Source organism: Limnothrix sp. FACHB-1083 (assembly GCF_014696485.1).
In the GTDB taxonomy this organism is placed as follows: Bacteria; Cyanobacteriota; Cyanobacteriia; order CACIAM-69d; family CACIAM-69d; genus CACIAM-69d.
The window spans coordinates 1-53,891 of the sequence record NZ_JACJQD010000018.1 but is presented as its reverse complement, the minus strand read 5'-3'; the positions used below and the strand labels follow the sequence as shown (position 1 = coordinate 53,891).

Below are 53,891 nucleotides of genomic sequence, written 5' to 3'. Positions count from 1 at the left end.
CGCATCGGGCATATAGCGGCGAATCGTGTCAATAATTTGCCGGTAGCGCTCGTGGGTGTAGCCGCGCGACATGGCCTTCAGCACGTCGTTATCGCCCGACTGGAATGGAATGTGGAAGTGCTTGCAAACCTTCGGCAGCTCGGCGCAGGTGCGAATCAGCCGCTCCGTGAAGTAGCGCGGGTGGCTGGTGGCAAACCGCAACCGCTCAATGCCCTCCACGTCATGCACTTCCCGCAGCAAGTCCGTGAAGTTGTATTTATGCCGTCCGTCGGGCAAGCTTCCGGGCAAGTCGCGCCCATAGGCATCGATGTTTTGACCCAGCAAGGTCACTTCCTTGTAGCCCTGGCGACCAAGCTCCTCCATTTCCCGGCGAATTTCCTCGGGATAGCGCGATTGCTCCACACCGCGCACTCCGGGAACGACGCAATAGGTGCAGCGCTCGTTGCAACCGTAAATCACGTTCACCCAAGCCGTAATGTTGCTATCCCGGCGGGGCTTGGTGATGTCTTCCATGATATGGACGGGTTCCGTGGCCACCACCTGGCTGCCGTTGAACACCTGCTCCAGCAAGTCTTCGAGGCGATTGGCGTGCTGCGGCCCCATGATCAAGTCCACCTCGGGCACGCGCCGCAACAGTTGCTCGCCTTCCTGTTGGGCAACGCAGCCGGCCACCACGATCGTCAGGTCGGGGTTGGTTTGTTTGCGCTTGGCCTGCCGCCCGAGGTAGGAATAGACCTTTTGTTCGGCGTTGTCGCGGATCGTGCAGGTGTTGTAGAGAATCAGATCCGCTTCTTCGGGTTCTTCAGTCCAAGCAAAGCCCATGGTGTCAAGGATGCCGGCCATCCGCTCGGAGTCGGCCTTGTTCATCTGACAGCCGAAGGTGGTGATGTGGTAGCGGCGGGGTTGGTTGCTCATGGCTCTGGCGGGGCGATCGAGACTCTTTATTCTAAAGCAGGATGTTTCACTAAGTTCGATTAACTCGATGAAACAAATCTATCAGTATTGGTAAGAGTTGTGATTTTAGGCAGGCGATGAGCCTGTTGATGCCAATTAGGTTTGATTAAGGTTTTCGGAGCATAGCCCTGCCAACAGTGACACATCCAAGCAAAAATGTGATAATTGGATGAAACGGAGTTCTGGCACTTCAGACCTGGAAGAGCATTAGGTTCAAGATTAATTTTTTGTCTGTCTGGTTACGAGTAATCAAAAATTCCTGGTTGACAGCATTTAAGTGTTTCTAATATTGGCATTTTAAATTTCAATATGACTACCAACCTTCAAAGAATACAAATTTCTGGACTACACGGGACAGATAAAGATATTGATGCACACATCAGAGATAACACTCTGATTTTGGTTGGTGAAAATGGCTCTGGTAAAACAACTTTCCTCCGAATACTCTTCAGTCTCTTGGCAGGACGATGGCAGCTACTAAGCCGCTTCGTGTTTAAATCAATTACGTTAACCCTGAATGGTGAGCGCATAGTAATTGAATACTCTGATGTTCAACCCTCCAGAGATAGTACAAAGATCAATCGTAATCCAGCACTACCATCAGGACTGCGAAGAGAACTGGCGACAATTGCAGAATACTCAGATTTACAAAATCAAATACCAGCAATTGAAAGATCTGCCAGAAGATATGACATGCCAGTAAGGTATGTTGTGGAGCAGCTAAGTCTATTTACATCTCAGCCCTCTGAAGAGTTGCGTAAAAAACTAGACGCGATTGTACAAAAAATCGATTCTCAGATTCTTTATCTTCCAACTTACCGCAGAATCGAGCAGGAGCTGACGAACATTCTTGATGGTATTGACCCGAGTGATCTTCAGCGAAGAAGAATGCAAGCTCCCAGAGCAGATCGTGACGAAGTTTATATTGAGCTTGTGGAGTTTGGTATGCAAGATGTTGAGACTTCTATTATAGATGAGCTTTCTAGGCTGGAGAAATTCCAGAGCATAACCCTTAACAAACTCACCTTGCAACATTTTGGGGATATAGTCTCATCAGAATACAAGAAAGAAGATATTCAACAACTTTCAAACTTATCTGATAATGAAATTCAATCAGTACTCGCGCGAGTTGATGAATCCATTGTAGATCGTTCTCAACGAGCTGAATGGCTAAAAGCAATTCAAGAAGCAAAGTCGAGAAAAGATTCTTCTGTTCGAGATCAGATCATTTGTCACTACTTTCTCAAGATTTTAGACTTTCAAAAAACTTTGCAAATTGAAGAGGAAGGAATTTCTAATTTTTGCAAAATTTGCTCAGAATATATTACAGACAAAGACTTCATCTACGACAGTACTTCTTTTGACTTTAAAATCATTCCAAAATTTGAATATCAAGGTGGTGACTCAGTTAAGCTCAGTGATTTATCTTCCGGAGAAAAGCAAATAGTTTCTCTGTTTAGTCATTTATATCTCTCCAAAAAATCGCATTATTTTGTATTGATTGACGAGCCAGAGCTTTCCCTTTCAGTACCTTGGCAGAAGAGATTTCTTGTTGACATAAAAAAGGGGGGATTTTGTACAGGTTTGATCGCAGTAACTCATTCGCCATTTATATATCAAAATGAACTTAAGAAATACGCTCATTCATTGGGAGAATTTACATCTTTATGACCAATACAAAGCCTTCAATGATTGAGATACATAGTCGTGCTCTCGAAGAAGTTGATGAAGCATATCACGAATTTTTGTTGGCTTATCACGAGGGTGCTAAATATGTATATGGGTTTGTTGAAGGAAAAGATGATCTATTTGTATATCGTCCATTCATCGACTACTGGCTACCTGAAGGCTGGTCGGTTAAGTTAATCAAAGCTGGAAATGAAGAAAAAGCTGGAAACAAAGAAAAAGTAATTAGCTCTCTTAAAAATATTGACTGGGATAGATTTTCTAGGCAAAGAGTTTGCTTTTTTGTAGACCGTGACTTGCAAGATTTTTTAAATTCTCCCTTCCCGTTAGAAACCAATCTCTACATTACAGATGGATACTCTATCGAAAATTCCATTTTTCAAGATCGGTTTTTTCACGAAGCTCTTTTTGTTTTATATGAAATTGATCTATGTCCAAAAGTAGAGGAAATTATTCAAGAAAATATAAGGCGCTTTTCTGAAGCCATGATGCCTCTAATGGGGCAAATCGTGCTGTGGAAACGAATTGGCTGTAGACCAAATCTACAGAATTTAGATAAGAAGCTTGATAAAATCTTCTCATTTTCCGAAGGAAAACTGATTGTTCCTGAAAGAAAAGTAGTGCTTGAAGTGGCGGCCAATCATCTTAACTGCGTATTATGTAATGATGATGAAATAATGGCTGTTGAAAAAGAAATAAGTAATCTTTTTAGTCCCTGGCTAATCATACGTGGCAAATATATAAATTGGTTCTTCATTAAGCAGTGTGATGCTATAGGAAAATCAATTTCAAAGCTTTTACCATCTGAGTTTCCAACTGAGCCTTGCAAAAAAGTGCCATGCGGTATGGATAATACTATGCTTGTGCTGGCTCCTCGATCACGGCCACCAGCAAGCTTAAAAGAATTTATCCAAGGAAACTATTTGGCTTTCATCCAAGGTAATAAATTCGATAAGTAATTGAAAATTTTAGCAATAAATTTTAGGAAGACAAATCCAGGGGTGATGTAACTACTTCATCTTGACTAACGATCGCCCCGAGTTTTTTCATCACTTGCAAAACCGTTGCCAAATCATCCGCGCGATCGAGAATTAATTCTGGTGATTTGTCGTACTGCCAACTGTAGAGAGGCGTATCAGCATCATCAGGAAATGTCAGCACCTTGGCTAATTTTAAAAATACAAAACTACTGCCATTGGTCACTAAGCCAAACCGCGCTTGCCGATCGGGAGCCGCTGCCAACATATAACCCAACACCTGCGGAATCCCCACCTTGACCGAAAATTCAGCCCGCTTGGATTCGATCGCCAACACCCACAAACGACCCATCAACACCAAACTATCCACCCGGCCGCGCAGTTTTTCGCCCCCCATTGGGTTAGCGTCCACGGGGCGATCGCCCACAATTTCTACTGAGGTTTCCGTATCCACATAGAACGGCGGCAAAAAGAAACCGGCGAGATCTAACAGCGGAGCCACCACCGCCAACTTGGCCGTATTTTCTAGCACCGATCGCCGCTCCAAGTTGGCGTAGCTGGCTTGAATTCGTTGCAGCCGATCGCGCTCGATCTCCCCCAACTCCGGCAACCGATCGCGCCACTCTCGAAAGAAATCAGGATCATCACTGCGCTGGAGGCCCAACCGCTGTTCCAGATCCTGGAGCGTCAGTTGTTCGATCTCCACTGTGGTTGTCATCCCGTGTCTCCATTTGAGCAGCTTTCGCTTGTTTCCCGCGCCCTGAGGGCGATCCTAAACCCTGGCGACCGGTCACCAGGTTACGAAGTTGATACACTGATTGAGTTGACCTGCAAGAGGCTAACGATCTCCCCTCAGCCGGATGTGATCCGGTCGATCGCCCCAGCTACCTGCCCCTCCTCCCTCAACGATTCAAGTAAGGAATTGCTAACCCAATGACCGTCGCGCCCGTAAGCTTGCCGCAACTGGTGAAACACGAAGTCAAAGACCTGTCCTTGGCCCCCATGGGTCGCCAACGGATTGAATGGGCGGGTCGAGAAATGCCGGTGCTGCGCCAAATCCGCGATCGCTTCGCCACCGAAAAGCCCTTCGCCGGTTTGCGTCTGGTTGCTTGTTGCCACGTCACCACCGAAACCGCCCACTTGGCGATCGCCCTCAAGGCCGGTGGCGCGGATGCGGTGTTGATTGCCAGCAACCCCCTTTCGACCCAGGACGACGTGGCCGCCAGCCTCGTGGTCGATGAAGGCATCTCGGTTTTTGCCTACAAGGGTGAAGATACCGAAACCTATCTGCGCCATGTGAACATTGCCCTCGACCACAAGCCGAACGTGATCATCGATGACGGTTCCGACGTGACCGCTACCTTGATCCAACAGCGCCAAGACCAAATCGCTGACCTGATTGGCACCACCGAAGAAACCACCACCGGCATCGTCCGTTTGCGGGCCATGCTGCGTGATGGCGTGTTGACCTTCCCGGCCATGAACGTCAACGATGCGCAAACCAAGCATTTCTTTGACAACCGCTACGGCACGGGCCAATCGACCCTCGACGGCATCATCCGCGCCACCAACGTCCTGTTGGCGGGCAAAACCGTGGTGGTTGCTGGCTATGGCTGGTGCGGTAAGGGCACGGCAATGCGGGCGCGCGGTTTGGGCGCAAACGTGATCGTCACCGAAGTGCTGCCTGTCCCGGCGATCGAGGCCGTGATGGATGGTTTCCGCGTGATGCCGATGGACGAAGCCGCCGCCCTGGGCGACCTGTTCATCACCGTCACCGGCAACAAGCACGTGATTCGCGGCGAGCATTTCGCCAAGATGAAGGACGGGGCGATCGTCTGCAACTCCGGTCACTTCGACCTGGAAATCGACCTGAAGGCCCTGAAGGCCCAATCGTCGGAAGTGAAGACCGTCCGCAACTTCACCGAAGAATATCGCCTGAACAACGGCAAGTCCGTGGTGGTGTTGGGCGAAGGTCGCTTGGTGAACCTGGCGGCGGCGGAAGGCCACCCCAGCGCCGTGATGGACATGAGCTTTGCCAACCAAGCCCTGGCTTGCGAATATTTGGTGAAGAACAAGGGCCAACTGGAGCCGGGTCTCTACTCGATTCCCGATGAGGTGGATCAAGAGATCGCCCGTCTGAAGCTGGCGGCCATGGGCATCGCGATCGACTCCCTGACCGCTGAACAGATCGAGTACATGAACTCCTGGACCGAAGGCACATAGTCGCCACGGTCTGAACCCTCATTTCTAGTGCGGGGCAAGGGGCTGAAGCCCCTTGTCTTGCCCTCAGGGGCTTGACGTTTGATTTCGTGATCACACACCCAACTCACCGATTTTGTTCACCGCGTTATTCTTGCTTTCTATGAAAGAGTGGATTGTTGAAATTATTGGTTCCCTGGGCTATTTCGGCATTGGGTTCCTGATGTTTTTGGAAAATCTATTTCCGCCGATTCCTTCCGAATTGATCATGCCCTTGGCGGGGTTTACGGCTTCGCAGCCCAATAACAACCTAGAACTGATTCCGGCGATCGCAGCGGGTGTAATCGGTACGGTGTTGGGAGCCTATCCCTGGTACTACATTGGCAAACTGGTCAACGAAGAGCGCCTAGAACGTTGGGCAGATAAATACTTCAAATGGATCGGGATTTCCGGCGAGGATGTGGGGAAATCCAAAACCTGGTTCCAAAAGCATGGCGCGAAGGCGGTGTTTCTCTGCCGGATGGTTCCGGGGGTACGGACGCTGATTTCGCTCCCGGCGGGGATTGAAGGAATGCCGATCGTTCCCTTCACGATCTACACCACCCTTGGCACGATCATTTGGACAACAGCCCTCACCACCTTGGGCTACAAACTCGGCTCGAACTATGAGCTGGTTGATGAATATCTCAGCCCGGTTTCTAAGATCGTGTTGGGAATTTTGGTGCTGGGCTTTGCGGCTTGGTTGGTGAAGAAAAACCTGGATTTACGCAACAAGGGCAACGGTTAAAACGTGGGTGACTGGGGGAGGGCGTAAGGCGTTACGCCCCTACGGGATGCGTGAAAAAATAGGAATTATTCAGATCGGGGTGGGCTGAGCCTGCCCCGATTTGTTTAGAGTGTCTAGACAAGACACTCTGGAATACATGCTTAGATAGAAGTGTCGGTTACTCCCATCATTCACTGCGTCAATCGCCTAGATTGCCCCTATGGTGCTCAGTGCTGATGCCCTCAGTTTCCAAGAGTTTATGAATCGCGAAGCATTACCCCTTACGACATTGCACAACGCGATTTTTGAATTCTTGCGCGATCGCACCGATGTTGTAATCTTCGGTGCTCAGGCAGTCAATGCCTATGTGGGTGAACCACGGATGACGCAGGATATTGATCTTCTGGCCCTAGAAGCGGAGTCACTGGCTGAAGCCATTCGTAACTATTTAAGCGAAACCTTTTACATTGCAGTGCGGGTGCGATCGGTCAAAGATTCCCTGGGTTATCGTGTTTACCAAATTCAGCGATCGGGCAACCGACATTTACTGGATATTCGGCAAGTCGATACATTGCCGCCCAGTCAAATCATTGAAGGCATCTTAGTGATGGCTCCTGTAGCGTTAATTGCCAGTAAAGTCATTGCCTATCAACAGCGACGCGGCAAGCCCAAAGCAGGTACCGATTGGCGGGATTTAGCCATGTTGCTGCTGCAATTTCCTGAACTAAAAACGGCATCTGGCTTGGTATCAGATCGGCTTCAACAGGTGAATGCTAATCCAGCAGCGATCGCTCTGTGGCAGGAAATTGTGGCTACACCGATCGAGCCAGAAACAGAAGATGATGACTTCGATGATTTTTAGGACAAGCACTAATCAATCAGCTAGTGATTGAGATTAGTTTTTAGATTTAGATCGGTTTTGATATTTCGAGGCAATTGAAAGGTATAGGCGACCGAGAACAACCATGACAGAAGTGGCGGCGATCGCCCTGGATATTGGGCGCAAACGAATTGGGGTGGCTGGGTGCGATCGCCTCGGGTTACTGGCCAGCCCGATCGCCACAATCGAGCGGCAATCTTTTGAGCAAGATGTGGCGGCGTTGCAGGCGATCGCCCAAGAGCGTCAGGCTACATTGTTGGTCGCTGGGTTGCCCCTGACGATGGATGGGGAAGACAGCGCCCAAACCCGCCATGCCCGCAAGTGGGCCAAGCGCTACGCCACGGCGATCGGGCTGCCGTTTGTGTTGGTGGACGAGCGGCTGAGTTCGGTGGAAGCCGAGGAACTGTTGCGATCGCGCGGCCTCCAACCCTCGCGAGACAAGGGCAGCATCGATCGCTATGCGGCGGCGGCGATTTTGCAACGCTGGCTGGATGAGCAGCGGATTTGAATTTAGTCAGAACCAGTCGCTATCCTGGGAAGAGATAGCCCACTGCATTGGTTTTGGAGGATCGGTAAATGACCGCTAGCCTAAGCGCTCCGGTTGCTGCTGAGTCAGCCCCAGAGGCGATCGACCTAAACCAGTTTTTGGCCCTGCCCGATACCCAGCCGGCCAGTGAATTCATTAACGGCAAAATCATTCAAAAACCAATGCCGCAAATTGAGCATAGTGCACTGCAAATGGACTTGGGCGCGGCCATCAATGCGGCTTTGAAAACTCGTAAAGTTGCCCGTGCCTTTTCTGAGTTGCGATGTACCTTTGGCGATCGAGCGATTGTGCCAGACTTGGTGGTTTTGACTTGGGATCGAATCCCGCGTGACATTAATAATCGATTAGTCTCGCGCCCAATTACCGAAGCTCCAGACTGGGCGATCGAAATCTTATCGCCCAAGCAAGAAAGCCTGGGTATCATTGACAAGCTATTGCACTGTGCTCAGCATGGAACGCAAATGGGCTGGCTGATTGACCCCGATCAAAATGGTGTTTTAACAATTAATCGTGATTGCCAAATTTCAGTTTTTCGGGATGCAAACGATCGCTTGCCTGTGCCTGAGTTCGCGGCTGAATTTCAACTCACGCTGGTTCAGCTCTTTGATTGGCTAGCAGTTGATTAATCGCTTTAATCATTTTGATCATTAGGTTCTGGGTGATGATGAGTTCGGTTGTCCTTGGTAATGGAAATACCAGGCCTTGGAACTGCGAATCGCTAACCACAAAAGCATCAGGGCGATCGTGCCCCCTTGGGTGGGCGCATCAAAGGCAAATAGCACCAGAAAAATGCAGAGGGCATCTTGGGTGAAAATTGCCCAAAGGGGCAGCCCTCCTAATCGAAAAAACCAGCCCACCTGCACCAGTTGCAAGACTAGGGCCAGCAGTCCTCCCACAATTCCCAACAGCACGGTGATTTGATCCGTCCGATCGGCTGCTTGGGCGATCGCCATTCCCATCACGGCCCCAGCCAAGGGACTAAACACCAATTGCACCAACTGCAAAATTCTTTGCCCCAGCAGTTTTTTGGAAGCAAACAGCTCAAACAGAGACCAACTGACCAGCACCCCAAGCACCCATTGCGGCGACAGTTGCGACAGCAGCGGCACTCGTGACCAGAGGCGATCGCCCTGCAAGAGGCCAATCAACAACAGCGGCAGGGCAATGCGCATCCCTCCCGCCGCCGAAGCTGCCAGCACCGCTAGGAGTTCAACCATGACAATGGGCGCATCCCATAGAAACCTGAACTCGTCTGTAATTGCACCATCGATGCCCCTTTTTGAGTCAATGCCCCTTGTTGAACTGTTTCTTCCAGGATCGGTTGTTGAGATCCGCAAAGGATGGGGGTCGATCGCTCCAATCACAAACTCGGGGCGATCGACCCATGCGACTCGGAAATTTCCCAGTGGCCTTGAACTTTAGGCGATTTTGGTTCACTCAGCACGATCGAGAGCCATGGGCGATCGCCGTTGCCTAACCTAGAGTGCCACCAAGTCCGCCGTCAGCCGCTTAAAAGCCAGTCGCTCGTTTTCAATATCAACCCAAATCGTGTCACCCTCGGTAAACTCACCTCGCAAAATGCACTTAGCAATTTGGGTTTCCAATTCCCGTTGCACGGCGCGTTTTAAGGGGCGCGCGCCGTAGGTGGGATCGTAGCCAACCTCTGCCAAGAAGTCGATCGCCGCTTCTGACAGTTTCAGGGCCATTTTCTTCTCCGCTAAACGGGCTTCCAATCGCTGGGCTTGAATTTGGATAATTTGGCGCAATTCCGATTTTTCGAGACCGTGGAAAATGATGATGTCATCAATTCGGTTCAAGAATTCTGGGCGGAATTGTTCGCGCATGGCCGCCATCACCCGCGTCCGCATTTCTTCGTAGCGACTGTGATCGGCCGCCAATTCCAAAATGTATTGGGAGCCAATGTTACTGGTCAAAATGATGATGCTGTTTTTGAAATCAACGGTGCGCCCTTGGGAATCGGTCACTCGACCATCATCCAAAATTTGCAGCATGATGTTGAACACATCCGGGTGCGCTTTTTCAATTTCATCAAACAGAATCACGGAATAAGGACGACGACGAATGGCTTCTGTGAGTTGTCCGCCTTCTTCATAGCCCACATAACCGGGGGGCGCGCCGACCAAGCGCGAAACCGCATGTTTCTCCATGTATTCCGACATATCAATTCGCACCATTGCTTCTTCGGTGTCGAATAGATAAGCCGCCAAGGATTTAGCGAGTTCAGTTTTGCCCACACCCGTGGGGCCCAGGAAGATAAAGCTGGCGATCGGGCGGTTAGGGTCGGCCAGCCCCGCACGTGATCGCTGAATAGCATCGGCCACCGCCGTGACGGCCTCATCTTGGCCAATCACTCGTTGGTGTAGCTCGTCTTCCAAATGCAGCAGTTTTTCCATTTCGGAAGCAATCAGTTTGCTGACCGGAATGCCAGTCCACTTGGCAATAATTTCAGCAATATCAGATTCACTGACTTCTTCTCGCAGCAGAATTTGACCGCTCGATTGCTGAGTCGAAATAGTTTGTTCGATGGTCTGCAATTGTTGATGCAGTTCATTCAGGGTTCCAAACTTTAATTCAGCGGCCCGGTTGAGATCATAGTCTCGCTCCGCTTGCTGAATTTCTAGTTCTACCCGATCGATCTGTTCCTTGAGGGCTTTTCGTTGCTCCAACAGATCTTTTTCCTGTTGCCATTGGGCGTTCAGATGGCTTTGGGTTTCCTTCAGGTCTGCCAGTTCCCGATCGAGCCGTTCCAGCCGCTCCTTGGACGCTGAATCACTCTCCTTTTGCAAGGATAAGCGCTCCATTTCCAGTTGCAAAATCTTGCGATCAATTTCATCTAGTTCCTCTGGCTTAGAGGTAACTTCCATTTTCAACTTGGCTGCGGCTTCATCCACCAGATCGATCGCCTTGTCCGGCAAAAATCGATCGCTAATATAGCGATTAGAAAGGGTTGCCGCTGCTACCAAAGCACTATCGGAAATCTTGACGTTGTGGTGGGTTTCATAGCGGTCTTTCAATCCCCGCAGAATTGAAATCGTATCCACCACCGAAGGCTGATCAATATAAACCTGTTGGAATCGCCGTTCCAATGCCGCATCTTTTTCAATATATTTGCGGTATTCATCAAGGGTGGTGGCTCCAATACAGCGCAATTCACCCCGAGCCAACATCGGTTTTAGGAGGTTACCGGCATCCATAGCCCCCTGCGTTGCCCCTGCGCCCACAACGGTGTGAATTTCATCGATGAAGAGAATGATATTCCCTTCAGAATCCGTCACTTCCTTGAGCACCGCTTTCAGACGTTCTTCAAATTCCCCGCGATATTTGGCCCCAGCAATCAGTGCGCCCATGTCAAGGGCAATCAGGGTGCGATTTTGTAAGGATTCTGGCACATCTCCTTTAACAATTCGCTGAGCCAATCCTTCAGCGATCGCGGTTTTGCCCACCCCTGGCTCGCCAATTAAAACAGGATTATTTTTGGTGCGACGCGACAAGATTTGGATGGTGCGGCGAATTTCATCATCCCGGCCAATGACTGGATCGAGCTTCCCTTGGCGGGCATATTGGGTGAGGTCTCGGCCATATTTTTCAAGAGCTTCGTATTTCCCTTCCGGATCACGATCGGTCACGGTTTGATTGCCTCTCACTTGTTTAATTGCTTCCCGCAGTTTGGCCTCATTTAGCCCAACTTCATCAAAAATCTTGCGACCGCAACGATCGTCCTTGGCAAACCCCAATACGAGGTGTTCGATCGATAGATATTCATCACCAAATTCCTTGCGAAAAGCCTCGGATCGATCGAGCAACTTATCCAGGCTTTGTCCCAAATAAACGGAGCCAATATCACCGGAAATTTTGGGCTGTTTCTGCAAAAATTGATCCGCTAATTCTTGTAAGCGACTGGGCTGGGCCCCGGCCTTGCTAAAAATACTGGTCGCTAATCCCTCTTGTTCTAATAATGATTTGAGTAAATGTTCTGACTCTAGCTGTTGTTGGCGATTTTGCTTGGCAACTTCTGGCATTTGGGCAATCACTTCCCAAGCCTTGGTGGTGAACTTATTGGGATCAGTGGGTTGCATGGGGTGTTTGGGGTGTGCAGGAATTACTCCGGTAGGGATCAGCCTCCGCTGCACAACCGTAGCGTTATTGTAGGCAGGGAGGGCGATCGAGCGCGATCGGCTTTTACGACCCAAGGGGTGGGGGTTTGCCGTCTGGGGCAACCCTGGCAGGAACCCGATCGCGCCGAGCTGAGCCACTCCCGATCGGGTCATCGTTCAGGCTCGCCCTTTGTCCCCGATGCTGCTGTTACCCGTTCCCGGCAACCTTGTCGCGATTGTGCCGTGATTTTGTCGTGATTTTGCTGCGGTGCAGGGGGATTCAGATGACTGGGGCGCGGCGCGATCGCCTCCTTTTCAGCCAAGACCAACTGAGTCAGGTCTAGCCGTTCCGGGGTCAGTTGCATGGGTCAGTTGCATCGGTTCGATGGTCAGCCCTTTGAGTCGAATCAGTGGACGCTGTGGGTTGCGGTCAGACCGGGCGATCGAAAAGCTGGGAGCTGCTTAGGATAGAAAACAAATCGCAACCCATCAGGAACAGCTGACCGAATCTGCCGCTCGTCCAATCAGATGAAATTCAGGCGAAACTGACCATTAAAGGAAACTGAATATGAGTGAAAAATATGACTGAAAAAACAACCGATTGGCAAACTTTGCTCCTGTCGCCTACGGACTTTCAAACCCTAACTGGCGTTCCCTTCAAAGATGCTCAAGATTTGTCTAAAGCCTTGTATCAAAATCGCAAATTGTCTAAATGGCAAGCAATCGGTAAGCGTTGCTTGAAATATGCTTGGAATGGATTTTGGTTTTCGATTATTTGGGCAATCTTACTCGGGATTTTTGTGATTCCCATTGCCATTGGTGGTTTTTACTTAGTTCGCCTGTTGGGCTTGTTTGCCGGAATCAGTGTCATTAACATTGTGCGCTGGTCTGCCGGTGTTTGTTTGCTGACAGGGATTCCCATGTCCATTTGGTTTTCTTGGGATGAAGAGAAAAAACAAGATACCTTGCGATCGCTCCTGCCCTTGACCCAAGAGGTCGAAAAATTTAATCGACTGGTGCGTGCAACGGATGTGAAGGCTCAACTGGCCCAAGCCTCTGGAAAGGTAATTAGCCCTGAGGAACAAGCCCAAACAATTGCCACCCTGAGCCAACTGCGATCGGAGCTGGAAAATGCCTTGAAAGTGGAACGGGTGTTACGTGAAAACCAAGATGTGGTGATGGCGCAAGTGGATGCCTTTGAAGGGGCTACCCTGGGTCAGCATATGCAACTGGTGACGGATCAAGCCCTTGAATATGGTCAGGTACTTGATGAAGCATTAAAACTGGGCGATCGGGTTCGGAACGAGCTAAAAACGTTGCATAATCGACAAGATCAATGGAATTCTGACTAATTTCGCAGGAATGACTCAGAAATTATTCAGCATTCTCTCAACAATTTTCGCCATCCCCTAGCAGGGACTGAACAATCGCGCGTACACTGGACGCAATCTTTTTCTCAATTGCAACCTCACGCAGAGAGCCTGAGTTATGAATTTCAAGCGGTGGAGCAGCCAACTGATTGCCATGGGTCTGATCGGGGTTACAGTCCTCGGCACAGCGATCGAAGGAGCCTTCGCCCAATGGGACAATACCCGACCGGAAAACCGCATTGCGCGGATTCGGTTTCGCAACAATAATGCTCGTAGTTTATACGCCCTCTATATTGCACCTCGCTATTCAGGGGATTGGCAAGAACTCTTAGGCGATCGCATTTTAAAATCCGGTGAAGCGATCGACTTGGAATTTAATTACGACAACCTTTATCAATCTGGGTGTAACTACAAAATCAAAGCCATTTATTCTGATGGTTCCCAGACGGTCTTGGAAGAACAGCCCTATGATCTCTGTGGGTTGCGCCAAGTACAATTTGGCCCCTATCCCTCGATCGATCCCTATCGTCCTAATTAATTACTTTTTAGGACATTTTCTCAATGTCAATTGATGCCTGTTGATGGCGACTGATCATACGACCCTTACCTAAAACGATTAGCACGCCATATTGCAGATGCCATATTGCAGATGCCATGACGTAATGATTCGGTGGGCATTGCCCACCCTACGGGCTATTGTTGATGGCGACTGACCATAACTTCAACTGATCGCTAGCAATTTTCAAACTAATTTAGGCAAATTTGCCTACTGCGATCCGTCAGATCTGATCAGTTGAAGTTTCTAGGGGAATGATCCCAAATTCTGACAACTGAATCTGCCTAATTTCGTCGCTCAATTCCGTTAAAATTCCAATAAAATTCCAAGACTTTCCGAACTCTCCCTGCTCTTGCTCTTGCTGTGCCCTTGACCCCTTGGCGACGGATTTGGCGCAATCGCCCTAGAGGTAGCCCATCCTTTCGTAGTCTGTTGCGCGCTTGGTTAACCCGTTGCATCAACCTTCTCTTGGGAGATGGGCGACATCTCAATGAAGCGGAATTTGATAGTTATGTCGCCTGGCGATCGGCACTGATTCATCAGCGCTTGATGCTGGGATTTCGCCTAGGAGTCATTTATTTCAGCACGTTCTCAATTCTGATTGCCTTTGAAGAATCCAGCAAAGGCGACCTGTTCAGTGTGCGTTTAATTCGCCATTTGATGGCAATTGTTTTAATTTTTGCTGGCAGCCGTGAAACCCAGTCTTTAACTGAACGATATTTGGTTCCGGCATCGACTGCGGAGGGCTATTCTGCTGTTTCTCGGCAAACAACTCCTGCAACAACTCCTAATGCAACTCCTAAGAATATTGTCCCAAAGCCCTTAAGCCAGGGTGGAAAATTGCCACCTCTGATTCAGTCGAAGCGGCCTGAGCACTTGAGCTTGGATCCGGTGATTTTTTCATCCCAATTTGGTCTATTTTTACTGCTTTCAACCACGATTTCGGTGGTGACTAATTTACCCAGCCATTGGGGAACACCCGTCATGCCCGATTTGAAGGGCTGGACATTAGGTTTTTTTAGCATCGCGGCCGTGCTGCCGTTTCGCTGGCATTGGCATCTCATTTCCCACCTCATTGCCTATGTGAATTATGTTTTGACCAATGGCTTGATGGGTCAGGCAATTTTTCCAGAGCCTTTGGATCCTGGGCAAGTTTTGTTTGATATGGTGTGGATTTCTTTGATGTCAACTTTGGTGGTTGGCCTCTATGAACGCCTATCTCGCACTGAATTTGAAGTTCGCAAACAACTACGCCAAGAGCAGCGACGTTCGGATCAATTGCTCACCAATATTTTGCCGCGCAGTGTTGCCGATCGACTCCTGACGGATTCGTCCCAAATTGCAGATTTATTCCCAGAAGTAACGGTTTTATTTGCGGATTTAGTGGGATTCACGCCCCTGGCTTCGCAACTGCAACCGGTCGAAACAATTGAATTACTCAATCGCATGTTTTCGTTATTTGACCAGTTGGCGGAGTTTCATGGCCTTGAAAAAATCAAGACCATTGGCGATGCCTACATGGCGGCGGCAGGCTTGCCGAATCCCAACCCTAACCATGCGGCGGCGGCGGCGGACATGGCTTTGGCGATGCAGCGGGCGATCGAGCAATTGAATCAAACGTCCCGCTATCCCCTCTCCATTCGGGTGGGACTCCATTCGGGGCCCGTGGTGGCGGGGGTGATTGGGCTGCGAAAGTTTGCCTACGATTTGTGGGGGGACACGGTGAATGTGGCCAGCCGAATGGAGTCTCAGGGATCGCCAGGCAAAATTCAAGTGACTCAAGCGGTGTTCGATCGCCTGGGGGGAGAAGCGAGCCTTTATCGATTAACCCAGCGGGGGGTAATTGCCGTGAAAGGCCGAGGAGACATGTTGGTCTATTGGTTAGAGGAATCCCCTAAGAACTAACGGCAAGCATCCACGGAAACGACATACACTTTCCCGATCGATCCTGTGTTGCCTACCTTCACGTTCACCTGAAACGGTTGAATGTTTTGGCCGGGCCGACGACGTGGATAGGCAGGCACTTGCACCAGTTGATTCGCTTCAGCATTCACCCGTTCGTCATAGAACTGATCGTTGCTGCTGTCCCCATATTTGAGGAACATTTCAGACTTGTAGCTGCCGGAGTCTTTAAAAAATAAACTGACTCGAAAACTGGTAAAGCTTTGATTGCTAGGAACAACAAAATCGGTGTTCCAATTGTTGCGCGTAAACAGCAGGCTAGGAGCCGAAACCCGCTTCACCACTTCGGGGTCATTGCCACCAACGGGCATCAGGGGCACGGGGCGGCGACATTCCACCACGGGGGCGCTGCGGTCTTGGGCTTGGGCGTTGATGTGCAGTCCTGCCAAACCAAGGCCAAGGCTGGTGAGGGCGGCGATCGCGAGCGGCCGTTTCATAGCGCGCGGTGGTGTTTCTCAAAAAATGCCCCTTAAGATTAACCCAAGGTCTCGCCGCTGCGTAAAGAGTTATGGAGCACGGGGTTAAACTAAAGGCTCTGAACCGAGAGGAATTTGAGGCGATCGCGTGGCGGCAGAGCAAGATCAACTAGATCAAGAGGCAGTCTTTCACTCGCTGAATTCATCGCTGGACCTTGCATCGGGGGCGAGTGCTGTGGAAACCGGTACGGAGCCAGAGACGGCCGATCCAAAGCCGGTAACGGATTTTGAGGCCATGACCCTAGATCGGGCCCAAACGCTTTATGACCAGGGGCGGAGGCTGTTTGAGGCAGGGCGCTATCGCGAGGCGATCGAGTCCTTGGAAACGGGGGCGGCGCTGTTGCCGGCCAATGGGCGCTTGGGGGGTGAAATGCAGGTGTGGTTGGTGACGGCCTACGAGGCTGCGGGCCTGCGGGATGCGGGGTTGCAATTGTGTCGGCAACTGACGAAGCATCCCCACCTAGAAACCCGATCGCAAGCTCGCCGGCTGTTGGCCATTTTGGAAGCGCCCGTGTTGAGCAAGCGCCCGGAATGGCTGACGGAAATTCCCGACTTGTCGAGCTTGGAGGCGGCGGATGGTGCGGGGTTCAAGGCGGCCACCGGTCAGGCCCCGAGCCGATCGCCCCGATCTCGTCCCATGCCGGAGCCAAAGCCGATCGATCCGGCCCTGATTGTCCATGAGAATCGCTTTTTGGGCTTTGGGTTGTTGCTGGTGCTGCTGGTGATTGCAGGAATTCTGTGGCTGGGGCGTGCCTAGGGGGCTGATGGCTGCTGTGACTGAGGCGATTGGCCAGTCTTCTGGCTGGGCGCGTTAACGACGGCCAGGCCATGAAGACCAGTTAACGAAGGCAACGCAACGCAACGAAACAATCGCCCTCAGTCGGATGGTTTCGGATCGTTTATGCTGGCGATCTGCTAGGTTTTTCAAGTCTGTTCATCGAGTTCCAGCGCTCCCATGCCTGCTTTTTTGTTTGAGGTCGGCACTGAAGAATTACCCGCAAGTTTTGTGGCCAGTGCGGTGCGTCAGTGGCGCGATCGCGTGCCCAAGAGCTTGGCGGAAGCCAACCTAAGCGCCACATCGGTGCAGGTGTTTGCCACACCGCGCCGCTTGGCCCTGGTGATTGAAGGGTTGCCCGATCGCCAGCCCGATCGCCGGGAGGCGGTGAAAGGGCCGCCGGCCAGTGCTGCCTTCAAGGATGGGCAACCCACCAAGGCCGCCGAAGGATTTGCGCGCAAAAACGGTGTGGCCCTGAGCGATTTGGAGTTGCGAGCCACGGACAAGGGTGAATTTGTTTTTGCGGAAGTGTTCACGGCGGGGCGATCGACCCCCGATCTCTTGCAGGAATTGGCTCCCCAATGGGTGCTGGCCCTGGAAGGGAAGCGGTTTATGCGCTGGGGAGATGGAGAATTCCGATTCCCCCGGCCCATTCGCAGCCTGATTGCCCTTTGGGATGATCAAGTGTTGCCGGTGTCTTTGACCGTGCGAGCGGCCACCGAAACGCGCCCGGCGGAAGTGCTGACGGCCGATCGAGTCACGACCGGCCACCGGGTGTTGCATCCTGCATCGGTTTCGATCGCCCAGGCCACGGACTATGTGGCTACCTTGGCAGCGGCTTCCGTGCTGGTGAATCCCGAGCAACGGCAGGCGCTGATCATTCAGCAAACCCAGGCCGCAGCGGCCCAACTGGGTGGAGAAGCGGAAATTGACCCCGATTTGCTGGAAGAAGTGCGGGACTTGGTGGAATTTCCCACGGCGGTAATTGGTGGTTTTGATCAGGAATTTTTGGAGTTGCCGTCGGAGGTGACCAAAACCGTCATGGTCACCCATCAGCGCTATTTCCCCGTCCATCAACCGGGCCAGCCCGATCGACTGTTGCCCAACTTCATCACCATCAGTAATGGGGATCCGACCAAGGCCGCCATCATCGCTGAGGGCAACGGACGAGTGGTGCGGGCCCGCCTCAGCGATGGCCAGTATTTCTACAAGGCCGACATTGCCAAGCCGTTAGAAAGCTACTTGGCCAAGCTGGAAACGGTCACCTTCCAAGACCAATTGGGCAGTATGCGGGCCAAGGTCGATCGAATCGTGTCCATGGCCGATCGACTCTGCCACCAACTGCAACTGTCGGCGGATGATCGGGACTTGGTGAACTGGGCCGCCCTGCTCTGTAAAGCAGACTTGGTGACCAGCATGGTCTTCGAGTTCCCAGAGCTGCAAGGCATCATGGGCGAGAAGTATGCCCGGGCCAGCGGGGAACCGGAAGCGGTGGCGGTGGCGATCGGGGAACATTACCTACCCAAGGGCGCGGGCGATGCTTTGCCCACCAGCCAAACCGGGCGCATTGTGGCCCTGGCCGATCGCCTCGATACCCTGTGCAGTCTGTTCCGAATTGGCCTGTTGCCGAGCGGATCCTCCGATCCCTTTGCCCTGCGCCGGGCCGCCAACGCCGTGGTGAACATCATTTGGGATGCCGGTTGGTCTCTGAATTTGGAATCGCTGATTGAGCCGGAATCGGTCGATCGTTGGGCAGATTCTGGCATGGGCACGCAACTGGCGGAATTCTTTGTGCAACGGTTCCGCAGCCTGCTCGAAGATGAACAGGGCATTGATTACGACCTGGCCTTGGCAGTGGTCGGAGAACCGGGCGATCGAGATGCGGCCCTACGCGCCCTCTACGACCCCGCCGATGTGCTGCAACGGGCACAGTTCTTGCAATCCCTGCGGCGATCGGGGCAATTGGCCAACCTCTATGCCACCATCAACCGCGCCTCCAAACTGGCCGCCAAGGGCGATCTCAACTTCAGCGATTTGGATCCCGCTGCTTCCGTGAAATCTGCCTTGTTTGAGCAACCCTCAGAACAGGCGTTTTATGATGCCCTGGTTGCCCTGTTGCCCATCACCCAAGCCACGCGCCAAACCCGTAACTACCAGCCCCTGGCCGATCAACTGGCGCAGGCGGCGGCCGTGGTGGCGAACTTCTTTGATGGTTCCGAAAGTGTGATGGTGATGGTGGATGATGAAGCGGTGCGGCGTAACCGGCTGAACCTGCTGGGCCTGTTGCGGAACCATGCCAGGGTGCTCGGAGATTTCGGGGCGATCGTGAAGGGGTAAAGCATTCATCCCCATTTCCGGCCTAAGGGCCAAGGGGTGTGCTGCCAGTTTTGTAGCAAAATCATCAATTGCTAGACAAAAGACTGCCACACCCCTATAATATTGAACCGTTGCCAAAACTGTGGTTCCCTGCGCTACGCAACCTTAAAACCACAACATTTGCCGATCTGGCAAATTTTCCAGGCAACTTTTGCTGAACCGGATACTGAGCAGGTCGCTGCTTAAGTCCTAGCAAGCAAACGCGCTGCAACGATGCAAACCGCTCCAGCGCAAAATCTTCCCTCGGTTGACTGACATCCGAGCCTTGAGATTCTCAACGATTTCTCAGCGCAGATAAGCGGTCAGTCTACGTCAATCAGAGTGCCCAAAACTCAAAGTCCGTCGGGAAAGTGCTTCTGGCCCTTACGCGCTAGAGGCGCTCTTGTTACGGCTGGTTGACGCTAGGGGGAAGGACTCTCCTAACCATCCCTAGTCTAAGGAGAACGCCATGTCTCTTGGCATTCTAGGTACTAAGTTGGGCATGACCCAAGTCTTTGATGAAACGGGCCGGGCCATCCCGGTAACGGTCATCCAAGCTGGCCCCTGTACCGTTACGCAAATCAAAACCAAAGAGACTGATGGCTACACGGCCGTTCAGTTGGGTTTTCAAGAAGTCAAAGAAAAGGCCCTCAGCAAGCCGGAAATCGGACACCTGAGCAAGGCCAACGCGAAGCCCCTGCGCCACCTGCGGGAATACCGTTTGGTGGATGTGGCTGGCTTTACCCTTGGTGAAGAAATCCGCGCCGATCGCTGCATCGAAGTCGGTCAAATCGTTGACGTGACGGGTAACAGCATTGGTCGTGGTTTCGCGGGTTACCAAAAGCGCCACAACTTTGGTCGCGGGCCGATGTCTCACGGTTCCAAAAACCACCGTCTGCCCGGTTCGACGGGTGCGGGTACGACCCCCGGTCGTGTCTATCCCGGTAAGCGCATGGCTGGCCGGATGGGCAATGAGCGTGTGACGGTCAAGAAGCTGACGGTTGTGCGGATCGACCCCGATCGCAACATCGTGTTGATCAAGGGTGCGGTTCCGGGCAAGCCGGGGACGCTGGTCAGCATTGCACCGTCCAACCTGGTGGGTCGTCAAAAGTAAGCGCGATCGCCCGTAAGTCCGTCGAACGTGGAGCACAGCAATGGTCAACTGCATTGTGAAAGATTGGGACGGTAAGGAAGCCGGCAAGACCGAGCTGGACTTACGCGTCGCCCGTGAAGAAAACGCTCAGCACATTGTGCACCGGGCTTTGGTGCGTCAATTGGCGAATGCTCGTCAAGGTACTGTCAGCACCAAGACCCGTTCGGAAGTGCGCGGTGGTGGTCGCAAGCCCTGGCGGCAAAAGGGAACCGGTCGCGCCCGTGCTGGCTCGAACCGCTCTCCCCTGTGGCGTGGTGGTGGTGTGATCTTTGGCCCCAAGCCCCGCGACTATTCGCAAAAGATGAACCGGAAGGAACGCCGCCTGGCCCTGCGCACGGCGTTCCAAGGTCGCTTGGATGACTTGGTGGTGGTGGAAAACTTTGCCAGCCAACTCAGCCAGCCCAAGACCAAAGACCTGTTGGCCGCGCTCGCCCGTTGGGATGTGGATGCGAACCAAAAGGTGCTGTTGATTGTGGCTGACCAAGACGAAAACGTTTGGCTGTCGGCCCGGAACGTCCAAAGCCTGCGGTTGATTTTGGCAACGAACTTGAATGTGTTCGACCTGCTGAACGCCGACAAGGTGGTGGTGACGGCGGACGCGCTGGAGAAGATCAAGGAGGTTTACGGCGATGATTAAGCGCACTCCTAAGTACAAGACGCGCTTGGACGATCGCACGTTGGCGGATGTGGTTCGCCGGCCGATCATCACCGAAAAGGCCACGATTCTGCTGGAAAACAACCAGTACGTGTTTGACGTGGATCCCCGCGCCAACAAGCTGGACATCAAGGCAGCGATCGAAGGTCTGTTTGAGGTGAAAGTCCAGAGGGTCAACACCTACAACCCGCCGCGCAAGACCCGGAAACTGGGTCGGCTGTCGGGTTACCGTCCTCAGGTGAAGCGGGCGATCGTCACGCTGGCCGAAGGCAGTTCGATTCAACTGTTCCCCGAAGTCTAGCGCTGAAGGAGTTTTAAGACGATGCCAATTCGTACCTTCCGTCCTTATACCCCCGGGGTTCGTCAAGCCAGCGTGGCTGACTTTGCGGAAATCACCCGCAGCGAACCCGAAAAGTCTCTGACTTCTTACAAGCACCGCCGCAAGGGTCGTAACAACCTGGGTCGGATCACCTGTCGTCACCGGGGTGGTGGCCACAAGCGCCTGTACCGGAAGATCGACTTCAAGCGCGACAAGCTGGGCATGACCGCTGAAGTGCTGTCGATCGAGTATGACCCCAACCGGAATGCGCGCATTTCGTTGGTGCAATACGAAGATGGCGAAAAGCGCTACATCATCACCCCCGTTGGTCTGAAAGTGGGCCAAACGATCGTGGCGGGTCCTGATTCCCCGATCGAAGTGGGTAATGCCCTGCCCTTGGCCAACATGCCTTTGGGTACGACCGTCCACAACATTGAGTTGGTGGCGGGTCGCGGTGCGCAAATGGCCCGTTCCGCTGGCTCCGGTGCTGAAGTGGTCGCCAAAGAAGGCAACTACGTCACCCTGAAGCTGCCTTCCACGGAAGTGCGCAAGGTTCGTAAAGAGTGCATGGCTACCATCGGCAGCGTCGGCAACTCCGAACACCGCAACCTGAGCCTGGGTAAAGCCGGCCGCAAGCGTTGGTTGGGTCGCCGTCCGGAAGTGCGCGGTAGCGTCATGAACCCGGTGGATCACCCCCACGGTGGTGGTGAAGGTCGCGCGCCGATTGGGCGTTCTGGCCCGGTCACCCCTTGGGGTAAACCCGCTTTGGGTCGCAAAACCCGCGACAAGCGGAAAGCCAGCACCAAACTCATTGTGCGTCGTCGTCGTAAGTCGTCCAAGCGCGGTCGCGGCGGTCGCAACGCATAGGTTTTTTCAGTGTGGCGATCGCCCGCCCGTTGGTCTAACCCTCCAGCCCTGGGCGATCGCCGCTTGAGATCGCGAATCCCTAAGAGTTCCTAAAGCGTATGTCTCGTTCTCTGAAAAAAGGTCCCTTCGTTGCTGACAAGCTGCTCAAAAAAGTAGAAGCGCTGAACGTCAAGGGCGAAAAGCAAGTGATCAAAACCTGGTCACGAGCCTCAACGATCCTGCCGCAAATGGTGGGTCACACGATCGCCGTCCACAACGGCCGGCAACACGTCCCCGTGTACGTCAACGAGCAAATGGTGGGCCACAAGCTGGGGGAATTTGCTCCCACGCGCACCTTCAAAGGCCACACCAAGGGCGACAAGAAAGGACGCAAGTAACCCCCGGAGAATCGCTCAGATATGGCACTTAGTCCCAACGAAGTCAAAGCAAGCGTGCGCTTCGTGCGGATGTCCCCCCGCAAAGTTCGCCGCGTCCTCGACCAAATCCGTGGTCGGAGCTACGCCGAAGCGCTGATTATTCTGCAGTTCATGCCCTATCGCGCCTGCGAAATCGTTCGCAAGTTGCTGCGATCAGCCGCTGCCAACGCAGAAAACAACAACGGTTTCGATGCCACCTCCTTGGTGGTGAGCACGGCCTTCGCTGATCAGGGCCCCACCCTGAAGCGATTCCGCCCTCGCGCCCAAGGTCGCGCCTACCAAATCCGCAAGCCCACCTGCCACATCACCGTGGCGGTTGCTCCGGCGGCAGAAGCCTAAGCATAAGGAGACGAGGAAACCATGGGACAGAAAATTCACCCCGTCGGCCTGCGACTCGGCATTACCCAAGAGCACCGCTCGCGCTGGTTTGCAGATCCGTCGCGTTATTCCAGCCTGTTGCAGGAAGACCACAAAATCCGGCAATACGTTGAGAAGAACCTGAACAATGCCGGCATTGCCAAGGTGCGGATTGAGCGCAAGGCTGACCAAATCGACCTGGAAGTTCACACCGCCCGTCCGGGTGTGGTGGTGGGCCGGGGCGGCAGCGGGATCGAAACCCTGCGGGTTGGTCTGCAAAACCTGCTCGGGAGCCGTGATCGCCAGATCCGAATCAACGTGATCGAAGTGGCCCGCGTCGATGCCGATGCCACCTTGATTGCCGAGTACATCGCTCAGCAACTGGAGCGCCGGGTGTCGTTCCGTCGGGTTGTCCGCCAGGCGATCCAACGGGCCCAACGCGCTGGGATCGAAGGGATCAAAATCCAAGTCGGCGGTCGTTTGAACGGTGCAGAAATTGCCCGATCGGAATGGACGCGGGAAGGTCGCGTGCCCCTGCATACCCTGCGGGCGGACATCGACTACAGCTACCGCACCGCCAGCACCATCTATGGGGTGTTGGGGATCAAGGTGTGGGTGTTCAAGGGCGAGATCATTCCTGGACAAGAGGAAGTGGCTCCGGCGAATCAGCCTGCGCCGCGTCGTCGCCAACCCCGTCGTCGTCAGCAGTTTGAAGACCGCTCGAACGAGGAATAATCCATGCTCAGTCCAAGAAGAACAAAATTCCGCAAGCAACAACGCGGCCGGATGCGGGGCCTCGCCACTCGGGGCAGTTCGCTGAATTTTGGGGATTTTGCCCTGCAATCGCTGGAATGCGGCTGGATTACGGCTCGCCAAATCGAAGCCGGTCGTCGGGCCATGACCCGCTACATCCGCCGGGGTGGCAAAATCTGGATTCGCGTCTTCCCTGACAAGCCTGTGACCATGCGCCCCGCAGAAACCCGAATGGGTTCCGGTAAAGGGGCACCGGAGTTCTGGGTGGCCGTGATCAAACCCGGTCGGATCCTGTACGAAATCAAGGGTGTTGCTGAAGAGACGGCTCGCGAAGCAATGCGCCTGGCCGCGTTCAAGATGCCCGTGAAGACCAAGTTTATTGTTCGCGAAGACATCCAGTCGTAATGCCCTATGGCTCTCCCGAAGATTGCTGACGCGCGCGCCCTTAGTGACACCGAACTGGGCGATCGCATTTTGGAACTCAAGCGCCAACTGTTCCAATTCCGGATGAAGAAGGCGATTCGCCAAGAGGTGAAGTCGCACGAAATCAAACATGCAAAGCATGAGTTGGCGCAACTGCTCACGGTGGAGCATGAGCGCAAGCTCGCGGCTGCATCTGAAGCAGCAACCCAAGCGTAGTTCTGGAGTTAACCCCCTATGGCTGCCAAAGAACGTGTTGGCGTTGTTGTGAGCGACAAGATGCAGAAAACGGTGGTGGTGTCGGTGGAAAACCGCTCGGCCCACTCCAAGTACGGCAAGATTGTGGTTCGCACGCGCCGCTTTAAGGCCCACGATGAAGACAACCAGTGCAAGGAAGGCGATCGGGTTCGCATCCGCGAAACTCGCCCCCTGAGCAAAACCAAGCGCTGGACGGTCGTTGAAGTTCTCGAAAGCGCGACCCGGTAAGGGAGGCTCGATCGCCCATGATTCAACAGCAAACCTATCTGAACGTAGCGGACAACAGCGGCGCGAAGAAGCTGATGTGTATTCGCGTCCTGGGCGGTGGCAACCGTCGCTACGGCCATGTCGGTGATGAAATCATCGCCGTCGTCAAAGATGCCATTCCGAATATGGCAGTGAAAAAGTCCGACGTGGTGCGAGCCGTGATCGTTCGCACTCGGAAAACCATCCGACGCGATAGCGGCATGTGCATTCGCTTCGACGACAACGCCGCCGTGATCGTCAACAAGGATGGCAACCCCCGTGGGACGCGCGTTTTTGGCCCCGTAGCTCGTGAGCTGCGTGACAAGAACTACCTGAAGATCGTTTCGCTGGCTCCGGAGGTGCTGTAATGGCCAAGCCCGGCAAGATTCAAGTGAATGCAAACGGCAAAGCCGTGCGCTTCAAAATGCATGTCAAAGCGGGTGACACCGTTCAGGTGATCTCCGGTCGTGACAAGGGAAAAGTTGGCAAGATTGTGCGCGTCTTCCCCAAAACGAGCCAAGTGATCGTCGAAGGGGTAAACCAAAAGACCAAGCACACCAAGCCAACCCAGGAAGGCGAATCGGGCAAAGTCGAGGTGCGCGAGTTCCCGATCCACAGCTCGAACGTCCTGCACTATTCCGAAAAAGAAAAGGTCGCCAGCCGCGTTTGCTACACCTTCACCGACCAAGGCAAGAAGGTGCGCAAGCTGATTAAAACTGGCGAAATCATCGACTAACGTTGCGCCCGATCGCTGAAACAGCCATGCCAGCACGACTGAAAACCATTTACAAGGAAACAATCGTGCCGAAACTGATGGAACAGTTCCGGTACGAGAACATTCACCAGGTGCCCAAAGTGGTGAAGATCACGGTGAACCGTGGTTTGGGCGAAGCGTCGCAGAATGCCAAGGCCCTGGAGTCTTCTCTAGTGGAATTGGCCACCATCACCGGTCAGCGCCCCGTCGTGACCCGCGCCAAAAAGGCGATCGCCGGCTTTAAGCTGCGCCAAGGGATGCCCGTGGGCATGATGGTGACCCTGCGCTCCGACAAGATGTATGACTTCCTCGATCGCCTTGTGCGATTGTCCCTACCCCGAATCCGGGACTTTCGTGGTGTCAGCCCTAACAGCTTCGATGGTCGTGGCAACTACTCCCTCGGTCTGCGTGAGCAGCTGATCTTCCCTGAAATCAGCTACGACAGCATCGACCAAATCCGCGGGATGGACATTTGCATCACGACCACCGCCACCACCGACGAAGAAGGCCGCGCGCTGCTCAAGGAAATGGGCATGCCGTTCCGGGACAAGTAGCGTTGCAAGGAGCGAACTATGGTTAACGATCCCATCGCAGATATGCTGACGCGCATTCGCAACGCCTGCCTGGCGCGTCACCAAAAAACGGAAGTTCCGGCCACCAAGATGACCCGCAGCATCGCCGAGGTGCTCAAGTCTGAAGGCTTCGTCGCCGAAGTGGAAGAAACCGGTGAAGGTGTGAAGAAGACGCTCGTGATCTCTTTGAAATACAAGGGTAAGCAGCGCCGTCCGATCATCTCGAACCTGAAGCGCGTGAGCAAGCCGGGCCTCCGTGTCTATTCCAATCGCCGCGATTTGCCCCGCGTGTTGGGCGGCATTGGCATCGCGATCGTCTCGACCTCTCGGGGCATCATGACCGATCGCGACGCGCGTCAGCAGGGCATCGGTGGCGAAGTCCTCTGCTACGTCTGGTAATCCCTACGACGAAGGAGTTCTCAATCGTGTCCCGCATTGGCAAGCGTCCCATTCCCATTCCCACAGGGGTGACGGTGACGATCGACGGCCAAACCGTCTCGGTCAAAGGCTCCAAAGGCGAGCTGACCCGCACCTTCCCCCCTGAAATTCTCTTCTCCCAAGAAGCAGATCAACTGCTCGTGACGCGCCGGGATGAATCGCGTCCCGCCCGTCAGCGCCATGGTCTCTGCCGCACCCTGCTGGCCAACATGGTCGAAGGCGTGTCCCAAGGCTTCCAGCGTCGTCTGGAAATCCAAGGGGTTGGCTACCGGGCAGCCGTTCAAGGCACGACCTTGAACCTGTCCATGGGCTACAGCCACCCGGTGAATATCCCCGCCCCCGACGGGATTCAGTTTGCGGTAGAAAACAACACCAATGTGATTGTCAGCGGCATTGACAAGGAATTGGTGGGTAACACCGCCGCCCGTGTCCGTGCTGTGCGCAAACCGGAACCCTACAAGGGCAAAGGGATTCGCTACCAAGGTGAAGTCGTTCGCCGCAAGGCAGGTAAGACAGGTAAGAAATAATGAAAGCCACTCGCAAGGATATGGTGCGCCGTCGCCACGGGCGGGTGCGCCGCAAAGTTTCGGGAACGCCCGATCGGCCTCGCCTGTGCGTGTTCCGCTCGCACCAACACATTTACGCCCAGGTGATCGACGACACCCAACATCACACGTTGGTAGCCGCTTCGACCCTGGAACCCGATGTCAAATCGCAGCTTGAAAGCAGCCGCGATTGTGATGCAGCCGCAGCGGTGGGTAAGCTGCTGGCTGAGCGCGCCCAAGCCAAGGGCGTTACCCAAGTTGTGTTCGATCGCGGCGGTAATCTTTACCACGGTCGTGTCAAGGCTTTGGCCGACGCGGCGCGCGAAGCCGGACTGAACTTCTAGGCGAGAACTCAGGAGTATTCACTATGGCAACTCGTCGTAAAGGCAATCGCACCCGCGAGAAAGAGTCCGAATGGCAAGAGCGCGTCGTCCAAATCCGCCGCGTCACCAAGGTGGTCAAGGGCGGTAAAAAGCTCAGCTTCCGCGCCGTGGTCGTGATCGGTAACGAACGCGGTCAAGTGGGCGTTGGGGTTGGCAAAGCCGCTGATGTGATCGGAGCCGTCAAAAAAGGCGTAGCCGATGGCAAAAAGCACCTGGTTGACGTGCCCCTGATCAAGGGCGACACGATTCCCCACCCCACCAACGGTGTCGGTGGTGGTAGCTCCAAAGTGATGATGCGCCCCGCCGCTCCCGGTACCGGGGTAATCGCCGGGGGTGCTGTCCGTACCGTGTTGGAATTGGCTGGGGTGAAAAACATCCTTGCCAAGCAACTGGGTTCCGACAACCCCTTGAACAACGCCCGTGCTGCTTTGGATGCCCTGTCTTCCCTGCGCACCTTCGCAGAAGTGGCCGAAGACCGGGGTGTGACCCTCGAGCACCTGTACAAGTAGTTCCGGTCATCGACGGAGACCAAATCCATGAAAATCACGGATGCACAGCCTAAAAAAGGCTCCAAAAAGCGCGGTCGTCGCGTCGGTCGGGGCATTGCTGCCGGTCAAGGCGCGAGCGGTGGCTTCGGGATGCGCGGTCAAAAGTCGCGCTCCGGTCGCAGCACCCGCCCCGGTTTTGAAGGGGGTCAAATGCCCCTTTACCGCCGGGTGCCGAAGCTGAAGCACTTCACGGTGATCAACCGCCAAGCCTACACCGTGGTCAACGTCGGCAGTCTGGCTGGCCTGGCGGCCGGTTCGACCGTCAACTTGGCCTCGTTGATGGAAGCCGGGATTGTTACCACCAACGATGGCCCGCTGAAGTTGCTGGGCGATGGTGACCTGTCGGTGAAGCTGACGGTGGAAGCCGCTCGCTTCACGGCTAGTGCCAAGGAAAAGATCGAAGCAGCCGGCGGAACTTGCACGGTTGTCTAAGATTGAAGTTGGGAAATCCGGTTGCTGAAATTTGCCTGAGGTGTACCAACCATGGTCGTCAGTCGAGATAAAGCGCCAACAGCCCAAGAAACCTTCATGCAAATGGCCCAGGCGGCTGGCCTGCGGGGGCGGTTGCTGGTGACCGTCGGCCTGCTAGTGCTGGTGCGCCTTGGGATCTTTTTGCCGGTACCGGGAATTGATCGTGCAGCCTTTGGCAACGCGATCCAAAACAGCGGTCTAGGTGGGTTGGTTGGCTTCTTAGATATCTTCTCCGGGGGCGGTCTATCGCTGCTGGGGATCTTTGCGTTGGGAATTCTGCCCTACATCAACGCATCCATCATCATCCAATTGCTGACGGCGGCGCTGCCTTCTCTGGAAGACCTCCAGAAGAATGAAGGGGAGGCGGGCCGTCGCAAGATTGCCCAAATCACCCGCTATGTGTCCGTTGCTTGGGCCGTGATCCAAAGCGTGGGGATCGGTCTCTGGGTGTCGGCGTTGGGGGCCACGACGGAGCCAGCGGGCCTGTTTGTGGTGAAGACGGCGCTGGCCCTGACGGCTGGTTCGATGTTTGTGATGTGGATTGGCGAGCTAATCACGGAGCGTGGCGTGGGCAATGGTGCTTCGCTGCTGATTTTCGTGAACATTGTTTCGACCTTTCCGAAGTCGGTGGGTCAAACACTGGAGCTGGCTCAAAGTGGTGATCGATCGACCATTGGCGGCATTGTGCTGTTGATGTTGGCATTTATGGCCACCATTGTCGGCATTGTGTTTGTTCAAGAAGGGGCCCGTCGCATCCCAATCGTGATGGCCCGCCGCCAGGTGGGTCGCCGCCAGTATCAGGAGCGCAGCAGCTACTTGCCCTTGCGCCTGAACCAAGGGGGGGTGATGCCCATCATCTTCTCGACGGCGGTGTTGGTGGTTCCGGCCTCGCTGGCCCAGTTCACGAACAATGAAGCCTTGGCTCGGGTGGCCACCTATCTGAGTCCGACGGGCCCCACGCCCTGGCTGTACGTGTTGGTTTACCTGGCACTGATTCTGTTCTTTAGCTATTTCTATTCGTCGCTGGTGGTGAACCCGGTGGATATGGCTCAGAACCTGAAGAAGATGGGAGCGAGCATCCCCGGGGTGCGCCCAGGTCAAGCCACGAGTAAGCGGGTGCAGCAGATTTTGAATCGGCTGACCTTCTTGGGGGCAATTTTCTTGGGCTTGGTGGCCATTGTGCCGACGGCCGTGGAAAGTGCCACCAATGTGCGGACGTTCCAAGGGTTAGGAGCAACGTCGTTTCTGATTTTGGTTGGGGTCGCGATCGAAACGGCGAAGCAAATCCAAACCTACGTGATTTCACAGCGCTACGAAGGAATGGTGAAGCAGTGACGCGATTGATTTTTTTCGGCCCACCGGGTGCCGGTAAGGGCACGCAAGCCAAGATTTTGTCTGAGGAATATGGCATTCCCCATATTTCCACGGGTGATATCTTGCGCGCGGCCGTTGCCCAAGGCACTTCCTTGGGACAGGCGGCGAAGTCCTTCATGGATCGCGGTGAATTGGTACCCGATGAATTGATCATTGGGATCATCAAAGACCGGCTCGCAGAACCTGATGCTCAACAGGGCTGGATCCTGGATGGCTTCCCGCGTAATGTGGCCCAGGCCGAAAAACTCAATGACATGCTGGCGGCAACGGGTCAGGCCTGCGATCGAGTGCTGAATTTGGTGGTTGCCGATGAGGTACTCAAGGCCCGTCTCCTGAGCCGAGGCACAGCGGAAGGTCGCTCGGATGACAATTTGGCGACCATTGAGCATCGCCTGGCGATTTTTCACCAAACGACGGAACCGCTGCTGAAGTTCTACAGGGCCCAGCAGGCGAACCTATTGGCGGAGGTCAATGGTGACCAGCCCCTCAGCGATGTGACTCGTGACCTGAAACAGGCGATCGCCCCAACGGCTTAGGTCACCTCCGCTGAAGTTTGGTGCTGAAGCTTCGTGCTGAAGCCGGGAACCAAACCAGAACCCCAGACCCGATCGCCCATTGTGCTAGTTTGGCAGTGAGATAGCGCTTAACAGCAATTTCACTGATTGTCAACCAACTCGACGTTCATACAGGAGAGCTGATCCTTGTCCAAGCAAGATCTGATCGAAATGGAGGGAACCGTAACCGAATCACTCCCGAACGCAATGTTCCGGGTGGATCTCGATAACGGTTTCAACGTCCTAGCACATATTTCTGGCAAGATTCGCCGTAACTACATCAAGATTCTGCCGGGCGATCGCGTCAAGGTTGAGCTGACCCCCTACGACCTGACCAAGGGGCGCATCACCTACCGTTTAAAGAACACGGGTGGCAAAAAATAACCCCCAAAATAGCCACCCGATCGCTGGTCTAGCCAAAGACTTGCCCCGATAGGTTGATCCGGTACTCATTTTTCTCTAAAATTCCAAGTTTGGAGATTTTAACCATCATGAAAGTCCGAGCCTCCGTCCGCAAAATGTGCGAAAAGTGCCGCGTGATTCGTCGTCGCGGTCGCGTCATGGTCATTTGCCAAAACCCCAAACACAAACAACGCCAAGGGTAAAAGACAGCGTTAGGGTGGTTGTGTTTGCCTGGCACCCATCTAAAGACAGAGCATTAAAACGTTAGGGAGAACCAACGTGGCACGTATTTCCGGTGTAGATTTACCGCGCGAGAAGCGCATTGAAATTGGGTTGACCTATATTTACGGCATTGGTCTAACCCTGTCGAAGAAAATTTTGGCCGCAACGGGTGTGAATCCGGATACGCGCGTCAAAGACCTCGGCGATGCAGACATCTCTGCCCTGCGGGCCGAGTTGGATAACTACCAGGTGGAAGGTGATCTGCGCCGCTTTGAGGCCATGAACATCAAGCGCCTGATGGACATCGGTTGCTATCGGGGTCGTCGTCACCGCGCAGGTCTGCCGGTGCGGGGTCAACGGACGCGCACCAATGCCCGGACTCGCCGTGGTGGTCGTCGTACGGTGGCCGGGAAGAAGAAGGCTCCTCGCAAGTAATCGACTGGTTCTGTCCCCTTTCTACGAACGTTTTAGTTCTGTTCAACAGCTATGGCAAAGCAACCCAACAAGCGCTCTGGCCCGCGTAAGCAAAAGCGCAACGTCCCCAGCGGTGTCGCCCACATTCAATCGACTTTCAACAACACGATTGTGACGATCACCGACCTCAAGGGTGATGCAATCTCCTGGGCCTCGGCTGGTTCCAGCGGTTTCAAGGGAGCCAAGAAGGGTACGCCCTTCGCCGCCCAAACCGCCGCTGAAGCTGCTGCCCGTCGTGCCTCTGAACAGGGGATGCGGCAGGTGGAAGTGATGGTGAGCGGCCCCGGTTCGGGTCGGGAAACGGCGATTCGGGCCCTGCAAGCGTCGGGTCTGGAAATCACGCTGATTCGCGATGTTACGCCGATTCCGCACAATGGTTGCCGGCCGCCGAAGCGTCGTCGGGTCTAATCACCCCGCGATCGACCCGCGCCAACTCACGGGCGCTGCGATCGCATCCTGCAAGCCAGCGGTAACCCTTGGTCACCGCGAATTTTTTTCTGTTACGGGGCGGCTTCACTGCCGCATATGGATCGACTAGGCCGGTTGGGAGGCACAAAGCGTGTCGCAATTTCAGATCGAGTGTGTTGAATCGAGCACGGAAAGCAATCGCAATCTCTACAGCCGTTTGGTGCTGTCCCCCCTCGAACGTGGGCAGGGCACAACGGTAGGGAACGCTTTGCGTCGGGTACTGCTGTCGAACCTCGTGGGTTCCGCAGTGACGGCCGTCCGGATTGCGGGCGTGAACCACGAGTTCGCGACGGTTCCCGGTGTGCGGGAGGATGTGTTGGACATCCTGCTGAACATGAAGGAATTGGTGCTGCGCAGCCACACGGATCAGCCGCAAATTGGTCGCCTGTTGGCCAAAGGGCCGCGGGTGGTCACGGCAGACCTGTTCGATTTGCCTTCAGAAGTGGAAGTGGTTGACCCAACCCAGTACATTGCCACCTTGGCCGAGGGGGCCACGTTGGAAATGGAGTTCCGAGTGGAACGTGGGGTGGGCTATCGGGCGATCGATCGGGGTCGTGATGATGCATCGGCGATCGACTTTTTGCAGATCGACTCGATGTTTATGCCCGTCCGCAAGGTGAACTACACCGTTGAGGATGCCCGGGTGGGCGAATCCCTGGAGAAGGATCGCCTGGTTCTGGAAATTTGGACGAACGGCAGCATCACCCCCCAACAGGCGCTCAGTCAGGCTGCCACGCTTCTGGTGGATCTGTTCAACCCGCTCAAGGACTTCACCATCGAAGCCACCAAGAGCGATCGCCCAGAGTCCCAAGACCCCAGCAGCCAAATCCCGATCGAAGAATTGCAACTGTCGGTGCGCGCCTACAACTGCCTGAAGCGGGCGCAAATCAACACCGTTGCCGATCTTCTGGAATTCACCCAAGAAGATTTGCTGGAGATCAAAAACTTCGGAGCCAAGTCGGCTGAAGAAGTGATCGAAGCGTTGCAGCGGCGTTTGGGCATCACCCTGCCGCAAGAAAAGGTGGCCAAAGCCTAGCTGCCACCGTTCACCCCCGGCTCTAGCCCGTTCTAGATCCGACCCCCCTAGTTACTAATCAGTTGAGTAGAGATCGGAGCTATGCGTCACGGTCGTCGCGTTCCTAAACTTGGTAAGCCCGCTGACCAGCGTCGCGCCCTGCTGCGGGCCCTGGCCACGGAAACCATCCGCAATGGTCAAATCACCACCACCAAAGCCCGGGCCCGGGCTGTTCGCGCCGAGGTTGATCGCATGATTACCTTGGCCAAGGACGGTTCCTTGGCTTCCCGTCGTCGGGCCTTGGGCTATCTGTATGATGCCGACTTGGTTCATGCCCTGTTCGAGCAGGCTCCCCAGCGCTATGGTCAGCGGAATGGCGGCTATACCCGCATTTTGCGCACCGTGCCCCGGCGTGGTGACAATGCCGAAATGGCCATTTTGGAATTGGTCTAGGCCAAGACCAATCGCTGGGGTGTAGAGCAACAATCATGGCCGACTGTCCCGCCGATCAGCAACGTGTTGCTTTGGTGATTCAGTACCTGGGAACAGGGTTCTGTGGTTGGCAGCGGCAGATCCGCGATCGCAGCGTTCAAGCCACGATCGAAGACACGATCGCCGAGATTCTGGGGCATCCCGTTGTCATCCATGGTGCTGGACGCACCGACACCGGAGTTCATGCCTCTGCCCAAGTGGCCCACTTTGACGTGGCCAGCCCGATTCCTCCTCACCGTTGGGCGAAAGTCCTCAACACAAGGTTGCCAGATGATATTCTGATTCTGGCCTCCTGTGCGGTTCCGGGGAACTGGCACGCTCGGTTCTCGGCCTCGTGGCGGCGTTACCGCTATGTTCTCTACACCGATCCACAGCCGAACCTGTACCTCAAACCCTTCAGTTGGCACTATTACGAGCCAATTCAAGTGGAGAAGATGCAGGCGGCGATCGCCCCCCTCGTGGGTCGGCATCACTTGGCCGCTTTCCACCGTGCCGGATCAAAACGTCCCCATTCTTGGGTGGATGTTCAAGAAGCCTGGTGTCGGCGGCGCGGGCCGATTGTGGAACTTGAAGTTCAAGCCAGTGGCTTTTTGTACGGCATGATGCGGCTGCTGGCGGGGATGTTGGTGTTGGTGGGGCGCGATCGCCTCAGTGTCGAAGAGTTCACCCAAATTTGGCAGAGTGAACGCCGAGACCTGGTGAAATATGCCGCGCCACCCATGGGATTGTGCCTACTGCGCATTGGCTACCCCAACTCGCCCCTGCCAGAGATTGCTCGCACCAACACCCTGCCTTGGTTTGACCTGACCCAGGACGGCCCGGCAACCTTCAGCCCTCCCGTTACATAAAGATTCTAGGCTTAACGCACTACGCGATCGCCCTAGTTATAACTTCCCCGATTCAGCGACTTTCGCAACCCAACCAACCCCTATGTCCATTCCCACCAAGACTGCCCTGCCCTCCGTAAACGACGTTGACCGGCAATGGTACGTCGTTGATGCCGCTGGTCAACGCCTTGGCCGCCTGGCCACCGAAGTGGCTTCCGTCCTGCGGGGCAAAAACAAGCCCACCTATACGCCCCACCTGGATACCGGTGACTTTGTGGTGATCGTGAACGCCGACAAAGTGGAAGTGACCGGTAAAAAACGGACTCAAAAGGTCTACCGTCGTCACTCTGGCCGTCCCGGTGGGATGAAGACGGAGAGCTTTGAAAAGCTGCAAAATCGTTTGCCCGAGCGGATTGTGGAACATGCCATTAAAGGGATGCTGCCTAAAAATGCCCTCGGTCGGCAACTGTTCCGCAAGCTGAAGGTTTATGCCGGTGCAGACCATCCCCACACGGCACAACAACCCCAAGTCCTGACGATCAACACCATTCCTGGAGGTGAAGGCTAATGCAAGCAACGGATAACAACGGGCGCGTGATGTATCGCGGCACGGGCCGCCGTAAAACCTCGGTCGCTCGCGTGCGCCTGGTGCCTGGCTCTGGCCAACTGACCATCAACGGTCGTCCTGGCGATAACTACCTGCAATACAACCCGGTTTATCTGGCTGCGGCCAAAGCACCTCTGGAAACCCTCGGTTTGGAAGGGGATTACGACGTGCTGGTGAGCGTGGTGGGCGGCGGCCTGACTGGCCAGGCTGACTCGATCCGCTTGGGTGTGGCTCGGGCCTTGATTCAGCTTGATCCTGAAAACCGTAAGCCCCTGAAGGTTGAAGGCTACCTGACCCGCGACCCCCGCGCCAAGGAACGTCGCAAGTACGGTTTGAAGAAAGCCCGGAAGGCTCCTCAGTTCTCGAAGCGCTAATTTTCCAAGCGCCGACTTTCGAGGGGGAGGCCTCGGTGGCTTTCCCCAACGAATGGGCAGGCTGGGGGCTGGTGATCAAAAGACCCCGTTTGGAAGTCGCGATCGCCAGCTCTTTTGTGCAAATCCTCGCGATCGAATCCATGCACTTGAATGCGGTTCGATCACCCTTAAATTTCCTAAACCTTGGTTGAGGTTCACATCATGGCAAAAGAAGGCATTCACCCCGAGTGGTATCCCGATGCAAAGGTCTATTGCAACGGCGAATTGGTGATGACGGTTGGTTCAACCCAACCGGAATTGCATGTGGACATTTGGGCTGGTAATCACCCGTTCTTCACCGGCACTCAGCGGATCATTGACACTGAAGGTCGTGTGGAGCGATTCCTGCGCAAGTATGGGATGGCAACCGAAACCAAAAAGGACTAGGGTTCCTTGGTTTGGTCGGCCAACTATAGTAGGCTCGATTAGAAATGAGACACATCATGACCTGAAACCTTTGCCGGACAAGGCTTGGTCGATCTCATTGTCAATCGGAACGACTATAATTGGCCAACTACAATTGGCAAACTCAAAATTCTTCAACCAGAAGAAACAGAAAAAAGGAGCAGTTGCTGAACCAGTAACTACTCCTTTTTATTTTCTGGGCTATTTTAGGCCCTATTTTTTCTAGGCTCAGCGCTTGACTAGAGATTACCCATGCGATCGAGGGGCCAAAACCGCCAAACTGCATGGCCAACAATCAAATCTTGCGGAACGACTCCCCAGCAACGACTGTCGTAACTGCGGTTGCGATTGTCGCCGAGCACGAGATAGGAGTTGGGGGGCACCCGCACCGGCCGGGCCAGAAAAGGTTGTGGATCCCCTACGCAAACATTGGTATCCGTGCGCTGCACCGCATTGCCATCCGCGCTAAGGCTGGCCGGGCGCTCCCCTGAGCCACTCGCAGGACTGGGGCGACCGGTTGTTAAGACGGACTCGCGGGCAATGTAGGGTTCGTTCAGGCGCTGGCCGTTGATGTAAACCTGGCCATCTCGCAACTCCACCAGTTCACCCGGCAGACCAATCACGCGCTTAATAAAAGCATCTTTGAGGTTGTGGCGGCGCAGTTCGGCGGTCGGCATAAAGACGATGATATCGCCGCGCTTGGGGCTGCCGCCAAACCGGTATTGCAGTTTTTCGACAATCAACCGATCCTTCACCAGCAGCGTCGGCACCATTGATTCAGAAGGAATCCAGCGAGCTTCGGCCACGTAGGTACGAATGCCCAGGGCCAAGATAATGCTGAGACCAATGGTTTTGAGGACTTCAACCCAAGCGCTGTCGGTGGGGGGATTGGTGGATGGCTCTTTATGCGAGGAAGCGGGTTGATCGGTCACGAGAAAAATCCTAAATGCACTAAAGCAGTAGACGAGGGCGCTTCTTGAAACGCTGGGCGCTGAGCACCTTGGGCCAAGCCCGGGAAACGCAAACCAGGAGAAGCGCGATCGGGGTTCAGGATCCAAGACTGGGACTTGGGGAATGCGGGCGTTTCGGCATGATTGACCATTCTGCTTGAAAACTTGGAATCAATCCGTGCGCCGTTAGCCAGAAACTGGAAACTCTCAACTCCTATTACAGGCTATTACAGCGGTGAAAATTCCGGCTGGTCTGTTGTTGAGAAGATATACCGCAAAACCGCGAAAAAACCGCGAACGATCGCCGTTGACTATTGAGGGACTGGATCCGGCGAGGCTGTGGGGGTGGTCGGTGCCCCCCAGCGATCGAGAGGAAAAAACCGCCACATAACCCGCCCCACCAGGGCTTGGCGCGGCACGTAACCGTAGGTGAAGGTCAGGGCTGGGGCAGTACCTAAGGCGGAACCATCGCTCATGACAAAGTAGGTGGCGGCGGGAACTCGCACGGGGGCAAGATCACCAATTTCGATCGCCAGGGACTGGCCATGGGCGATCGGGCGCTGATTGACCAAGAGTTGACCGCTTTGGATTTCAACCCGATCGCCGGGTAAGCCAACAGCCCGATTGACCAACACTCCCCGAGGTTGATTCGGCGTGCCGGGCGGCATGAAGGCCACTAACTCGCCTCGATCGGGGTTGCGCCACTGGTAGCTCGCTTTGTCAATGAGCAGGCGATCGCCCGGTTGCAGCGTGGGTCTCATGGTCGGCAGGGTCACCAGATAGGAATCGATGACGAGCGATCGCATGGCCCCCATGGTCAAGAGCACCACCAACCCCGATCCCCACCAATTTCGCCGTTGCCAAGTCCAAGCGGGTGCTTGCCGCAGGGTTGCCGTCAGGGAAGGGAGCCAATGCTGCCAATGCCACCGCCCGCCCTGGTTGCCCTGGGGAGCCGTGGCGGATGCTGCGTTGCGGGAAAAAGGGCGTAATGGTTGCCCGTTTCTCAACCGCTTGGACTTTGGGGGTTGCGTTGACATGGGCGTGGCGCTTGATTGTCGGTTGACCTAGGGACTGTCAACCTCATTCAGGATACCGAATCCAGACCGGGGGATCTGCTGGAGGGTGGTGGTTGATCCGGCCTGGGTGCGATCGTGATTCCCCGTGATTGGTGGCCAGCACGAGGGGCGATCGCCCCGCCGGAGTGATCGCCCCTATCCAAGATCTTGGATGTTTCCCACAGTCCAAAAACTGTCAGTGCTGACGCTGAGCGGGAACTAACCCCCCACGCGCAGCAATTCCACGTCAAACACCAGGGTGGCGTTAGGAGGAATCACCCCGCCAGCTCCCCGGGCCCCGTAGCCCAAGTCCGGCGGAATCACCAGCTTGCGGCGACCACCAACCCGCATGGACAGGACACCTTCGTCCCAACCCTTGATCACTTGACCCACGCCAATGCGGAAGCTGAAGGGCTGACCCCGATCGCGCGAGCTGTCGAATTTTTTGCCGTCAGTGAGCGTGCCGGTATAGTGAACCGTGACGTTCTGACCGGGAGTGGGGGCTGCGCCGGTTCCCACGGTGAGGTCTTCGTATTGCAGGCCAGAATCGGTGGTGGTCAGGTTGCTCGCGTCGGCCACGAGGGTTGTCTCCTGGGTATTGGTGGGCAGGGTGGCGATCTCAGGCGATCGCAGTTGGGCGGCCGCGTCGCTAATGAGACGGGCCGCCAGCTTGGAACCGTTGGCAGTGGCTTCGGCCGCCGGTTGACTGGATAGGGGGTTCGCTTCGGCGGTGGGGGTTTTGCCCGTGAAGGTGACCATCAACACGGCCACTAGGCAAACCAACATCACCCCAAAGCTGATTAACACATCACGCAAGGGTCTAGTCTCCTCGATCAATCTGCGAGCAAAGTGGGTCGTTCTTGATCCTAACGAGCGATCGCCCTAACGCCACAGTCGATTTTCCAGGTCACGCACTTGGCGCTCTAGCCGATCGATCCGGCCGCGCAGTTCGTCCACCTCTGAGCGATCGGGCACACCAAAATCCTTCATTACCTTCCGAAACTGCTGCTGAATCAGGGAATCAAAACTTTCGCTAGGGGAGGGATTGCCGCCGGACTGCAAACGCTGCATCAGGTCATCCACCACCTTGCGGGCCTGTTCTGGATCCAAGCGGCCGCTGCGAACCCATTCATCGCTGGCTTCCTTGAGGCGTTCTGCAACAATGGCCGTTGTGCCCAGACCAATGGTCAGCAGTTGTTGCAGCCAGTTATTTCCATCCATCGGACGATCGACTCCGTATGCCTACCAGGGTTCATCAACAGCTCGGGCTGACGCTCGGACTGAGTGGCCCCGCCAATCATCGTTAGGCTAACACGGGCGATCGACCCTTGTGGGATGCGGATCAGTCGCGATCGCCGCCCGATTCGCCCCAGGATTGCCCCCGGTCTAACCCAGGGTGCTGGAAACGACGGGCATCGGTTCCGGCAGGGTTAACCCATCCCGATAAATCAACAAGTCAAACCAAAAAATCGTCCCCACGCCCACTTCACTGATCAATTTGACGCTGCTTTGGTGCTTGTCAATGATGTTACGGACGATCGACAGGCCCAGCCCTGTGCCTTCGAGGGTATGCACCCGGTTTTCGACCCGATAGAACCGATCGAAAATGGCATTACAATCTTCGGGGCCAATGCCAATGCCGGTGTCGGCCACTTCCACCCGCACCACGCTCACCACCTCGGGCTGAGATTTGGCTGGGCCGGTTGCCGCATTCACCGGGCAGGTATCCCAGAGGGCCGGTTGAACGGCGGGGTCTTGGGGAACATAGGCTCGGATCGCCACCTGGCCGCCCTTGGGGGTAAATTTCAGGGCATTGCCCACCAAGTTGGCGAACACTTGCAGCAACAGATCATAGTTACCCAAAACGGGCGGCAGGCTGGGGGCCAGCTCTTGGGTCAGTTCAATTCCCTTGTCGCGAGCATTGAGCTGGTAGGTGCGCAGGGTTTGTTCGATCGGCTGTACCAGGTCGATCGCGTCAAAAGTGTAGCTACGGCTGGATTCCAACCGAGAGAGATCCAACACGTCATTGACCAACCGGGTCAGGCGATCGGTCTCGCGGTTGGCGGTGTCCAAAAACTCCCGCTGCTGCTCCGGTGACAGCTCATCGCCATAGTCATGGAGCGTTTCAATAAAGGACTTGATGTTAAACAGCGGCGTGCGTAGCTCGTGGGAAACATTGCTGATGAATTGGCTTTTGGCCTCATTCAGCTCCACTTCCCGGGTAATGTCTTGCACCGTGACGGCAATCCCTCGGATGCTTTCGCGGTAGCGATCGCCCGGGGCTTCGCCATCTTGATCGGCATAGAGATTACATTCCCTGGCCAGGGGCCGTTGAGCATCGCTGCACTGATCCTGCTGATGGTGCTCGCAGGTGTCGCACAGATGCCCGTCCCCGATCGCCCGTTGGGATAGCACTGGCGACAGCAAAATGCGCACCGTTCGCTTCACCGGCTCCATCAGGGTAATGCGAAATTCTTCGCCCTCGTCGGCCTTGCCTTCCGCCAACTGGTAGAGCGGGCGCGTGAGCTTCACCTGCACCTCGGGTGGAAACTCATAGAGCACATTTTTGCCAATGATTGGCTGGCCGTCCGTTTCGCGATCCCAGCCAAAAATCTGGCGGGCCGTGGGATTCACCAACACCACGCGCAGATCCGTATCGAGCAGCAGGGCCCCATCGACGATCGTGGCGATGAGGGTTTCGAGCTTGGCCTTGCTGGCCGTCAGCTCTTCAATATTCTGTTCTTCGTAGCGCTCCAGGCGCTCCGCCATGTCATTAAAACTGGCAATTAGCTCCCCGAGTTCACCGCCAAACGGCAGGGTAATTCGCTGCTTAAAATCCCCGGAGGCGATGTTTTTGACACCGATCAATAATTCCTTGATCGGCTTGGTGATGGTGAGGGCGTTGAACACAGCCCCCAAAATCACCATCACCCAAATTGACACGAACACCGCGATCGTCACGTCGCGAGTCAAGCCCGACGAGGCCACCACCGTCGGATTGGGATTGGTACCCACGGCCAACACCCCCAAGTATTGACCCTCGTGGGTTAGGGGCACAAACACATCCGTGACCTGACCGTTGGGGGTGAGGTGTTGACGCACCAAGGGGCGATCGAGATCGGCCGCATAGTCCGGCGGCAACTGAATCCGACGACGCAAGGTTAGGGAGTTCTTCACCTCCGTGTCGGAAAAGGGGATGCCGTAGAAGATATCCCCGTCCACGTCGGCATAGAGCAAGTACCGAACGCTGGAAGTGCTGTTATAAAACCGGCGCGAGAAGCCAGCCAAACCGCCCAAGTCTTGCTCCGCCACCAGGGGCGCAGTGTTGGCGGCCAAGAGCAGCCCCAAATCTCGCCCAAAACGGGTGTCGTTGAGCCGGGCATCCTGCTGGATGGTGTTGACGGCCCAAAAGGTTAGCCCGCTGGTCAGCAGCGACACCACCAGGGTTGCCACCGCCATCAATCGGGTTTGGAGGGTGAATTCTGACCACCAGCGACGCAGGATTTGCCGCAACGTAACGATCGCCTCAAGCATGGTCTCGGGGAGCGTGCAGATTGATTCGATCTTAAGGGGCTTCGGTGGGCATAGGGTCACTGGCGGCGATCGCACCGGGCAAGGGCAGGGCTTCCCAAGGTTGTTGGCGCACTTGATAGCCAATGTCGCGACGATAGGTTTTTTCGGTGTAGTCAATGGCCTCGATCGCCCGGTAGACGGTTCCGAAGGCTTCGTCAAAATCTGCCCCGATCGCCGTGACCCCTAGGACGCGCCCTCCATCGCTGACCAGTCGATCGGTGTTGCCGCTCGATCGCACCAGCCGCGTTCCCGCATGAAACACCATGGCCCCCACCGCTTCCGCCTCTGCTAAGCCCGCGATCGGAGTGCCTTTGGCAAAACTGCCCGGATAGCCCTGGGCTGCCACCACCACACAGCCGGCCACGCCCGATTTCCAGGCGATCGGGGGAAACTGGGCCAGCCGCTGTTCCACACAGGCCAACATCAGCTCATGGAGCGGCGTTTCCAGCAGCGGCAACACCACCTGGGTTTCCGGGTCACCAAAACGGCAGTTAAATTCCACCACCTTGGGATCCCCCTCAGGCGTGATCATCAACCCCGCGTACAAAACCCCTCGGTAATCAATGCCGCGCGCCGCCAGGGCCCGCACCGTGGGCTGCAACACTTCCGTCTCAATGCGCGCCATCAGATCCGGCGTAACCAAGGGAGCCGGGGCATAGGTTCCCATGCCGCCCGTGTTGGGGCCGGTGTCTCCCTCGCCAATCCGTTTATGGTCTTGGGCTGGAATCAGAGGGCGCACGGCTTTGCCATCGGTCAGGGCCAGGACGGATACTTCCCGCCCTTCCATAAATTCTTCGATTACCACGCTGGAGCCAGCGGAGCCGAATTGGCCGCCAAAAATAGACTCCACCGCCTTGAGTGCCTCATCCAGGGTCATGGCCACGGTTACACCCTTGCCCGCCGCCAGACCATCGGCCTTCACCACGATCGGGGCCCCGGTCTGCTGCAAATAGTCGCGGGCGGGGGCCAGCTCCGTAAAGGTGGCGGATTGGGCCGTGGGCACACCCGCTTCGGCCATGAGCGTCTTGGCCCAGGACTTGCTTGCTTCGATTTGGGCCCCCGCTTGGGTGGGGCCAAACACGGGAATTTGTCGCCCGCGCAAAAAGTCCACAATCCCGACGGCCAAAGGTGCTTCGGGGCCCACCACCACCAGGGAGACCCCTTGGGTTTGGGCAACGCGGGCGATCGCTTCAAAATCAGTTGCAGCGAAGGCAAAGTTTTGGCAACGGGGATTCAGGGCCGTTCCCCCATTTCCGGGAATACAAAAGACCCGCTCCACCTGTTCCGACTTCAACAACATGTGGGCGATCGTGTGTTCACGGCCACCATTGCCAACCACTAAAACCTTCACAGAATCTTTAACCCGCAGTTGTGAACAGAACTCGGCCAGGAGCCAGTATCTCAGAATATCGCACGTCCGCTCCTCTCACCACCGATCCCCGCTGGGAGGCTGGATCTTGTCCAATTTCGACTCAATCGCGGTCGATCGCCAATCATCAACGACCATTTCCGGGTTGGTTGTTTCCACGTTTGGGTGCAAAACTTCCTAGACTGGGCTAGGCGCTGGGCCAAAACTTGGGCTAAACCTAGACCAGTGATCGGGCGATCGCGCCAATTTCCCCTCAACTATTGCAAAACGGCGATTTCTGAACTCCCCATGACTACCAGCATCGTGACCGGCGCGGCCGGCTTCATTGGCTCCCACCTGGCGGAAACGCTGTTACTGCGAGGCGATCGGGTCATTGGCATTGATCACTTTAATGACTATTACGACCCGGCCCTCAAGCGGCAAAACGTTGCGCCCCTGTTGGATCATGGCCAATTCCAACTGCTGGAGGTGGATTTGCGAGCCATTGACTGGGCCCCTCTGCTGGCGGAAGCGGATGTGGTCTATCACCAGGCGGCCCAGGCGGGGGTGCGGGCCAGTTGGGGGACTGGGTTCCAGGACTACACCGATCGCAACATCACGGCGACCCAGCGCCTTTTGGAAGCCGCGAAGCAGGCCCCGAATTTGCAACGGTTGGTCTATGCGTCCACGTCGTCCATCTATGGCGATGCGGAAACCTTTCCCACCAGTGAGTTGGTCTGTCCCAAGCCCGTGTCGCCCTACGGGATCACGAAATTAGCGGCCGAACAGCTCGGGCGGCTCTATTGCAACAATTTTGGGGTGCCGTTTGTGGCCCTGCGCTACTTCACGGTTTATGGGCCCCGACAGCGGCCGGATATGGCGTTTCACAAGTTTTTTAAGGCGGCGATCGCCCATCAGGCCATTCCCATTTATGGCGATGGGCAACAGACCCGCGACTTTACCTATGTCAGCGATGCGGTGGCGGCGAATTTGGCGGCGGCGGTGGTTCCAGCGGCGATCGGGGAAATTTTCAATATCGGTGGCGGCAGTCGCGTGGTGTTGACGGAGGTGCTGGAGCAAATGGAGGCGATTGTGGGTCACCCGATCGCGCGTGATTATCAGGATCGGGCGATCGGGGATGCTCGCCACACCTCCGCCGACGTGACCAAGGCTCGCAATCTTTTGGGCTATGACCCTCAAGTCACGATTCGCAAGGGTCTTGAGCAGGAATGGGAGTGGATTAAAACCCTCTACGCCGCTTGACCATTGCTCGATCGACCATTTTAAAAAATTATTGCAAACCATTGCCAAACCTTGACTGATACTGGGCTTGACAGTCTTGGACAGATCTGGACTAAATGGGTCTGAAGCATTTCATGGCTTCAGTACTGACTGACAGGATCAAGGACAATGAAACGGTTTGTATCTTGGGCGATCGCTCTGGTTGCTGCTTGGTTGAGCTTTGCTGGTGCTGCCCATGCGGCTGATGTGGCCAATGGAGCCAAAATTTTTAGCGCCAACTGCGCCGCTTGTCATGCGGGTGGCCGTAACGTGGTGATGGCAGACAAGACCCTGAAGAAGGATGCCTTGGAAAAATACGGCATGAACTCGATCGAGGCGATCGTGAAGCAGGTCACCAACGGTAAAGGTGCGATGCCGGCCTTCAAGGGCAAGCTGACGGCAGACGGTATTCAAGATGTGGCATCCTTCGTGCTGTCCAAGTCGGAAGCCGGTTGGTAAGTCATGGAAGCCGGTCAAGGCAACATTCCTCCACAGATGCCTTGACCGGTTTTGAGCGCTGGGCAGCCCTGGCGCTGTTCTCGCTGGCTAACCCACCCAATTGAACCCGAGTGTTGAATTGCCTTTCGGTCATTCAACAGGCTTCTGACCCTATGTCCGAACCCGATCGAACCGGGCGCTGGGCGATCGCGCTGCTGCTGAGCGTGGTTGTTTGGGGCCTCGCAGCTACTACCTATTGGTCATCCCGACTGACTGCTAGCGTCCCGGTTTCTAGTCCGCAAGACCCGATGGCGCTGGGTGCATCAGCTTTTAGCCGTGGTGATTACGCAGATGCGCTAGCGGCCTTCGCGATCGCTGCCGATCAGACCCCGGATGCCCACCGGCAAGCCCGGGCCCACCACAACCGCTGTCTGACCTGGCTGGCGATCGCTGACTGGGCGGCTGCGATCGGGGACTGCACAACGGCGCTGGAACTCAACCCCCAGCTTTGGGATGCATACCTGAACCGTGGTTTGGCCTATCGCGGGCAACAAAACCGGGCCGCCGCCACCCAGGATTTTGAAACGGTGCTGCATCAACATCCCTTGGATGGACGCGCTTGGTATAACCACGGGCTGGTGATGGCTGAACAACAGCAGGGGCGCGAGGCGATTGAAGATTTCAACCGAGCCATTCTGCAATTCGGCCACGAATCACTCGATCGCCTCGCTCAGGTGTATTACGACCGGGCGATGACCTGGCTGGATCAGGGCGATCGGCCCCAAGCCCTAGCTGATCTCGATCGCAGTTTGCGCTACGGCCCCCAACAAGCCAATGGCTTTCATCTGCGCGGTTTGGTGCTACAAGCCCTGGGTCATTCCACGGAAGCGATCGGCAGTTTTGACCGGGCGATCGCCCTGGCTCCCATGAACGGCCTGTCCTACATGGCCCGCAGTCAGCTTCACCAACAAATGCATTGCCATCAAGCGGCGATTCATGACTTGGAATGTGCTGTCCGTTGTTTCTATGACTGCGGCGATTGGGGGGCTTTGCAAACGGCCCTAACGGCCCTGCGCCAACTCCAGCAGAGCAGTTCCGTAGCGATCGGCTAAAGCTGCTAGTTAGACCGCCCGTTGCTTAGTTTGTTCACGCGCTGAATCATTGCGCTGAATGAATGCGCTGAATGAATGCGTTGAGCTGTTGGGTGGGTCGTTAGTTGGGTTGTTTGCTGAGTTGTCCAGTTGTGCGCGCCTTACCCCGCCGTCCCCTTTGAGAAGGTTGGTCACCGGTTCACGATTTCCTCTGAATCCCCAAACTACCCTTCGCCTGCTATGCCACTGAAGTTATTTCGTTCTCCTGTTGCCTTGCGATCGGTTGGCTTAACTCTGGCGGTGACGCTCCTCAGCCCGATCGCCCAATCGATTTACCAGCCCGCCCGGGCCGATGGCAATCATCACCATCACCAATCCAGCCCCCCGGCCAGTCCTTCAGCCAGCCCGCACAGCCCCCACAATGGCAGCGGTCACGGCGGCGAGCATCAGCACGGTCGCTTTGATATTCCTGCTGGTCAGCCAATCCCCACCGTCAGTCTTTCCGTATTGCCGGATCCCAAACAGGGTTGGAACCTGCAACTTACGGTTCAAAACTTCCGGTTTGCCCCGGAGCAAATTAACCAACCCGGTGCTTGGAACCAAGGTCACGCGCACCTATACCTCAACGGGCGCAAACTCACCCGGCTCTACAGCAACTGGTATTACTTGGAATCTCTGCCGAGTGGCAGTAACCAAATCCAGGTGACCTTGAATACAAATGACCACAAGGATTTGTATGCCAATGGTCAACGGGTTGAAGCCCAAACGGTGGTTCAGGTTCCCTAGTAAATGGCTGGTTTGGAGACCATGAAAAGCAGGGTGGAGGGCTTTAAAAACAGGCTTCAAAACCAGTCAAAATAGCCCTGAAATTCTGTGACCAATTCAGGGTGGGAAGTGTTACATGGCGTTGCAACTGATGGCGTTGCATAACGTTCAATATCGATCGCGTCACACTCGAAACCACCGTGCCTCGTGATCTTTAGGATCAAAAGGAATGGGGTTGGTTTCGGGTTGATCGCTTCACACACCTCCAACCGGCCCCTCCCCATTCATGGAGACCAATGCGCTTGCGGGTTCCCGCTTTCTGGCCATAGACCGGGCGATCGAACCCGCATCCGAGAGCCATTCAGGTTCGTAGGAGGGCAGGGATGATGGATCGGATCATGCAACACCTCATGCAACACCAGCCGCCAATCAACACCGGGAAAGTTGGGGGTGAAGGAACCTGGCTGAGAAAAACCTGGCCGCGATCGAGCGCCATTGCTTTGTTGACGGGGTTGTTGGTGCTGGTGCTGGCCCAGCGTGTGGCCAGCCAAACGCCACCGCTCCCCGAGGGCAAGGCCCAAGATTTGACGGTGGCGGGCGGTTTGGAGTGCGATCGCGCGGCCATTTTGCCCATGTTGGCGCAGCTTGAGTTGCCCTACAGTGAGCTAGCCACTTGCCAGCAATGGGTGGAATATGGGCTAGGGGGCCCCGAAGAAATCCCGCCAATCGTGGATCCAGGAGACGGCTTGGAAGTCTACTACGGGCCCGAAGGGGAATCCGTGTTGTTGCTGAGTGCTGGGGCCAAAACCGAGCAGCAGGCTCGCTATGCCCAAGGAATCAGCACCGAAGACAGCGGGCGATCGAACCTATGGCTATTTGGTCGCCAGGGCGATCGCACTCGGCCCAGCAGTTGGGCGGCCACCCAGTTGCGATCGAATCTGGGCCGCCAAGAACCCCTGAGCCAATTTGCCCCCGACGATGACCAAACGGCCCTGCGGTTGGAATGGTTTCTGGGCCGCCCCACGCCCTAGGTGCTTCTAGGGTTGATTGTCCATGACCCAATCGCCGGAACAAGGGGCCGAAGCCCCTTATCATTCACAATCTGTCGCGATCTGCCACGATTTGTCACGATCTGCCAGCAGTGACGTGAGGGTTTTAGGCGAGTTAACGATCAGCCCTACACCGTCGGTTCAAACCTCAAGGCCCGACCACGCACCGATTCATTAACCTGGCCGTTTTCATAGGCCACCTGACCGCCCACGATCGTGTAAACCGGCCAACCCGTGAGATTCCAACCCTCAAAGGGACTCCAACCACATTTGGACAGCATGTCCTCCCGCAGCACCGGACGGTAGTTATCGAGATCCACCAACACCAAGTCCGCATCTAATCCGGGAGCGATCGCCCCCTTGTTGGGAATGCCAAACCCCTTCGCCACATTGGTTGACATCCACCGGGCCACTTGAGCCACCGTGCAGCGCCCCGCCGCCGCTTGGGTCAGCATCAGGGGCAAGGAGGTTTGCACCCCCGGCATTCCGCTGGGACTGTTGGGATAGGGTTGCGCCTTTTCTTCCAGGGTGTGGGGGGCGTGGTCAGTGGCAATGAAGTCAATGACTCCATCCAACAGGGCTTGCCACAAAATTGCGCAATCTTCGGGCGATCGCAGGGGGGGATTCATTTGCGCAAAAGTGCCGATCGTTTCGTAAGCACTCACATCCAGCAGCAAATGTTGGGGGGTAACTTCACAGGTCACCCATTCGGGCTTGTCCTGACGCATCAGGTTCGCCTCATCACCCGTAGACATGTGCAGGATGTGCAGCCGACGACGATGCTTCCGCGCCAGCTTGAGGGCCAGTTGTGTGGCCTCCAGCGCGGCTTGGTTGTCTTGAATTTGGGAATGGATGGCCGGATCGGTAATGCCCGCAAATTGCTCCCGGCGCTGACGAATCCGATCTTGGTTTTCGGCATGGACAGCAATTAAGCGCCCATAGCCCGTTTGTCCCGGCTGTTGCCCCATCGCAAAAATTTGATCGAGGATTGGCTCCTCATCCACCAACAAGGGGCCATGCATAGACCCCATAAAGATCTTGATGCCGCAAACGGGGTTCGCCGTGATCAAATCCGGCAACCGATCGGCAGTCGCTCCAATGAAAAAGCCATAGTTGACCACGCACTTACTCGCCGCGCGATCGAGCTTGTCTTGCAGCGTGGCTTGAGTAGTGGTTAGGGGCTTGGTGTTCGGCATCTCCAAAAAGGAGGTAACACCGCCCTTGGCGCAGGCATGGCTGGCGGTTCGGAGATCCTCTTTATGCTCTAAGCCCGGTTCGCGGAAATGAACTTGGGGGTCGATCGCGCCCGGCAACAGAGTCAAGCCCGTTGCGTCAATTTCACAGGCGATCGGCCCGATCAGGTCGGGGGAGATTTCAGGAGCCACCTGCCGAATCTGATCGCCTTCGATCCACACATCGCCTTGCAGGAAATCTCCGTCAGGCAACAGGATGCGAGCGTTCCGAATCAGCAGCGCAGGTCGATCGGTCATGGTTTTAACCCACTGAAGGAAGAGAGAACCAAGCGGCAGAAACCCGAGCTGGGAATCTTTCCAGCTTGGCATTGTCTCCGATTCCTCTCGATCTCTTGCAGGTGCTTCTTTAGATTTCCTGCGATCTCCCCGATCGGTGATCCCGTGGCACAGCTTCGGTGTGCCTATTAATCAGCCTAGTCAGCGCGGCGACGACGCAGCCCCAGGACTCCCATCGCCCCCACCACCAACAACGCCCCGATCGATCCCGGCTCCGGCACTGACACCGGATCCGTAGGCTGTGTGGGTTGCGGCGTAGGCGTTGCGGAGGGGCTGGGGGTTGGGCTAGGGCTGGGTTCCGGAGTCACAGTGGGTTCGGGACTGGGTTCCGGAGTCGGCTCAGGAGTTGGCTCAGGACTGGGCTGAGGGGATGGCTCCGGAGTCTTGACCTGAGACAGACCGCCCACCGTCATGTTGTCAAAGGCAAAAACATCGCCTTGACCCGTTGACATGCTGAAGGAAACGCTACTGAAAGCCTCCTCCATGGTTTCCGCAATAATGCCAAAAAACAGCACAGAACCATCCGTACTGCCTGACGAGCCGATCGTGTTATTAACCGTCACCTGTTTTGTGGTGGACGCGCCCGCCAAAGTCAGGGTTAATTGGCCACCAAAATCACCAATATCAACCCCATAAAACCCAAAAGCTCCTACCTGCTGACTGAAATTGATTGTGAAGCGCCCCCCAGCGTCCACTTCCCAAAATTGAGTCCCGGAAACGGCATAGCGACCAACGCCATTTGTCCAGCCTACGGGCACGCTTGAAATTCGACCATTTCCCGAGAGTGTTGCGGTTCCAGCTCCGGGAAATGACACATTCAGAAGATTGTTAGTACCGGTGATTTGACTTTCAAAGGTCTCAGTGCCCACACCAGTCAAATTTGACAAAAAAGCGGCTTCCGCTGCCTGAGAGTTGGTGAGATTGGCAGCCGGAACCCAAGGATTTGAATTTAAATCTTCGCCTAAAAACATTCGATAGGCTTGGGCTGGTGCAGAAACTGCCGAGCAGGTGGCCACTGAAGAAGTGACAATCGCAGTCAAGCTCAGAGCCGTTTTAAGAAGCTTCATGGATCTATGGGGGGAATATCAAGATGAAGACAATTCAATGACTGTCACCCTGCATTGATTATATCGATAGATCCGGAGATAAATAAGCTTTGATGTATCAATTAAAACCTAAAAAATATCTACCAAATTAGTCGTTTTTGAGTCTACTTTTCACAAAACCTTTAATTCAATCAACTAAAAACCTTTTTTCAGACAATCCTTCATTCAATCTTTAATAAAAGCCTTTAATCGTTGCAAAAGCGGGGGCCAGCAGACCAAGCAAGGGCGATCGCTCCCCCATCGAGTGGACAAAACCACCATAGGAGATAGTGACGGTGATGGCGACTAAGGGCGATCGGGTGGGCTGGTGTCTAATGAAGGATGACTAGGCAGGGCGATTGCATTGCGATAAAGCTGCGTCAAGGTTCCTGTGAAATCAACGGATTTCAACTGAAACTGATCGGCGCGATCGGGACTGTAAGTAGTCAGCACCCAATCATCCCCCGTGCTGCGGCGAAAGCATTCAACGCGCTGGCAACTGGTGTTAATCAGGGCATATTCTTGGAGGCTTTCGATTTGCTGATAGTCAAAAAACTTGCTACCGCGATCGCGCAGTTCCGTGGTGTCTGACAGCACTTCAACAATTAAGGTTGGAAACTGTTTGGCGTAATTATTTTCAGGCGTAATGACCGTATCTCTGGGGTCACAAGTCACCAACAGATCCGGATAAAAATAGCGATTTTTGTGGACAATTTGCAGACGCATATCGGTCATATAGAGCCGACAGGGTGACGCAATATGCCCCAACAGCGCCGCAAACAGATTCCCCACGATCGCCACATGGGCATCGCTCGCCCCAGCCATCGCCACCAGATAGCCATCCCAATACTCATGCTTGGTGATGCTCACGGCTTCTAGGGCGAGGTAATCAGCAACGGAGAGGCGATCGGGCAGAGCAACCATCGGGGTGAGCAACGCTGCAAACTAAGGGAACTCAACCCCAGTCTAGCAAGGGCGATCGCTCCCCCATCGAGTGGACAAGACCGCAGAATTACTGGAGACTTTGGCGAAACTCACGAATGGTGCGGGCGCTGCCGATCGCCTGGGCCTTGGCGAGTTGAGCTGCCACAATTGCCGGTAGATCCAAATCGGGAAACAGCAAACCGCGATCGCGCGGTTGGTACTGTCCCGCATCTAGCACAAAAATCTTGAGCAAGCCATCGGCATAAATCCAGACCTCTGGCACTCCCAGGGCTGCATAGGCCGCGAGGGAGGTTTTGGAAGTTACATCGGCCTCAATCGCCAAGTCCGGCGGTGGGTATTGGTCTACATCCACCCGCCCTTGGCAGTCGCGCACGCGATCAGCATTGGCCACATAGAAACAGGTGTCGGGTTCCAAACCGGCCAGGTTCTCGCGCTCAAAACGGGTCGAGCCAAAATCTTCCCAGTCCAAATTGCGGGCATCGAGTAGGGCCGTCACGAGGTAGCCAATCAGCCGGTGGGGGCGCTCATGGCGAGCAAGGGGCGACACGATTTCAAGTTGTCCTTGGTAGTAGGTCAAGCGGGTGTGGCGATCGTCCCCCAGTTCGGCGGCAATCCGCTGGAAAGCTGCCCAGTCGAGATCGGCGATCGCGATCGCGCTGCCGGGCCGCAAAGTAATGCGATTGAGGGGAACGGTGACGACCATAGTATTGAACCCACTAAAGAACACCTGGGTTGGGCTGAGGTCGTGCAAATTCGCTGATAATGTTGGTGTCACAGAGTATCGTCTAAGACTACTCGAACGCGCTGGGACGATCGCGCCGCTCAGGAATCTCCAGGGTATAGGCTTCTTCTTCGCACAGATGATGCAGATTCAGCAATTGTGTGGCCGCAGCAGGGGGAGTGACTAGGGGAACTGACGGTGGTTCTGTTGATGGGTGATGTTGCCTGGTTAGGGGCAATAGCGTTTTGAAGACACGCCACAACAACACCAGTCGATCTCGCCATACCAGGTGCGAGATTTGGGCAGTGGCGCGATCGAGTTGGGTTAATGTCATGGCGGTTGAGGCGATGTTGTCTTTGTCCCTAGTCTAGCAAGGGCGATCGCTCCGTGATAGGTCACGACCATAGTGCTATGGTCGCCTGATCAAACTCGGATCACAGCTATGATCTTTAAGGCTGCTGATCATCGAAGTGCATGATGCTGTTTTAGGGCGAATCAAATTCACGAAGAATTTCAAGGATTTCTTGTGAACTAATATCTGTACGATCGCTTTTGCTGTAAATCGTTAATAGAACAATTCGTCCTGCCAGTTCTGCGTAATAAATCAGACGATATCCAGCGCTTTTCCCCTTGTCAATATCGCTGTTTTTAATTCGTACTTTGAAGATGTTAAGCGACATGCCTTGGAGGCGATCACCGGGACGTTTTCCCTGTTCTAGTTGATCCAGGATCGGCTGTAAGTCTTGGCGCAGATTTCGATAACGCTTAAGCAGGGTGCGAACTTTTCGCGTGAAGGTGGGTGTAACCTCGATTGACATGGCTGGTTAATTGGCTTCGACGACCAGCCACATTTGTTCGATGGGGAATGTTTGTCCTGATCGCATTTCTTGAAGTGATTGTCGGAGATCGTCGGCGGGCGATTGATCGATTTCTGTTTCAACATTGCTGAAAAGATCGTCACTGAGAAATTGCCACAGTTGCAGTCGATCGCGCCGATCCCAATGGGCAATCGCTTCTAAAAGAATCTCTAGGGAAATTTCCAGCGTTAACAGAGCCATAGGGTTGCCTCAGATCTTGCGGGAGCGATCGGCTGGTGATTCCCAGTCTAGCAAGGGCGATCGGGAAATTCTGCGTCAATAACTGGAGAACCGGGCAAAGCGATCGCGCGATTCTCCCAAGGGGATGACCACCTATCGGCGTTGATGGGCAAGGGCAAAAATATCGGCGGCAGTTAGGCTCAGATCGAAACCCGGCATGGGTAGTCGATCGCCCCCGGTGTAAATGTTCGGTAAATCATCGCCTGCCCAGACCCAAACTTGTTGGCGATCGAGGTCGATTAACCAGGCTGATTGAGTGCCGTTTTGAAGGCAGTGCAAAATTTTGGTTTGTAGAGTCAGGGTGCTGTGGTTGGGCGATCGAATCTCGATTAACCAGTCCGGTGCGCCATGAAATGACCCGTCTTGGTTGGGGAGGCGATCGTGGGCGATCGCCAAAATATCAGGCACAGGTGAATGGGGCGGAATGATGCAGCGCAATTCTTGGATTGCTTCAAAGGCTTCGCTATGAGCATTCAGCCAATTCACCAAATTCCGTTGCAGTCGCGAGTGAAAAAGGGTAGGCATCGGCTTCTGGATTTTGCACCCGTCAATCAGTTCCCAAGCTGGGGATTCCTTAGTATTACCCTACAAATCCGGACATTTATCTACTGAGGGAGCAGAAGTGTTGAATCTAAACACAAAACTTCATATTCTAGGCAACAAGAGTTTCTGGCAGTAAATCATAGCTCCAATGACTGATTGAGCCATAGCGACCGAGTACAACTTGCAAATATCGCAATTTATCTAGTAGCGTCTGACTATAGAATTGCGGCAATTCTATTAACTGCAAGATGGCATAAGCAATTAAGACCATGTAGATCTGTATTGCTACGCCATTTTGATTTTTCGTAATGAGCTGATCTAATTTTAAATGCATCTTTAAGAACTTCCATAGCAACTCAATCTGCCAGCGCTTTCGATACAGTTCTCCAATCTCT

69 protein-coding genes (1 of these 69 running past the window's edge) are annotated in these 53,891 nt (G+C 54.9%); 47 read left to right on the top strand and 22 right to left on the bottom strand.

The window, feature by feature from the left end:
* Window positions 1-915, bottom strand: partial view of a tRNA (N6-isopentenyl adenosine(37)-C2)-methylthiotransferase MiaB gene (gene miaB / locus H6F46_RS17715; RefSeq protein WP_190356094.1) — the 5' portion only. 441 nt of this gene lie to the left of the window's left edge; only the first 915 of its 1,356 coding nucleotides appear in the window; its start codon is at window positions 913-915; its stop codon lies beyond the left edge, outside the window.
* A gap of 348 nt (window positions 916-1,263) precedes the next feature.
* Between miaB and H6F46_RS17710 the strand changes: the two genes are divergently transcribed.
* A complete protein-coding gene (locus H6F46_RS17710; RefSeq protein WP_190356093.1) occupies window positions 1,264-2,625 on the top strand; it encodes an AAA family ATPase in 1,362 nt (453 codons plus the stop codon).
* Window positions 2,622-3,599: a DUF4435 domain-containing protein gene (locus H6F46_RS17705; RefSeq protein ID WP_190356092.1), complete on the top strand. Its 978-nt coding sequence runs from the start codon at window positions 2,622-2,624 to the stop codon at window positions 3,597-3,599. The genes H6F46_RS17710 and H6F46_RS17705 overlap by 4 nt, the downstream gene beginning before the upstream one ends.
* A 22-nt stretch (window positions 3,600-3,621) precedes the next feature.
* Here H6F46_RS17705 and H6F46_RS17700 read toward each other — a convergent pair whose 3' ends face one another.
* Entirely contained in the window at window positions 3,622-4,335 is a 714-nt protein-coding gene (locus tag H6F46_RS17700; protein WP_190356091.1) for a restriction endonuclease subunit R, read from the bottom strand.
* 215 nt (window positions 4,336-4,550) lie between these two features.
* On the opposite strand from H6F46_RS17700, the gene ahcY reads away from it, so the two are divergent.
* The 5 genes from ahcY to H6F46_RS17675 all read left to right on the top strand — a co-directional run bounded on the left by ahcY (window position 4,551) and on the right by H6F46_RS17675 (window position 8,635).
* Window positions 4,551-5,840, top strand: coding sequence for an adenosylhomocysteinase (ahcY, locus tag H6F46_RS17695; RefSeq protein ID WP_099534684.1), 1,290 nt, complete (start codon window positions 4,551-4,553; stop codon window positions 5,838-5,840).
* Window positions 5,841-5,979: 139 nt separating this feature from the next.
* On the top strand, window positions 5,980-6,603 hold the full coding sequence (locus tag H6F46_RS17690) for a DedA family protein (protein ID WP_190356090.1): 624 nt from the start codon (window positions 5,980-5,982) through the stop codon (window positions 6,601-6,603).
* A gap of 199 nt (window positions 6,604-6,802) precedes the next feature.
* Window positions 6,803-7,444: a nucleotidyl transferase AbiEii/AbiGii toxin family protein gene (locus H6F46_RS17685; RefSeq protein ID WP_199291646.1), complete on the top strand. Its 642-nt coding sequence runs from the start codon at window positions 6,803-6,805 to the stop codon at window positions 7,442-7,444.
* Window positions 7,445-7,547: 103 nt separating this feature from the next.
* Window positions 7,548-7,970, top strand: coding sequence for a Holliday junction resolvase RuvX (gene ruvX, locus H6F46_RS17680; RefSeq protein WP_190356089.1), 423 nt, complete (start codon window positions 7,548-7,550; stop codon window positions 7,968-7,970).
* Between the two features lie 68 nt (window positions 7,971-8,038).
* Complete coding sequence (locus tag H6F46_RS17675) at window positions 8,039-8,635, top strand: Uma2 family endonuclease (protein ID WP_190356088.1); 597 nt, start codon at window positions 8,039-8,041, stop codon at window positions 8,633-8,635.
* A gap of 21 nt (window positions 8,636-8,656) precedes the next feature.
* Here the strand turns inward: H6F46_RS17675 and H6F46_RS17670 are convergent, their stop codons facing one another.
* The 3 genes from H6F46_RS17670 to H6F46_RS17660 all read right to left on the bottom strand — a co-directional run bounded on the left by H6F46_RS17670 (window position 8,657) and on the right by H6F46_RS17660 (window position 12,489).
* The gene (locus tag H6F46_RS17670) at window positions 8,657-9,226 is read right to left on the bottom strand and encodes a DUF4126 domain-containing protein (protein WP_099534688.1); all 570 of its coding nucleotides are present in this window, start codon (window positions 9,224-9,226) and stop codon (window positions 8,657-8,659) included.
* Between the two features lie 261 nt (window positions 9,227-9,487).
* Window positions 9,488-12,106, bottom strand: a complete 2,619-nt coding sequence (clpB, locus tag H6F46_RS17665) for an ATP-dependent chaperone ClpB (protein WP_190356097.1) — start codon at window positions 12,104-12,106, stop codon at window positions 9,488-9,490.
* A 188-nt stretch (window positions 12,107-12,294) separates the two neighbouring features.
* Window positions 12,295-12,489, bottom strand: coding sequence for a hypothetical protein (locus H6F46_RS17660; protein ID WP_190356087.1), 195 nt, complete (start codon window positions 12,487-12,489; stop codon window positions 12,295-12,297).
* Between the two features lie 216 nt (window positions 12,490-12,705).
* Here H6F46_RS17660 and H6F46_RS17655 point away from each other — a divergent pair, with 216 nt between their 5' ends.
* The 3 genes from H6F46_RS17655 (at window position 12,706) to H6F46_RS17645 (ending at window position 15,955) form a co-directional block, all read left to right on the top strand.
* Window positions 12,706-13,476 carry a hypothetical protein gene (locus H6F46_RS17655; RefSeq protein ID WP_190356086.1) on the top strand — a complete coding sequence of 257 codons (771 nt, stop codon included), beginning with the start codon at window positions 12,706-12,708 and terminating at the stop codon, window positions 13,474-13,476.
* Between the two features lie 136 nt (window positions 13,477-13,612).
* Window positions 13,613-14,032: a hypothetical protein gene (locus H6F46_RS17650; RefSeq protein WP_190356085.1), complete on the top strand. Its 420-nt coding sequence runs from the start codon at window positions 13,613-13,615 to the stop codon at window positions 14,030-14,032.
* Window positions 14,033-14,413: 381 nt separating this feature from the next.
* Window positions 14,414-15,955, top strand: coding sequence for an adenylate/guanylate cyclase domain-containing protein (locus tag H6F46_RS17645; RefSeq protein ID WP_190356084.1), 1,542 nt, complete (start codon window positions 14,414-14,416; stop codon window positions 15,953-15,955).
* Here the strand turns inward: H6F46_RS17645 and H6F46_RS17640 are convergent.
* Entirely contained in the window at window positions 15,952-16,449 is a 498-nt protein-coding gene (locus tag H6F46_RS17640) for a hypothetical protein (RefSeq protein WP_099534693.1), read from the bottom strand. The two genes, H6F46_RS17645 and H6F46_RS17640, sit on opposite strands and share 4 nt — an antisense overlap.
* 127 nt (window positions 16,450-16,576) lie before the next feature.
* On the opposite strand from H6F46_RS17640, the gene H6F46_RS17635 reads away from it, so the two are divergent.
* From H6F46_RS17635 to rpmE, 32 genes are all read left to right on the top strand, one after another.
* Complete coding sequence (locus H6F46_RS17635; RefSeq protein ID WP_206753597.1) at window positions 16,577-17,245, top strand: hypothetical protein; 669 nt, start codon at window positions 16,577-16,579, stop codon at window positions 17,243-17,245.
* A gap of 198 nt (window positions 17,246-17,443) precedes the next feature.
* Complete coding sequence (gene glyS / locus H6F46_RS17630) at window positions 17,444-19,600, top strand: glycine--tRNA ligase subunit beta (protein WP_190356083.1); 2,157 nt, start codon at window positions 17,444-17,446, stop codon at window positions 19,598-19,600.
* Window positions 19,601-20,087: 487 nt separating this feature from the next.
* Complete coding sequence (gene rplC, locus H6F46_RS17625) at window positions 20,088-20,732, top strand: 50S ribosomal protein L3 (protein WP_099534696.1); 645 nt, start codon at window positions 20,088-20,090, stop codon at window positions 20,730-20,732.
* A gap of 40 nt (window positions 20,733-20,772) precedes the next feature.
* Window positions 20,773-21,408, top strand: a complete 636-nt coding sequence (gene rplD, locus H6F46_RS17620) for a 50S ribosomal protein L4 (protein ID WP_099534697.1) — start codon at window positions 20,773-20,775, stop codon at window positions 21,406-21,408.
* Entirely contained in the window at window positions 21,401-21,727 is a 327-nt protein-coding gene (locus H6F46_RS17615; RefSeq protein ID WP_099534698.1) for a 50S ribosomal protein L23, read from the top strand. Before rplD ends, H6F46_RS17615 begins: the two co-directional genes overlap by 8 nt.
* A gap of 21 nt (window positions 21,728-21,748) precedes the next feature.
* Window positions 21,749-22,612: a 50S ribosomal protein L2 gene (gene rplB, locus H6F46_RS17610; protein ID WP_099534699.1), complete on the top strand. Its 864-nt coding sequence runs from the start codon at window positions 21,749-21,751 to the stop codon at window positions 22,610-22,612.
* 98 nt (window positions 22,613-22,710) lie between these two features.
* On the top strand, window positions 22,711-22,989 hold the full coding sequence (gene rpsS, locus H6F46_RS17605; protein WP_099534700.1) for a 30S ribosomal protein S19: 279 nt from the start codon (window positions 22,711-22,713) through the stop codon (window positions 22,987-22,989).
* Window positions 22,990-23,010: 21 nt separating this feature from the next.
* Complete coding sequence (rplV, locus tag H6F46_RS17600; protein ID WP_099534701.1) at window positions 23,011-23,367, top strand: 50S ribosomal protein L22; 357 nt, start codon at window positions 23,011-23,013, stop codon at window positions 23,365-23,367.
* Window positions 23,368-23,388: 21 nt separating this feature from the next.
* Window positions 23,389-24,120 carry a 30S ribosomal protein S3 gene (rpsC, locus tag H6F46_RS17595; protein WP_099534702.1) on the top strand — a complete coding sequence of 244 codons (732 nt, stop codon included), beginning with the start codon at window positions 23,389-23,391 and terminating at the stop codon, window positions 24,118-24,120.
* A 3-nt stretch (window positions 24,121-24,123) separates the two neighbouring features.
* The gene (gene rplP, locus H6F46_RS17590; RefSeq protein ID WP_099534703.1) at window positions 24,124-24,543 is read left to right on the top strand and encodes a 50S ribosomal protein L16; all 420 of its coding nucleotides are present in this window, start codon (window positions 24,124-24,126) and stop codon (window positions 24,541-24,543) included.
* Window positions 24,544-24,549: 6 nt separating this feature from the next.
* Entirely contained in the window at window positions 24,550-24,777 is a 228-nt protein-coding gene (rpmC, locus tag H6F46_RS17585) for a 50S ribosomal protein L29 (RefSeq protein ID WP_099534704.1), read from the top strand.
* Between the two features lie 18 nt (window positions 24,778-24,795).
* On the top strand, window positions 24,796-25,044 hold the full coding sequence (rpsQ, locus tag H6F46_RS17580; RefSeq protein WP_099534705.1) for a 30S ribosomal protein S17: 249 nt from the start codon (window positions 24,796-24,798) through the stop codon (window positions 25,042-25,044).
* 17 nt (window positions 25,045-25,061) lie between these two features.
* Entirely contained in the window at window positions 25,062-25,430 is a 369-nt protein-coding gene (rplN, locus tag H6F46_RS17575; protein ID WP_099534706.1) for a 50S ribosomal protein L14, read from the top strand.
* Window positions 25,430-25,798: a 50S ribosomal protein L24 gene (rplX, locus tag H6F46_RS17570; protein WP_099534707.1), complete on the top strand. Its 369-nt coding sequence runs from the start codon at window positions 25,430-25,432 to the stop codon at window positions 25,796-25,798. Before rplN ends, rplX begins: the two co-directional genes overlap by 1 nt.
* A 26-nt stretch (window positions 25,799-25,824) precedes the next feature.
* The gene (rplE, locus tag H6F46_RS17565) at window positions 25,825-26,370 is read left to right on the top strand and encodes a 50S ribosomal protein L5 (protein ID WP_099534749.1); all 546 of its coding nucleotides are present in this window, start codon (window positions 25,825-25,827) and stop codon (window positions 26,368-26,370) included.
* Between the two features lie 18 nt (window positions 26,371-26,388).
* Complete coding sequence (gene rpsH / locus H6F46_RS17560) at window positions 26,389-26,787, top strand: 30S ribosomal protein S8 (protein WP_099534708.1); 399 nt, start codon at window positions 26,389-26,391, stop codon at window positions 26,785-26,787.
* A gap of 26 nt (window positions 26,788-26,813) precedes the next feature.
* Window positions 26,814-27,353, top strand: a complete 540-nt coding sequence (gene rplF / locus H6F46_RS17555) for a 50S ribosomal protein L6 (protein WP_190356082.1) — start codon at window positions 26,814-26,816, stop codon at window positions 27,351-27,353.
* Entirely contained in the window at window positions 27,353-27,715 is a 363-nt protein-coding gene (gene rplR, locus H6F46_RS17550; protein WP_099534710.1) for a 50S ribosomal protein L18, read from the top strand. The genes rplF and rplR overlap by 1 nt, the downstream gene beginning before the upstream one ends.
* 23 nt (window positions 27,716-27,738) lie before the next feature.
* Window positions 27,739-28,263: a 30S ribosomal protein S5 gene (gene rpsE / locus H6F46_RS17545; RefSeq protein WP_190356081.1), complete on the top strand. Its 525-nt coding sequence runs from the start codon at window positions 27,739-27,741 to the stop codon at window positions 28,261-28,263.
* A gap of 27 nt (window positions 28,264-28,290) precedes the next feature.
* Window positions 28,291-28,734, top strand: a complete 444-nt coding sequence (gene rplO, locus H6F46_RS17540) for a 50S ribosomal protein L15 (RefSeq protein WP_190356080.1) — start codon at window positions 28,291-28,293, stop codon at window positions 28,732-28,734.
* Window positions 28,735-28,785: 51 nt separating this feature from the next.
* Window positions 28,786-30,108 carry a preprotein translocase subunit SecY gene (gene secY / locus H6F46_RS17535; protein WP_190356079.1) on the top strand — a complete coding sequence of 441 codons (1,323 nt, stop codon included), beginning with the start codon at window positions 28,786-28,788 and terminating at the stop codon, window positions 30,106-30,108.
* Window positions 30,105-30,683, top strand: a complete 579-nt coding sequence (locus H6F46_RS17530) for an adenylate kinase (RefSeq protein WP_190356078.1) — start codon at window positions 30,105-30,107, stop codon at window positions 30,681-30,683. The genes secY and H6F46_RS17530 overlap by 4 nt, the downstream gene beginning before the upstream one ends.
* A 165-nt stretch (window positions 30,684-30,848) precedes the next feature.
* A complete protein-coding gene (gene infA / locus H6F46_RS17525) occupies window positions 30,849-31,085 on the top strand; it encodes a translation initiation factor IF-1 (protein ID WP_099534715.1) in 237 nt (78 codons plus the stop codon).
* A gap of 107 nt (window positions 31,086-31,192) precedes the next feature.
* Entirely contained in the window at window positions 31,193-31,306 is a 114-nt protein-coding gene (rpmJ, locus tag H6F46_RS17520) for a 50S ribosomal protein L36 (protein WP_015186054.1), read from the top strand.
* 76 nt (window positions 31,307-31,382) lie between these two features.
* A complete protein-coding gene (rpsM, locus tag H6F46_RS17515) occupies window positions 31,383-31,760 on the top strand; it encodes a 30S ribosomal protein S13 (RefSeq protein ID WP_099534716.1) in 378 nt (125 codons plus the stop codon).
* Window positions 31,761-31,811: 51 nt separating this feature from the next.
* Window positions 31,812-32,207 (top strand): 30S ribosomal protein S11, encoded by a 396-nt coding sequence (gene rpsK, locus H6F46_RS17510; RefSeq protein ID WP_099534717.1) that lies wholly within the window; start codon window positions 31,812-31,814, stop codon window positions 32,205-32,207.
* A 151-nt stretch (window positions 32,208-32,358) separates the two neighbouring features.
* On the top strand, window positions 32,359-33,303 hold the full coding sequence (locus H6F46_RS17505) for a DNA-directed RNA polymerase subunit alpha (RefSeq protein ID WP_099534718.1): 945 nt from the start codon (window positions 32,359-32,361) through the stop codon (window positions 33,301-33,303).
* An 81-nt stretch (window positions 33,304-33,384) separates the two neighbouring features.
* Entirely contained in the window at window positions 33,385-33,735 is a 351-nt protein-coding gene (rplQ, locus tag H6F46_RS17500) for a 50S ribosomal protein L17 (RefSeq protein ID WP_099534719.1), read from the top strand.
* Window positions 33,736-33,770: 35 nt separating this feature from the next.
* On the top strand, window positions 33,771-34,622 hold the full coding sequence (gene truA / locus H6F46_RS17495) for a tRNA pseudouridine(38-40) synthase TruA (protein WP_190356077.1): 852 nt from the start codon (window positions 33,771-33,773) through the stop codon (window positions 34,620-34,622).
* An 82-nt stretch (window positions 34,623-34,704) separates the two neighbouring features.
* Window positions 34,705-35,169, top strand: coding sequence for a 50S ribosomal protein L13 (gene rplM, locus H6F46_RS17490; RefSeq protein WP_190356076.1), 465 nt, complete (start codon window positions 34,705-34,707; stop codon window positions 35,167-35,169).
* Complete coding sequence (gene rpsI, locus H6F46_RS17485; RefSeq protein ID WP_099534722.1) at window positions 35,169-35,582, top strand: 30S ribosomal protein S9; 414 nt, start codon at window positions 35,169-35,171, stop codon at window positions 35,580-35,582. Before rplM ends, rpsI begins: the two co-directional genes overlap by 1 nt.
* Window positions 35,583-35,783: 201 nt before the next feature.
* Window positions 35,784-36,008, top strand: a complete 225-nt coding sequence (rpmE, locus tag H6F46_RS17480; protein ID WP_099534750.1) for a 50S ribosomal protein L31 — start codon at window positions 35,784-35,786, stop codon at window positions 36,006-36,008.
* 257 nt (window positions 36,009-36,265) lie between these two features.
* Here rpmE and lepB (H6F46_RS17475) read toward each other — a convergent pair whose 3' ends face one another.
* From lepB (H6F46_RS17475) to purD, 6 genes are all read right to left on the bottom strand, one after another.
* The gene (gene lepB / locus H6F46_RS17475) at window positions 36,266-36,958 is read right to left on the bottom strand and encodes a signal peptidase I (protein ID WP_099534723.1); all 693 of its coding nucleotides are present in this window, start codon (window positions 36,956-36,958) and stop codon (window positions 36,266-36,268) included.
* A 329-nt stretch (window positions 36,959-37,287) separates the two neighbouring features.
* Window positions 37,288-38,013 carry a signal peptidase I gene (gene lepB, locus H6F46_RS17470; protein ID WP_190356075.1) on the bottom strand — a complete coding sequence of 242 codons (726 nt, stop codon included), beginning with the start codon at window positions 38,011-38,013 and terminating at the stop codon, window positions 37,288-37,290.
* 237 nt (window positions 38,014-38,250) lie between these two features.
* Complete coding sequence (locus tag H6F46_RS17465) at window positions 38,251-38,847, bottom strand: FKBP-type peptidyl-prolyl cis-trans isomerase (protein ID WP_190356074.1); 597 nt, start codon at window positions 38,845-38,847, stop codon at window positions 38,251-38,253.
* Between the two features lie 66 nt (window positions 38,848-38,913).
* Window positions 38,914-39,252, bottom strand: coding sequence for a phasin family protein (locus H6F46_RS17460; protein ID WP_099534726.1), 339 nt, complete (start codon window positions 39,250-39,252; stop codon window positions 38,914-38,916).
* Window positions 39,253-39,417: 165 nt separating this feature from the next.
* Window positions 39,418-41,565 carry a HAMP domain-containing sensor histidine kinase gene (locus tag H6F46_RS19430; RefSeq protein WP_190356073.1) on the bottom strand — a complete coding sequence of 716 codons (2,148 nt, stop codon included), beginning with the start codon at window positions 41,563-41,565 and terminating at the stop codon, window positions 39,418-39,420.
* A 31-nt stretch (window positions 41,566-41,596) separates the two neighbouring features.
* Window positions 41,597-42,955, bottom strand: a complete 1,359-nt coding sequence (purD, locus tag H6F46_RS17450) for a phosphoribosylamine--glycine ligase (protein WP_190356072.1) — start codon at window positions 42,953-42,955, stop codon at window positions 41,597-41,599.
* Window positions 42,956-43,261: 306 nt separating this feature from the next.
* Between purD and H6F46_RS17445 the strand changes: the two genes are divergently transcribed.
* The 4 genes from H6F46_RS17445 to H6F46_RS17430 all read left to right on the top strand — a co-directional run bounded on the left by H6F46_RS17445 (window position 43,262) and on the right by H6F46_RS17430 (window position 46,548).
* The gene (locus tag H6F46_RS17445) at window positions 43,262-44,215 is read left to right on the top strand and encodes an NAD-dependent epimerase/dehydratase family protein (protein ID WP_190356071.1); all 954 of its coding nucleotides are present in this window, start codon (window positions 43,262-43,264) and stop codon (window positions 44,213-44,215) included.
* A gap of 147 nt (window positions 44,216-44,362) precedes the next feature.
* Window positions 44,363-44,692: a cytochrome c6 PetJ gene (gene petJ, locus H6F46_RS17440; protein WP_099534730.1), complete on the top strand. Its 330-nt coding sequence runs from the start codon at window positions 44,363-44,365 to the stop codon at window positions 44,690-44,692.
* A 152-nt stretch (window positions 44,693-44,844) separates the two neighbouring features.
* The gene (locus H6F46_RS17435) at window positions 44,845-45,783 is read left to right on the top strand and encodes a tetratricopeptide repeat protein (protein ID WP_190356070.1); all 939 of its coding nucleotides are present in this window, start codon (window positions 44,845-44,847) and stop codon (window positions 45,781-45,783) included.
* 219 nt (window positions 45,784-46,002) lie between these two features.
* Window positions 46,003-46,548, top strand: a complete 546-nt coding sequence (locus H6F46_RS17430; RefSeq protein WP_190356069.1) for a hypothetical protein — start codon at window positions 46,003-46,005, stop codon at window positions 46,546-46,548.
* Between the two features lie 199 nt (window positions 46,549-46,747).
* Here the strand turns inward: H6F46_RS17430 and H6F46_RS17425 are convergent, their stop codons facing one another.
* Entirely contained in the window at window positions 46,748-46,888 is a 141-nt protein-coding gene (locus H6F46_RS17425) for a hypothetical protein (RefSeq protein WP_190356068.1), read from the bottom strand.
* A gap of 37 nt (window positions 46,889-46,925) precedes the next feature.
* Between H6F46_RS17425 and H6F46_RS17420 the strand changes: the two genes are divergently transcribed.
* Window positions 46,926-47,558, top strand: a complete 633-nt coding sequence (locus H6F46_RS17420; protein ID WP_190356067.1) for a hypothetical protein — start codon at window positions 46,926-46,928, stop codon at window positions 47,556-47,558.
* Window positions 47,559-47,704: 146 nt separating this feature from the next.
* Here H6F46_RS17420 and H6F46_RS17415 read toward each other — a convergent pair whose 3' ends face one another.
* The 9 genes from H6F46_RS17415 to H6F46_RS17375 all read right to left on the bottom strand — a co-directional run.
* Complete coding sequence (locus H6F46_RS17415) at window positions 47,705-49,066, bottom strand: dihydroorotase (RefSeq protein WP_190356066.1); 1,362 nt, start codon at window positions 49,064-49,066, stop codon at window positions 47,705-47,707.
* A 176-nt stretch (window positions 49,067-49,242) separates the two neighbouring features.
* On the bottom strand, window positions 49,243-50,172 hold the full coding sequence (locus H6F46_RS17410) for a PEP-CTERM sorting domain-containing protein (protein ID WP_199291644.1): 930 nt from the start codon (window positions 50,170-50,172) through the stop codon (window positions 49,243-49,245).
* A gap of 324 nt (window positions 50,173-50,496) precedes the next feature.
* Complete coding sequence (locus H6F46_RS17405) at window positions 50,497-51,114, bottom strand: Uma2 family endonuclease (protein WP_190356065.1); 618 nt, start codon at window positions 51,112-51,114, stop codon at window positions 50,497-50,499.
* Window positions 51,115-51,202: 88 nt separating this feature from the next.
* Window positions 51,203-51,838: a Uma2 family endonuclease gene (locus H6F46_RS17400; protein WP_190356064.1), complete on the bottom strand. Its 636-nt coding sequence runs from the start codon at window positions 51,836-51,838 to the stop codon at window positions 51,203-51,205.
* An 88-nt stretch (window positions 51,839-51,926) separates the two neighbouring features.
* Entirely contained in the window at window positions 51,927-52,190 is a 264-nt protein-coding gene (locus H6F46_RS17395) for a hypothetical protein (protein WP_190356063.1), read from the bottom strand.
* A 151-nt stretch (window positions 52,191-52,341) separates the two neighbouring features.
* Window positions 52,342-52,674 carry a type II toxin-antitoxin system RelE/ParE family toxin gene (locus H6F46_RS17390; RefSeq protein WP_190356062.1) on the bottom strand — a complete coding sequence of 111 codons (333 nt, stop codon included), beginning with the start codon at window positions 52,672-52,674 and terminating at the stop codon, window positions 52,342-52,344.
* 6 nt (window positions 52,675-52,680) lie between these two features.
* Window positions 52,681-52,914, bottom strand: a complete 234-nt coding sequence (locus H6F46_RS17385) for a hypothetical protein (RefSeq protein ID WP_190356061.1) — start codon at window positions 52,912-52,914, stop codon at window positions 52,681-52,683.
* A 132-nt stretch (window positions 52,915-53,046) separates the two neighbouring features.
* Complete coding sequence (locus H6F46_RS17380; protein ID WP_242028022.1) at window positions 53,047-53,478, bottom strand: Uma2 family endonuclease; 432 nt, start codon at window positions 53,476-53,478, stop codon at window positions 53,047-53,049.
* Window positions 53,479-53,605: 127 nt separating this feature from the next.
* Window positions 53,606-53,891 (bottom strand): transposase (locus H6F46_RS17375; protein ID WP_242027764.1); only part of this gene is annotated, 286 nt, incomplete at its 5' end.

What these genes read in the sequence shown, in the direction of transcription:
- rplC (WP_099534696.1), top strand. Translation starts at nt 20,088, where the DNA reads ATGTCTCTTGGCATTCTAGGTACTAAGTTGGGCATGACCCAAGTCTTT.
- rplO (WP_190356080.1), top strand. Translation starts at nt 28,291, where the DNA reads ATGAAAATCACGGATGCACAGCCTAAAAAAGGCTCCAAAAAGCGCGGT.
- H6F46_RS17675 (WP_190356088.1), top strand. Translation starts at nt 8,039, where the DNA reads ATGACCGCTAGCCTAAGCGCTCCGGTTGCTGCTGAGTCAGCCCCAGAG.
- petJ (WP_099534730.1), top strand. Translation starts at nt 44,363, where the DNA reads ATGAAACGGTTTGTATCTTGGGCGATCGCTCTGGTTGCTGCTTGGTTG.
- rpmE (WP_099534750.1), top strand. Translation starts at nt 35,784, where the DNA reads ATGGCAAAAGAAGGCATTCACCCCGAGTGGTATCCCGATGCAAAGGTC.
- H6F46_RS17430 (WP_190356069.1), top strand. Translation starts at nt 46,003, where the DNA reads ATGCCACTGAAGTTATTTCGTTCTCCTGTTGCCTTGCGATCGGTTGGC.
- rplD (WP_099534697.1), top strand. Translation starts at nt 20,773, where the DNA reads ATGGTCAACTGCATTGTGAAAGATTGGGACGGTAAGGAAGCCGGCAAG.
- H6F46_RS17420 (WP_190356067.1), top strand. Translation starts at nt 46,926, where the DNA reads ATGCAACACCTCATGCAACACCAGCCGCCAATCAACACCGGGAAAGTT.
- ruvX (WP_190356089.1), top strand. Translation starts at nt 7,548, where the DNA reads ATGACAGAAGTGGCGGCGATCGCCCTGGATATTGGGCGCAAACGAATT.
- rpsK (WP_099534717.1), top strand. Translation starts at nt 31,812, where the DNA reads ATGGCAAAGCAACCCAACAAGCGCTCTGGCCCGCGTAAGCAAAAGCGC.
- H6F46_RS17700 (WP_190356091.1), bottom strand. Translation starts at nt 4,335, where the DNA reads ATGACAACCACAGTGGAGATCGAACAACTGACGCTCCAGGATCTGGAA.
- rplB (WP_099534699.1), top strand. Translation starts at nt 21,749, where the DNA reads ATGCCAATTCGTACCTTCCGTCCTTATACCCCCGGGGTTCGTCAAGCC.
- H6F46_RS17705 (WP_190356092.1), top strand. Translation starts at nt 2,622, where the DNA reads ATGACCAATACAAAGCCTTCAATGATTGAGATACATAGTCGTGCTCTC.
- H6F46_RS17710 (WP_190356093.1), top strand. Translation starts at nt 1,264, where the DNA reads ATGACTACCAACCTTCAAAGAATACAAATTTCTGGACTACACGGGACA.
- H6F46_RS17405 (WP_190356065.1), bottom strand. Translation starts at nt 51,114, where the DNA reads ATGGTTGCTCTGCCCGATCGCCTCTCCGTTGCTGATTACCTCGCCCTA.
- rpsE (WP_190356081.1), top strand. Translation starts at nt 27,739, where the DNA reads ATGGCAACTCGTCGTAAAGGCAATCGCACCCGCGAGAAAGAGTCCGAA.
- rplR (WP_099534710.1), top strand. Translation starts at nt 27,353, where the DNA reads ATGAAAGCCACTCGCAAGGATATGGTGCGCCGTCGCCACGGGCGGGTG.
- rplX (WP_099534707.1), top strand. Translation starts at nt 25,430, where the DNA reads ATGGCCAAGCCCGGCAAGATTCAAGTGAATGCAAACGGCAAAGCCGTG.
- rplP (WP_099534703.1), top strand. Translation starts at nt 24,124, where the DNA reads ATGCTCAGTCCAAGAAGAACAAAATTCCGCAAGCAACAACGCGGCCGG.
- rpsI (WP_099534722.1), top strand. Translation starts at nt 35,169, where the DNA reads ATGCAAGCAACGGATAACAACGGGCGCGTGATGTATCGCGGCACGGGC.
- H6F46_RS17660 (WP_190356087.1), bottom strand. Translation starts at nt 12,489, where the DNA reads ATGCAACTGACCCCGGAACGGCTAGACCTGACTCAGTTGGTCTTGGCT.
- rplE (WP_099534749.1), top strand. Translation starts at nt 25,825, where the DNA reads ATGCCAGCACGACTGAAAACCATTTACAAGGAAACAATCGTGCCGAAA.
- H6F46_RS17685 (WP_199291646.1), top strand. Translation starts at nt 6,803, where the DNA reads ATGGTGCTCAGTGCTGATGCCCTCAGTTTCCAAGAGTTTATGAATCGC.
- secY (WP_190356079.1), top strand. Translation starts at nt 28,786, where the DNA reads ATGGTCGTCAGTCGAGATAAAGCGCCAACAGCCCAAGAAACCTTCATG.
- truA (WP_190356077.1), top strand. Translation starts at nt 33,771, where the DNA reads ATGGCCGACTGTCCCGCCGATCAGCAACGTGTTGCTTTGGTGATTCAG.
- H6F46_RS17650 (WP_190356085.1), top strand. Translation starts at nt 13,613, where the DNA reads ATGAATTTCAAGCGGTGGAGCAGCCAACTGATTGCCATGGGTCTGATC.
- H6F46_RS17395 (WP_190356063.1), bottom strand. Translation starts at nt 52,190, where the DNA reads ATGACATTAACCCAACTCGATCGCGCCACTGCCCAAATCTCGCACCTG.
- rpsC (WP_099534702.1), top strand. Translation starts at nt 23,389, where the DNA reads ATGGGACAGAAAATTCACCCCGTCGGCCTGCGACTCGGCATTACCCAA.
- H6F46_RS17690 (WP_190356090.1), top strand. Translation starts at nt 5,980, where the DNA reads ATGAAAGAGTGGATTGTTGAAATTATTGGTTCCCTGGGCTATTTCGGC.
- H6F46_RS19430 (WP_190356073.1), bottom strand. Translation starts at nt 41,565, where the DNA reads ATGCTTGAGGCGATCGTTACGTTGCGGCAAATCCTGCGTCGCTGGTGG.
- rpsH (WP_099534708.1), top strand. Translation starts at nt 26,389, where the DNA reads ATGGTTAACGATCCCATCGCAGATATGCTGACGCGCATTCGCAACGCC.
- H6F46_RS17400 (WP_190356064.1), bottom strand. Translation starts at nt 51,838, where the DNA reads ATGGTCGTCACCGTTCCCCTCAATCGCATTACTTTGCGGCCCGGCAGC.
- H6F46_RS17415 (WP_190356066.1), bottom strand. Translation starts at nt 49,066, where the DNA reads ATGACCGATCGACCTGCGCTGCTGATTCGGAACGCTCGCATCCTGTTG.
- lepB (WP_190356075.1), bottom strand. Translation starts at nt 38,013, where the DNA reads ATGTCAACGCAACCCCCAAAGTCCAAGCGGTTGAGAAACGGGCAACCA.
- H6F46_RS17425 (WP_190356068.1), bottom strand. Translation starts at nt 46,888, where the DNA reads ATGGCTCTCGGATGCGGGTTCGATCGCCCGGTCTATGGCCAGAAAGCG.
- rpsQ (WP_099534705.1), top strand. Translation starts at nt 24,796, where the DNA reads ATGGCTGCCAAAGAACGTGTTGGCGTTGTTGTGAGCGACAAGATGCAG.
- clpB (WP_190356097.1), bottom strand. Translation starts at nt 12,106, where the DNA reads ATGCAACCCACTGATCCCAATAAGTTCACCACCAAGGCTTGGGAAGTG.
- rplM (WP_190356076.1), top strand. Translation starts at nt 34,705, where the DNA reads ATGTCCATTCCCACCAAGACTGCCCTGCCCTCCGTAAACGACGTTGAC.
- H6F46_RS17380 (WP_242028022.1), bottom strand. Translation starts at nt 53,478, where the DNA reads ATGCCTACCCTTTTTCACTCGCGACTGCAACGGAATTTGGTGAATTGG.
- H6F46_RS17670 (WP_099534688.1), bottom strand. Translation starts at nt 9,226, where the DNA reads ATGGTTGAACTCCTAGCGGTGCTGGCAGCTTCGGCGGCGGGAGGGATG.
- rplQ (WP_099534719.1), top strand. Translation starts at nt 33,385, where the DNA reads ATGCGTCACGGTCGTCGCGTTCCTAAACTTGGTAAGCCCGCTGACCAG.
- rpmJ (WP_015186054.1), top strand. Translation starts at nt 31,193, where the DNA reads ATGAAAGTCCGAGCCTCCGTCCGCAAAATGTGCGAAAAGTGCCGCGTG.
- H6F46_RS17640 (WP_099534693.1), bottom strand. Translation starts at nt 16,449, where the DNA reads ATGAAACGGCCGCTCGCGATCGCCGCCCTCACCAGCCTTGGCCTTGGT.
- H6F46_RS17410 (WP_199291644.1), bottom strand. Translation starts at nt 50,172, where the DNA reads ATGAAGCTTCTTAAAACGGCTCTGAGCTTGACTGCGATTGTCACTTCT.
- H6F46_RS17655 (WP_190356086.1), top strand. Translation starts at nt 12,706, where the DNA reads ATGACTGAAAAAACAACCGATTGGCAAACTTTGCTCCTGTCGCCTACG.
- rpsS (WP_099534700.1), top strand. Translation starts at nt 22,711, where the DNA reads ATGTCTCGTTCTCTGAAAAAAGGTCCCTTCGTTGCTGACAAGCTGCTC.
- glyS (WP_190356083.1), top strand. Translation starts at nt 17,444, where the DNA reads ATGCCTGCTTTTTTGTTTGAGGTCGGCACTGAAGAATTACCCGCAAGT.
- H6F46_RS17460 (WP_099534726.1), bottom strand. Translation starts at nt 39,252, where the DNA reads ATGGATGGAAATAACTGGCTGCAACAACTGCTGACCATTGGTCTGGGC.
- H6F46_RS17385 (WP_190356061.1), bottom strand. Translation starts at nt 52,914, where the DNA reads ATGGCTCTGTTAACGCTGGAAATTTCCCTAGAGATTCTTTTAGAAGCG.
- H6F46_RS17445 (WP_190356071.1), top strand. Translation starts at nt 43,262, where the DNA reads ATGACTACCAGCATCGTGACCGGCGCGGCCGGCTTCATTGGCTCCCAC.
- rpmC (WP_099534704.1), top strand. Translation starts at nt 24,550, where the DNA reads ATGGCTCTCCCGAAGATTGCTGACGCGCGCGCCCTTAGTGACACCGAA.
- H6F46_RS17615 (WP_099534698.1), top strand. Translation starts at nt 21,401, where the DNA reads ATGATTAAGCGCACTCCTAAGTACAAGACGCGCTTGGACGATCGCACG.
- rplV (WP_099534701.1), top strand. Translation starts at nt 23,011, where the DNA reads ATGGCACTTAGTCCCAACGAAGTCAAAGCAAGCGTGCGCTTCGTGCGG.
- ahcY (WP_099534684.1), top strand. Translation starts at nt 4,551, where the DNA reads ATGACCGTCGCGCCCGTAAGCTTGCCGCAACTGGTGAAACACGAAGTC.
- H6F46_RS17435 (WP_190356070.1), top strand. Translation starts at nt 44,845, where the DNA reads ATGTCCGAACCCGATCGAACCGGGCGCTGGGCGATCGCGCTGCTGCTG.
- rplN (WP_099534706.1), top strand. Translation starts at nt 25,062, where the DNA reads ATGATTCAACAGCAAACCTATCTGAACGTAGCGGACAACAGCGGCGCG.
- H6F46_RS17390 (WP_190356062.1), bottom strand. Translation starts at nt 52,674, where the DNA reads ATGTCAATCGAGGTTACACCCACCTTCACGCGAAAAGTTCGCACCCTG.